This window comes from Burkholderia sp. Bp9015, assembly GCF_003853505.1.
GTDB lineage: Bacteria > Pseudomonadota > Gammaproteobacteria > Burkholderiales > Burkholderiaceae > Burkholderia.
This window is the reverse complement of sequence record NZ_QTPZ01000004.1, coordinates 113,187-170,189: the sequence shown is the minus strand read 5'-3', so window position 1 is coordinate 170,189 and position 57,003 is coordinate 113,187. Positions and strand designations below refer to the sequence as shown.

Below are 57,003 nucleotides of genomic sequence, written 5' to 3'. Positions count from 1 at the left end.
GCTGGCTGTCGGACGCCGACAAGGCCGCGCTGCGCGATGCGCACGCGCAGGCCGATGCCGACGTTGGCAACGGCGTGGCGTCGACACGGCCGTTGCTCGCGCTTCGCGACTTCTGGCTGCTGTGCGCGGCCAATTTCTCGATCGCGGCGGCCGGCTACGCGCTCGTGTTCTGGATGCCGGTGATCCTGCACCGCGGTGGCCTGCACGGCGCGATGCAGATCGGCGTGCTGTCCGCGCTGCCCTACCTGTGCGGCGTCATCGGCTTGCTCGGCATGGGCTGGCGCACCGAACGCCGGCAGGCGTGGCGCGAACACGGCGTGGCCGCGATGCTCGCGTGCGCGGCGGCGCTCGTCGTGCTGGCGCGCGTCGACGGCGCCGCGAACCTGACGATCGCGCTCTGCGTCGCGGTCGCCGCGCATGCCGCGGCGCTGCCCGCGTTCTGGGTGCTGCCCGGACTCGTGCTGCCGAAGCGCTCGATGGCCATCGCGATCGCGGCGATCACGATGTCCGGCGCGATCGGCGGATTCGCGAGCCCGTTCCTGATGGGCGTGCTGAACACCGCCACCGGCTCGATGCGCGGCGGCCTCTATTTCAACGCCGCGTTGCTCGCGGCCGGCTGCCTGGCGCTCTTCGGCACGCTGCGCGCCCGGGCGGCGTCCCCTGCGCGCGCGATCTGAGCGCGCACCCTGCCCTTCACTCCTTCATCGACACACCCATGAATTTCGAACTCGATCTCGACCACCGGATGATCAAGGATCTCGTCGCACGCTTCGTGAAAGACGAGCTGATGCCGCTCGAAGCGGCCGTGATGGCGCGCGAGGCCGACGGCCAGCGCTTCTCGCTGCTCGCCGACGAACGCGCGCAGCTCGACGAGCGCTCGCGGCAACTCGGTCTGTGGGGTCTCGACGCGCCCGCCGATGCCGGCGGCTCGGACCTGCCGGCCGTCGCGATGGTCGGTGTGAACGAAGCGATCGGCATGACCGTGACGCCGTACATCCTGCCGCCCGACTCACCGAACCTGCGGATGCTGTGCGACGCGGCCGACGACGCACAGCGCGCGCGCTACCTCGAACCGTACGCGCGCGGCATCACGCGTTCCGCGATGGCGATTTCCGAGCCGGGCGCCGGCTCGGACCCGGGCGCGCTGTCGACGACGGCCGAGCGCGACGGCGACACGTGGGTGCTGAACGGCCGGAAGATCTGGATCAGCCACGCGCGCGAAGCCGACTGGACGATCGTGATGGCGCTGACCGACCGAAGCAAGGGCAAGCGCGGCGGCATGTCGGCATTCATTGTCGAGCGCGACACGCCGGGGTTCGTCATCGAACGCCGCATTCCGATGATCGGCGGGCTGTCGACCTATGAAATCGTGCTGGAGGATTGCCGCATTCCCGCCACGCAGCTGCTCGGCCGCGAAGGCGCCGGTTTCGCGCCGATGCAGGCGCGCCTGTCGAACCGTCGGCTGGAGATGGCCGCTTGGTGCATCGGCCGCGCCGAGCGCGCGGTCGCGCTGCTGTGCGACCATGCGAAACAGCGCAAGACCTTCGGCGTGCCGCTGGCCGAGCGCCAGGCGGTCCAGTGGTGGGTCGCCGACGCGCTGACGCAGATCCACGCGTGCCGCCTGATGACCTATGAAGCGGCCGCGCGGGTGGATGCCGGACAGGATGCGCGCACGCAGATCTCGATGGTCAAGGTGTTCGCGACGGAGATGGCGTCGGGCGTCATCGATCATGCGATGCAGACGCTCGGCGCGACGGGCATGACGAAGGAGCTGCCGCTGCATCAGATGGCGAACGAAGCGCGGCTGATGCGCATCTTCGAAGGCCCGACCGAAGTGCATCGCTGGGTCGTCGCACGCAGCGTGCTGTGACACCGCCATCATCGGTTCCCCGGTCGCGCGCGCGTTGCGCCGTTTTCCTCACGGAGTCGCACCTTGGACACACGTCATCTCGTCGATCCCGACATCCGCCCCTGGCTGGACGTCTGGCCGACCGTCACGCTCACCGCCGACAACCTCGCCCGGCATCGCGACCGCGTCCTGCCGCTGCCGCCGATCGACACGGTCGGCAACACGCTCCAGCATCGGCGCGTGCCGGGCTCCGGCGGCGCGCCGGACGTGCCGGTGCGCGTATACCTGCCCGACGACGCAACGCGCCCGCTGCCGGCGATCGTGCACATGCACGGCGGCGGCTATGTGCGCGGGGCCGCGAAAGATCTCGAAGCCGTGCATCGCCCCCTGGTGAAGACGCTGGGGTGCGCGCTGGTGTCGCTCGACTACCGCCTCGCGCCCGAAACGCCGTTTCCCGGCGCGATCGACGACTGCTACGCGACACTCGCCTGGACCTTCCACCACGCGGACGCGCTCGGCATCGATCCGGCACGCATCGGCGTGATGGGTGAAAGCGCGGGCGGCGGGCTCGCGGCCGCGCTGGCGCTGCTGGCGCGCGATCGCGGCGAATACCCGCTGGCGTTCCAGCACCTGATGTATCCGATGCTCGACGACCGCACCTGCGTGCGCGCACCGCATCCGCATGCCGGCGAATTCGTCTGGCACGCGGCCAACAACCGGTTCGCGTGGACGTCACTGCTCGGCCACGCGCCGGGCCTCGACGGCGTGTCGCCATACGCGGCGGCCGCCCGCGCGGAACGGCTCGACGGGCTGCCGCCGGCGTTCATCGCCGTCGGCACGGTCGACCTGTTCGTCGACGAGAACATCGGCTACGCGCAGCGGCTCATCCGGGCCGGCGTGCCCACCGAGCTGCACGTCTTCCCGGGCGGCGTGCACGGCTTCGACATCGTGCCCGACGCGCGTGTATCGACGGCCGCGCGGCGCATCAGCCACGACGCACTGCGCCGCTTCCTGCACGGCTGACCGCCATCGAAGCAGAGACGAAAAAGGGCGGCCGAAGCCGCCCTTGCCGGTCGTCGATACGACGCCCGGAACGATCAGAACGCATCCCCCGGCACCCGCACCCAGCCTTCCATCAGCACGCGCGCGCTGCGGCTCATGATCGCCTTCGTGACGGTCCATTCGCCGTTCTCGAGCTGCGCTTCCGCGCCGACGCGCAGCGTGCCCGACGGATGCCCGAAGCGCACCGCATTACGCTCACCGCCGCCCGCCGCAAGGTTGACGAGCGTGCCGGGGATCGCCGCGGCCGTGCCGATCGCGACCGCCGCCGTGCCCATCATCGCGTGGTGCAGCTTGCCCATCGACATCGCCCGCACCAGCAGGTCGACGTCGCCCGCATTCACGCGCTTGCCGCTCGACGCGACATAGTCGGCCGGCTTCGCGACGAACGCGACCTTCGGCGTGTGCTGCCGCGTCGCGATCTCGTCGAGCGTATCGATCAGGCCCATGCGCAGCGCGCCGTGCGCGCGGATCGTCTCGAACTTCTCGAGCGCCTTCGGGTCGCCGTTGATCGCGTCCTGCAGCTCCGTGCCCGTATAGCCGATCGCCTCCGCCTCGACGAAGATGGTCGGAATCCCCGCGTTGATCATCGTCGCCTTCAGCGTGCCGATGCCCGGCACGGCGAGGTCGTCGACCAGGTTGCCGGTCGGGAACATCGAGCCGCCCGCGCCCTCTTCGTCGGCGGCCGGGTCCATGAACTCGAGCTGCACTTCGGCGGCCGGGAACGTGACGCCATCCAGCTCGAAGTCGCCCGTCTCCTGCACCGCGCCGTTCGTGACCGGCACGTGCGCGACGATCGTCTTGCCGATGTTCGCCTGCCAGATCCGCACGGTCGCGACGCCGTCGCGCGGCACGCGCGACGCATCGACGAGGCCGCCGCTGATCGCGAACGGGCCGACCGCCGCCGACAGGTTGCCGCAGTTGCCGGTCCAGTCGACGAACGCGCGGTCGATCGCGACCTGCCCGAACAGGTAGTCGACATCATGCCCCGGCCGCGTGCTCTTCGACACGATCACCGTCTTGCTGGTGGACGACGTCGCGCCGCCCATCCCGTCGATCTGCTTGCCGTACGGATCGGGGCTGCCGATCACGCGCAAGAGCAGCGCGTCGCGCGCGGCGCCCGGCGCCTGCGCGGCGTCCGGCAGGTCCTGCAGCCGGAAGAACACGCCCTTGCTGGTGCCGCCGCGCATGTAGGTCGCGGGAATCCTGATTTGAGGAATGTGAGCCATGTTTGCATTGTCCCTGTATGACCCGGTCAAGCCGCCTGCGACGATTCGAGGAAGTCCTGCGCGAAACGCTGCAGCACGCCGCCCGCGTCGTAGATCGACACTTCCTCGGCCGTATCGAGCCGGCACGTCACCGGCACTTCCACGCGCTCGCCGTTCTTGCGGTGAATCACCAGCGTGAGATCGGCACGCGGCGTACGCTCGCCGATCACGTCGAAGGTCTCGGTGCCGTCGATGCCGAGCGTCGTGCGGTTCGTGCCCGGCTTGAACTCGAGCGGCAGCACGCCCATCCCGATCAGGTTCGTGCGGTGGATCCGCTCGAAGCCTTCGGCGACGATCGCCTCGACTCCCGCGAGCCGCACGCCCTTCGCGGCCCAGTCGCGCGACGAGCCCTGGCCGTAGTCGGCGCCCGCGATCACGATCAGCGGCTGCTTGCGATTCATGTACGTCTCGATCGCTTCCCACATCCGCATGACCTTGCCTTCCGGCTCGACGCGCGCGAGCGAGCCCTTCTTCACCGCGCCGTCGACGACCGCCATCTCGTTGATCAGCGTCGGGTTCGCGAAGGTCGCGCGCTGCGCGGTCAGGTGGTCTCCCCGGTGCGTCGCGTACGAGTTGAAGTCTTCTTCGGGCAGGCCCATCTTCGCGAGGTATTCGCCGGCCGCGCTGTTCGCGAGGATCGCGTTCGACGGCGACAGGTGGTCGGTCGTGATGTTGTCGCCGAGCACCGCGAGCGGGCGCATGCCCTTGAGCGTGCGCTCGCCGGCCAGCGCGCCTTCCCAATACGGCGGGCGGCGGATGTACGTGCTCTGCGCGCGCCAGTCGTACAGCGGCGCCGCGCGCTCGCCCGCATCGGCCGCGCGCGCGAACATCGGTTCGTAGACCTTGCGGAATTGCTCGGGCTTCACGCTCGATGCGACGATCGCATCGATCTCCTCGTCGGTCGGCCAGATGTCCTTCAGCGTGACGGGCTTGCCGTCCTGGTCGTGGCCCAGCACGTCCTTCTCGATGTCGAAGCGGATCGTGCCGGCGATCGCATACGCGACGACGAGCGGCGGCGACGCGAGGAACGCCTGCTTCGCATACGGGTGGATACGGCCGTCGAAGTTGCGGTTGCCCGACAGCACGGCCGTCGCGTACAGGTCGCGCTCGACGATCTCCTGCTGGATCTTCGGATCGAGCGCGCCCGACATCCCGTTGCAGGTCGTGCACGCGAACGCGACGATCCCGAAGCCGAGCTTCTCGAGCTCCGGCAGCAGGTTCGCTTCTTCCAGATACAGCTCGACCGCCTTCGAGCCCGGCGCGAGCGAGCTCTTCACCCACGGCTTGCGCGTGAGGCCGCGCGCGTTCGCGTTGCGCGCGAGCAAGGCGGCTGCGATCACGTTGCGCGGGTTGCTGGTGTTCGTGCAGCTCGTGATCGCGGCGATGATCACCGCGCCGTCAGGCATCTCGCCCGCCTTCTCTTCCCACTGGCCGGCGATGCCGCGCGCGGCGAGGTCGGACGTCGGCAGCCGCTTGTGCGGGTTCGACGGGCCGGCCATGTTGCGCACCACGCTCGACAGGTCGAACGTCAGCGTGCGCTCGTACTGCGCATCGTTCAGCGTATCGGCCCACAGGCCCGCCGCCTTCGCGTAGGCCTCGACCAGCTTCACCTGCTCGTCGCTGCGGCCGGTGAGGCGCAGGTAGTCGGTCGTCTGGCCGTCGATGAAGAACATCGCGGCCGTCGCGCCATATTCAGGCGCCATGTTCGAGATCGTCGCGCGATCGCCGAGCGTGAGGCTCGCGGCGCCTTCGCCACGGAATTCCAGATACGCGCCGACCACCTTTTCCTTGCGCAGGAACTCGGTCAGCGCGAGCACCACGTCGGTTGCCGTGATGCCGGGCTGGCGCTTGCCGGTCAGCTCGACGCCGACGATGTCGGGCAGGCGCATCCACGATGCGCGGCCCAGCATCACGTTTTCCGCTTCCAGCCCGCCCACGCCGATCGCGATCACGCCGAGCGCGTCGACGTGCGGCGTGTGGCTGTCGGTGCCGACGCAGGTGTCCGGGAACGCGACGCCGTCCTGCGCCTGGATCACCGGCGACATCTTCTCGAGGTTGATCTGGTGCATGATGCCGTTGCCCGGCGGGATCACGTCGACGTTCTCGAACGACCGCTTGGTCCATTCGATGAAGTGGAAGCGATCCTCGTTGCGGCGATCCTCGATCGCGCGGTTCTTCGCGAACGCGTCCGGATCGAAGCCGCCGCACTCGACGGCGAGCGAGTGGTCGACGATCAGCTGCACGGGCACGACCGGGTTCACCTTGGCCGGGTCGCCGCCGCGCTCGGCGATCGCGTCGCGCAGGCCCGCGAGGTCGACGAGCGCCGTCTGGCCGAGGATGTCGTGGCACACCACGCGCGCCGGGAACCACGGGAAGTCGCGTTCGCGCTTGCGCTCGATGATCTGCTTCAGCGAATCGGCGAGGATCGCCGGATCGCAGCGGCGCACGAGGTTTTCGGCGAGCACGCGCGACGTGTACGGCAGCGTGTCGTATGCGCCGGGAGCGATCGCTTCGACCGCGGCACGCGCGTCGAAGTAGTCCAGCGACGTGCCGGGCAGGGGTTTGCGGTTGGCGGTATTCATGATGTGGGGCGGAATTCGGGGTAAGACGTTGCGCGCGCGCCGGCGGCCCGCATCACGGGCGCCGGCGCGCGCGGCCGAAGATCAGCGCTTCTCGATCGGCACGAACTGCAGGTCTTCCGGACCCGTGTAGTTCGCGCTCGGGCGGATGATCTTGTTGTCGACGCGCTGCTCGATGATGTGCGCGCTCCAGCCGGACGTGCGCGAGATCACGAACAGCGGCGTGAACATCGCGGTCGGCACGCCCATCATGTGATACGACACCGCGCTGAACCAGTCGAGGTTCGGGAACATCTTCTTCGCTTCCCACATCACCGATTCCAGGCGCTCGGCGATGCTGTACAGCTTCAGGTCGCCCGCTTCCTTCGACAGCTTGTGCGCGACGCCCTTGATCACCTTGTTGCGCGGATCGGAGATCGTGTAGACCGGGTGGCCGAAGCCGATCACGACTTCCTTGTTCTCGACGCGGCGGCGGATGTCGGCTTCGGCGTCGTCCGGCGAGCTGTAGCGGCTCTGGATTTCATACGCGACTTCGTTCGCGCCGCCGTGCTTCGGCCCGCGCAGCGCGCCGATCGCGCCGGTGATCGCCGAATAGATGTCCGAGCCCGTGCCCGCGATCACGCGGCCGGTGAACGTCGACGCGTTGAACTCGTGCTCCGCGTACAGGATCAGCGACGTGTGCATCGCGTCGACCCACGACTTCGACGGCGTCTTGCCGTGCAGCAGGTGCAGGAAGTGGCCGCCGATCGAGTCGTCGTCGGTTTCCGTCTCGATGCGCTTGCCGTTGTGCGAGAAGTGATACCAGTAAAGCAGCATCGAGCCGAGCGACGCCATCAGGCGGTCGGCGATGTCGCGCGCGCCCGGCAGGTTGTGATCGTCCTTCTCCGGCAGCACGGTGCCGAGCACCGACACGCCGGTGCGCATCACGTCCATCGGATGAGCCGACGCCGGGATCTGCTCGAGCGCGGCCTTCAGCGCGCTCGGCAGGCCGCGCAGCGCGCGCAGCTTGGTCTTGTATGCGGCGAGTTCGGTCAGGTTCGGCAGCGTGCCGTGCACGAGCAGGTGCGCGATTTCCTCGAATTCGCACGATTCGGCGACGTCGAGAATGTCGTAGCCGCGATAGTGCAGGTCGTTGCCGGTCTTGCCGACCGTGCACAGCGCCGTGTTGCCGGCCGTCACGCCCGACAGCGCCACCGACTTCTTCGGCTTGAATGCGCCTGCGGCGGCCGGTGCTGCTGCGTCTTTCGTCTCGCTCATGTTTCCGTTCTCCAATGGGTATCTGGGGTGTCACGTCGGCCGGGCGCGGCGCTCGTGCGCGCGGCCCGACTTCATGCAAAAGCGTTCCGGGAACCATGTCCCGGCGCGCGGGTCGCGTTACTTCTTGCCCTGCGCGAACAGTTCGTCGAGCTTCTGCTCGTACGCGTGATAGCCGAGGAAGTCGTACAGCTCGGCGCGGGTCTGCATGGTCGGCACCGCCGCCTTCTGCGTGCCGTCGCGGCGCAGCGTCTCGTAGAAATTCAGCGCGGCCTTGTTCATCGCGCGATACGCGCCGCAGCAGTACAGCGCGATGTCGACGTTCGCCTCGCGCAGCTCGTCGAGCGTGAACAGCGGCGTCGAGCCGAACTCGGTCAGGTTCGCGAGGATCGGCACCTTCACCGCGGCCTTGAAGCGGCGATAGTCGTCGAGCGTCTTCATCGCTTCCGGGAAGATCATGTCCGCGCCGGCTTCCACGTAGGCGATCGCGCGCTCGATCGCGGCGTCGATCCCTTCTGCAGCGGCCGCGTCGGTGCGGGCCATGATCACGAACTGGTCGTCGGTGCGCGCGTCGACCGCGGCCTTCACGCGATCGACCATTTCGTCGGTCGGCACGACTTCCTTGCCCGGACGGTGGCCGCAGCGCTTCTGGCCGACCTGGTCCTCGAGGTGCACGGCCGCGACACCGGCCTTGATGAACGAACGGACCGTGCGCGCGATGTTGAACGCGCCGCCCCAGCCCGTATCGATGTCGACGAGCAGCGGCAGGTCGGTCGCGTTGGTGATCCGGTTCGCGTCGATGAGCACGTCTTCCATCGTGCTGATGCCGAGATCGGGAATGCCGAGCGAATTCGCGGCGACGCCGCCGCCCGACAGGTACACGGCCTTGAAGCCGACGGCCTGCGCCATCTTGGCTGCGTACGCGGTGATCGCGCCGACCACCTGCAGCGGCTGTTCGGCCGCGACTGCCGCGCGGAATTTCGCGCCGGCGCTCTGAAGATGCGTGTTGCTCATGAACGGCCTCCTGAAGGAATGACCATGAACAGCAAGGACCGGGCCAGCTCGTGAATCGGGGCTAACCCACTGATTCTTAAGCAACCGGCACGGGCGAGGCAGCGCCCGATGATTTCATTTCAGCAATTTCATGTTTCAAAAATGAAATCGCGCGCGCATAATCGGTCGCCATGGACCTCTCCTCGACCAAGCCCGTCGGCCCGGCCGACCGCACGGTGCGTCCGCGCATCTGGGCGATGGGCATCAGCCGCCTGCGCGACCTGTTTCGCGAGATCGCCGGCGAATTCGACGAACGCGCCGACGTGCGCATCGTCACGCGCGCGTACGAAGACGCATTGAGCGCGATCGCGGAGGCCGGCACCGCGCGCCCCGACGTGATCGTCGCGGCCGGCTCGAACGGCGGCTTCCTGAAAACGCGTGCGCAGGTGCCGGTCGTGGTCGTGTCGCCGACCGGCTTCGACGTGATGCAGGCGCTCGCGCGCGCGCGGCGCGACGCGTCGCGGATCGCGCTCGTCAGCGCCGGCGAGACGCCGCCCGAAGTGCGCCGCTTCGTCGCCGCCTACGGCCTCGACGTGCAGTTTGCGTCATATCAGTCCGCGCAGGAAGCGGAAGCCTGCGTGCACGACCTGCACGACCGCGGCATCGAGACGATCGTCGGCCCCGGCCTCGTCACCGATCTCGCGGCGAGCGCCGGCATGGGCGCGGTGTTCCTGTATTCGCACGCGTCGGTGCGCAAGGCGGTCGAGACGGCGCTCGAGGTCGCGTACGCGACGCACGCCGAGGCGTTTCGCCGCCAGCGGCTCGACAACCTGCTGCAGCACCTGCGCGACGGCGTGGTCGCGCTCGACGCGCGCGGCCACGTCGAAGCCATCAACGAGCGGCTCGCGTCGGCGCTCGGGGTCGAACCCGCGGCGGCCGTCGGCCGCGCGCTCGTCGACCTGCGCCCGGAACTGCGCACGCTGCGCGGCGAGGACGGCGACGCGCTCGCGACCGTGCGCGGTGTGCGCTACGTCGTGCATCGCGGGCCGCTCGTCGATCGCGGCGTCACGTCGGGCAGCGTGCTGACGTTCCAGGAATCGCGCGCGGTCGAACGGCTCGACCGCGCGCTGCGTTCGCAGCCGAACACGCAGCAGTTCGCGGCGCGCTACACGCTCGACGACGTGGTCGGCGCGTCCGCGCCGATGGCGCGCGTGCGCGATCTCGTGCGCCGCTACGCGAAATCCGATGCGACCGTGCTCGTGCTCGGCGAAAGCGGCACCGGCAAGGAAATGATCGCGCAGAGCCTGCACGCGCTGTCGGTGCGGCGCAGCTATCCGTTCGTCGCGATCAACTGCGGCGCGTTTCCGGAGGCGCTGCTCGAGAGCGAGCTGTTCGGTTACGAGGAAGGCGCGTTCACCGGCGCGCGGCGCGGTGGCAAGACCGGGCTGTTCGAGGCCGCGCACCGCGGCACGCTGTTTCTCGACGAGATCGGCGAGATGCCGCCGTCGCTGCAAAGCCGGCTGCTGCGCGTGCTGCAGGAGCGCGAGGTGATCCGTCTCGGCTCGACAGAGCCGATCCGCATCGACGTGCGCGTGATCGCCGCGACGCACCGGCCGCTGCTCGCGGCCGTCGAGGCCGGCACGTTCCGCGCGGACCTGTATTACCGGCTCAACATCCTGAACGTCGGCCTGCCGCCGCTGCGCGAGCGCGCCGCCGACATTCCGGCGCTCGCGGCCACGCTGCTCGTGCAGGCCGCGCGGCGCGAGCCGCGGCTGGCCGAACGCGTGCGCGAGGCCGACGATGCGATGCGCGTGCTCGGCGCGACGCAGGCGACGCTCGCGCGCTACCGCTGGCCCGGCAACGTGCGGGAACTGCAGAACGTGATCGAGCGGATCGCGGTGGAACTGGCCGAGGAGGTCGACGAGCACGATCCGGGTGCTGCGTGCGCGGCACTCGCGCCCGATGCGCTGCAGGCGATCGCACCCGAGCTGTTCGCGGCGCCGCCCGATGCGGCCGATGCCGACGCCACCGACGCGCAGACGCTCCACGCGCGCCGCCGTCGCGCGGAAGCCGACGAGATCCGCGCGGTGCTCGATGCGTGCGGCGGCGATCGCGATCGCGCGTGCGCGATGCTCGGCATCAGCAAGACGACGCTGTGGCGGAAGCTGTCGGCGAAATAGGTTCGGGCGGGATGGGCGCGATCGACGCGTGACGCACCGGGACGCGCGCTGCCGTCAATCGGCCTTGTGATAGTGGCGGTACGCCTTCGCGCGATTGCCGCAGGACGACATCGAGCACCAGCGGCGGCTGCCGTTCTTGCTGTCGTCGATGAACAGCCACTGGCATGCGTCGTTCGCGCAGCGCTTGACCTTCGCGAGGCGCGCGCCGCCCAGCAGATCGGTCGCCGACCACAGCACCGGGCTCAGCAGCCCCGCGAGCGTCGCGCCCGCTGCCCCGATCCGCCACGCGTAACCGCCGTCGATCCGCGCGAGCGCGACGCGCGGCGCCGCTTCCGCCAGAAAACCGCCCAGCAGCGCGAGATCGTCGGCTTGCGGCTCGCGCCGCTCGGCCTGCGCGTGAAAGAGCCGGTACAACGCCTCGCGCAGCGCGAGCGCGCGCGTCAGCATCGCCGGCGCGTCCTCCTTCTCGTTCTCTTGTGCTCGTGCGCGACACGCGTCGGCCAGGCCGGCCGGCACGCCAGCCTGCTCGCGGCACCACGTGAACAGGTCGTCCAGCGTGCCGAAGGTTTCGGTCGGCACGTCGGCGCCACGCCAGTACAGCGTGTTCGCGAAATCGATGCTCAGCGTTTCGGACGGCGCCGGAACCAGGCAGTCCGTCGTGACGGAAGGTTGCGTTTTGCTCATGACGCGATCGTATCTAACCACCATGCCGGTTGACAAGCATCCGGACGCTTCCTAACATAACCAGCATGGTGGTTAAAAGCCGGTTTGCTGCTGTGATGTCCCCTCTTTAGTTCAAGGAGCCACAGATGATCGATCGTTTTTCGCACGACGTTGTCCACACCGGCCGCAGCCGCGCATTCCACGACAGCATGCTCGGCGCGCTTCGTCACAAGCGGATGGCCTGGTGGTTATAAACAGGTTTGCTGCACTGATGCCCCCCTTCAGTTCAAGGAGCCACAGATGATCGATCACCTTTCGTTCGGCGTTGCCCACATCGACCGCAGCCGCGCGTTCTACGACAGCACGCTCGGCGCGCTCGGCTACAAGCGGCTGTACAGCGACGACGGATCCCTCGGCTACGGCACCAGCGAACCGGTGCTGTGGTTGCAGCACGCGGCACGTCCGGTCGTCGCCGATCCCGATTCAGGGTTGCACCTGTCGTTTCGCACGGCGTCGCCGGTGGAAGTCGATGCGTTCTACCGCGCCGCGCTGCAGCACGGCGGACAGGACAACGGCGGGCCGGGCAAACGCGAGCACTACGGCCCCGGCTATTACGCGGCGTTCGTCATCGATCCCGACGGGTATCGCCTCGAAGCCCATTGCGAGCTGGGCAACGTTGTCTGATCCGCCGAGTCCCAACGCGGATGAACGACAAGGGCCCGGTTCCGCGTCATGCGGAACCGGGCCCTTGTCTTTGTTGCACCGGGGTCGGCGTTCGACTCGCGTCGGTCGCCGCCGGCGATCCGGCGACGGGTCCGGCGGCGCTGGCGGATAGCCAGCCGGTTACGTCCGCCAGCCTCGCCCGCGCCGCGCGAGCGCTCACTGCGCGTTGCGCGTGCTCTGTAACTGCTCGCCGAGCCCCGCGATCCCGAGGCGCACCGTCTGACCCGCCTTCAGGAACACCGGCGACGGCTTGATGCCCATCCCGACGCCCGGCGGCGTACCGGTCGTGATCACGTCGCCCGGTTGCAGCGTCATGCAGGTCGACAGGTAGGCGATCAGTTGCGCGACGGTGAACACCATCGTGCGCGTGTTGCCGTTCTGATAGCGGTGGCCGTCGATCTCGAGCCACAGGTCGAGGCGCTGCGGATCGGGCACCTCGTCGCGCGTGACGAGCCACGGGCCGATCGGGCCGAACGTGTCGAAGCCCTTGCCCTTGTCCCACTGGCCGCCGCGCTCGATCTGCCACTCGCGCTCGGACACGTCGTTGACGACGCAGTAGCCGGCGACGTAATCCAGCGCGCGCGCTTCGTCGACGTCCTTGCACGTCGCGCCGATCACGACGCCCAGTTCGACTTCCCAGTCCGTCTTCACGGAGCCCTTCGGGATGTCGATGCCGTCGTTCGGGCCGCAGATCGAACTGGTCCACTTGCCGAACACCACGGGTTCCTTCGGCACCGGCATGCCGGCTTCGGCTGCGTGATCGGCATAGTTGAGACCAATGCCGATGAACTTGCCGACGCGCCCGACGCAGGCGCCGATGCGCGGCTCGCCGGAGACGAGCGGCAGCGTGGCCGGGTCGATCGCGCGCAGGCGCGCGAGACCGGCGTCGGACAGCGCGTCGCCGGCAAGATCCGGCACGTGCGCGGACAGGTCGCGAATCCGGCCGTCCGCGTCGAGAATACCGGGCTTTTCCTGGCCCGACGGGCCATAGCGAAGCAGTTTCATCGTGCTCAACCTCTGTTGTCGAATGTGACAGGATACCGGCCGACGCGGCCGCTGACGGCCACGCGCCGGACTGAATGCCGATCGTCGATGACGCGCGTCGGCCCCCGAATCCGGCAGGCCAATCGACACGCGAGGCTCGCGCAGGCGCAGCGATCGCGGCGCCGCACCGGGTGCGACGCGCATCGAGCGGGCGGCCGCCGGTCTGCGCATCGGCGACGACGGCCCGGCCTCCGCGCCATGTGCCGGCCGGTGCCGGTCGGCTTCACGCGCGGCCGCACCGTCGCTGGCCCGCCGCTCTTTGTACCATCGGCGGCCCGCCGTGAAATGGCGCGCGACGGATACCGACTATTGGTGCGCCTGCGGAGATTGCACAGCAGCATCGGGGCCGCCGAACCATCCGGCTTTACGCCCAATGCCGCGGTCCTTCGATACCGAAAGATGAATGTCGAATATTTCTTACGACCCTGTCATCGGGAACGGCACGTGATCCGTTCTTGCTGGACAACGATCGGCAAAAAGACGCCGCATTGCACACTGAACGTTTATTGTCAGGCTCGTCCGGACGGCAGTCACATCCGCATGCGGCTTCGCGAATCTGCGTGCAAACCGGCCAGCGTGCGTCGCCAACCGATTGGTCATTCCCGGACTTCCTACCATGACGCAAACGACCAATAACCCGCTCCCCGGCAGCGACGCACGGGCGTCGATGGGCGCAGCCGACCGCTATCGCGCACCCGCCCTCGACAAGGGGCTCGACATTCTCGAACTCCTGTCGGAACAAAAGGAAGGACTCACCCGCACCGAAATCACGAAGGAGCTCGGCCGCAACGCGAGCGAGATCTACCGGATGCTCGAACGTCTCGTCGCGCGCCGCTACGTGATGCGCTCGAGCGGCGGCGACCGTTACACGCTCAGCCTGAAACTGTTCGCGCTCGCGCACCGCCATCCGCCGATGAACCGGCTGATCGCCGAGGCCTTGCCGCTGATGCAGCGCTTCGCCGATGCGGCCGAACAGTCGTGCCATCTGACCGTCTACGATCGCGGCAACCTGCTCGTGATCGCACAGGTGGACGGCCCCGGCCCGTGGGGCGTGTCGGTGCGGCTCGGCTCGCGCGTCGGGCTTGCCGATACGGCGTCGGGACGCGTGATGCTGTCGTTCCAGGGTACCGAGCAGCGCGCGCACATGCTGGTCGAGCATCGCAAGGTCAAGGGTGAAACGCCGATGAACGAGCAGGAACTCGCGCACGCGTGCCAGTCCATTCGCCAGTCCGGCTACGTGCGCCAGGACAGCCGCCAGGCATACGGCGTCACCGACCTGAGCGCGCCGATCCTCGGCCCGGCCGGCCATGCGATCGCGGTGCTGACCTGCCCATACATGCGCCGGATCGACGCGCACATGGCGCCGTCCGTGGAGGTGGTCGTCGCAAGACTGCGCGATACGGCAGGCCAGTTGTCGATGTGCCGCGCGGAGACTTGCTGATTGTTGTCGAGCGGGCGACCGGGTTGAAATTGGTCGGGCGAGCGGGCGGGCGCGGCGGGCGGTCGTTCGGTCAGCGGGTCGGGCAGGCCGGTGCGACGCCGCCCACGCGGTATGCGATGTGCGCCGGTCGCGCAGGCGTTCGTACCGGCATTCCGCAGACCGTTTCCGGATGCGCGGACGCCGCGCTACGCTAGAATAGCGGCCCTCTCAAAAACTACGGCGGCCGGCTGTCGCGGCCGTCGTATCCGATGGATGTCATGGCCAAACTTCTGAACGATCAAGAATTCCAGCGTTTCTCCGAACTTCAGCAGAAGCAGGCGAGCTTCACGATCACGTCCGAGGAAGCGGACGAGCTGCGCGACATCGTCGCGCGCGCGCAGAAGAAGCGCGACGATCGCGCCGCAGCGATGCGGGCGATCGAAAACTACATCGAGCAGTTCGACATCACGCCCGACGAACTCTTTTCGCCCGAGCAGATCGGCGACGCCGCACGTACCTACGGCCTCATCACGGCCACCAAGAAGGAACGCACGCTGCCGCCGTCGATCACGTTCAACGGCAAGCCGTACCAATGGACCAAGACGCTTCCGGACGACGTGCGCAGCGCGCTGTTCGATGCATTCACGTCCGGCGAATCGGTCAAGCGCTTCATCGCGATGCCGAAGGACATCGCGCGTTGCGCGCTGACGATCGCCCGCCTCGAGCGCGAAACCGGCGGCATCTATGCCGACGCGCACCTCGAAGAACTCGCGATTTCGCGTGAGCAGGTGAACGACGCGGCATCGAAACTCGCTGCATAAACGCTGCCGCGGGCACGGTTCATGCGTGCCCGCACCGGTGCGGACGCCGGCAACAGCCGGCGCCGCGCCAGCCGGAGCACTGCGTTCGCAAGCTCCCGAAAAGTCTCACCGAAGCGTCCCGTAAACGCTCACCCAGACATCCCGGAAAAGCTCACCTGAAGCCCCCGGAGATGCTCACCAACCCCTTCCCGAACGTTCTCACCGACGCCTCCCGGAGATGCTCACCGGGCCCTCCCGGAAAGGCTCACCAGGGCTTCCCGCAAGGGCTCACCGGCAGATCCCCGGAAAGGCTCACCGAGCGCTCCCGTATCGGCTCACTCGACAGCTCCCGGAAAAGCTCACTCGTGGCTCCCGAAAAGTCTCACCTTTGCTCTGTTTCCGATCCTGCGCATGCGAAATGCCGGCGTTCATGCGCTCGACCATGACACCCCGGAACCGGTGATACGCGGAGGTCATCGGCACAAGCAACGCGCCCGCCGCGGATGCCGTGACTCGACGCGTTCGCCGTTTCCCGCCGGTCACCGAGCGACTGTCGTACCGATCCGCGCAATCGAGCGAACCAGTCGAACGATCGGCATGCCGAACGTCGACGAATTCGCTCGGCAGTGCCTGTACACCATCGACATCATGCATGCCGTACCGACTCTGCACGATGCCGCCGGACGTGCGAGCATGCTCACCCACGCGATTACGGTTGCAGCTTCATCCTGAACCCCACCACGCCGGGTTCCTCCGTCGTCGACACGGCGAAGCCGCACGCCTTCGCCAGCGAGATCATCGCGGTGTTCTCGCGCAGCGCCTCGCCGATCATCCATCCGGTGCCGCGCGATCGCGCATAGTCGATGATGCGGGTCATCATCAGCCGCCCGAGCCCCTTGCCCTTCTGATCGGGCCGCACGGCGATCGCGAACTCCGCCGTCTCGTTGTCGGGATCGGTAACCGCACGCGCCACCGCGAGCGTGTGCGACCGGCCCGACACGTCGGTGAACGACACGATGAAGGCCATCTCGCGGTCGTAGTCGATCTGCGTCATGCGCGCGACTTGCGAATGATCGAAGCTGCGCACCGCGCCGAAGAACCGCATCCGCAGATCGTCCGGCGTCATCGCGCCGAGCAGTTCGTTGTGTGCTTCCTCGTCTTCCGGACGGATCGGACGGATCGTCACGGTCTCGCCGCGCCATTCGAGCGTCTGCTCGAGATGGCGCGGATACGGCATGATCGCGAGCCGGCTGCGCCCGGCCGCCACCGTGATGCGCGGCGCGACCACGTATGCCCGATCGGACAGCACGCGCAGCGTGACCGACATCGCGACGACTTCGAGCACGTCGCAAACGACTTGCGACAGTGCCGTCAGCGCATCGAGCGTGGGTTCGACGGGCGTGCGGCGCGCATATGGCGAACGCTCCATCACCGCGCGGGCGAGCACCGTATTCAACGGCGGCAGCCCGTACACGACGAACGGCGCCGATACGCCATCCGCCGGCGGCACGGCATAACGGAACACCGGGCCGAAGTTCGAATCGTCGTACATGTCGACCGTGACGTCGACGATTCTGGCGCCGGCCGATTCGTCGGCCGATTCGTCGGCCGGTGAATCGGCCGGCTCGCCGTGCAGGCCGAAGTGGGAGAGCCAATGCAACGCCGCTTCGCCGGCCAGTTCATGCTCGCCGGCCTCGACCATCCGTCGCGCCTCGGCCTGCGCGGACGCAACGCACTCGGCCGGCTGCGGCGGCGTGCCCTCGGGCGTCTGCATCAGCAACTGCCGCCCGAGGTTGTAGTCGACGAGCCGTGCGTACGCGCGCGCAAGCCGCTGCGGCGTGGTGTGCACGGGAATGCCGTTCGCGTGCAGCGCGTCGCGCGTCGCCGCGTCGACCGCACCGAAGAAACACGCGAGGATGCCGCGGTACGCGTACTGCCGCGATTCGATCAGCGTGCGCGCGACCGCGTCGGCCGGCGCGCTGTGAGACGTCGAATGCACGACGAACAGCGTGCCCGTTTGCGGAAACGGCGCGAGCGCCTTGATGGCGGCGCCGAAATGTTCGGGACGCGCATCGTCGCCGAGCGTCAGCGGATTGCCGGGCGCGGCCAGATGCGGCAGCGCGGCCGCGACCGCCGACGTGGCCGCCGCGGGCCAGTCGGCCAGCACGTCGCGCACCTCCGCGACCGCATCGACCGCGAGTTTCGCGACGCCTGCGTCGCTCGTCACGAGCGTCGCCGCGCCACGCGCGGTGACGCGCCCGACGCCGAGCGTCTCGATCTCGTCGAGCAGATCGTCGAGCGCATCGACACGCACCAACCCCGCGCGCTGGAACGCCGCCGTGTAAAGCGCGTCGCCGGGATCGGCGCGCCCGGTGCGCAGCGCGAGCACCGGCTTGTTGCGCGCCGCTGCCCGCGCAGCCGACATGAACTTGCGCGCGGCGCACACGGTGTCGAGTTCCAGCAGGATCGCGCGCGTGCCGGGATCGCTGGCGAGGTAGTCGAGCACGTCGCCCGCGTCGACGTCGGCTTCACGGCCCAGCGCGACGACATGCGAAAAACCGAGGCCTCGCGCATCGGCCCAGCCGAGTACCGCGTTCGTCAGCGCGTTCGATTGCGACACCCACGCGACGCCGCCCGATCGTGCCGTATAGGCCGGCGCGCCGAAATGCGCATGCCGCGCGGGCGACAGCACGCCGAGACTGCCGGGCCCGACGATTCGGAGCACGAACGGCTTCGCGGCCTTGAGCGTGCGATCGAGCGCGGCGCGATCGGCGTCGGTGCGCGCCTCGCCGACGATCACCGCGACGCGCGTGCCGATCTCGCCGAGCTTGCGCACGATGCCGGCCCACGTGACAGGCGGCGTGCAGATCACGGCGACCGACGGCGGCGCGGGCAGCCGGTCGACGTCGGCCACGACCGAGTGCCCGTTCAGCTCGCGATGCTTCGGATTGACGGGCCACACGGGCCCCTCGAACGCGCCGTCGAGCACGCGCGCCCACACCATCGCGCCGATACTGCCCGCGCGCGACGATGCACCGACGACCGCGACGGACCTGGGCTGGAACAAGGCATCGAGATGGCGGACGGTCACATCGGCTCCATACGGTAACGAAAGACGACCCGACCGGCACACGGGCACGGATGGCCGTGCACCGGTCGACGCGAACTCCAAGCATAGGCGAACCCGATGCGGCTGCCTATATGCCGAACGGCCGACTGTGCGACGCGCATCAATGCCCGCAACATGGGCCGGTCGCCGACGCCTTCGCACGACGGAATGGGCGAAGGCGACACGATGCGGTCATTCGGCCGTCACTTCAAAGGTGAGGATTTACAGGAACCATGGTGAGCAAGTTCGGGAATTGCACGGCGCAATGCGCCAATGCGCGAGAGGTGAAGGCAATCGGCGACACATCAGCACCGCGGCGATCGACAACACCAATGCGCGCATGCCGCGTAATTGCGGGGTTGTTTACCGGAATTCGCGGCGATATCCGGTCGAATCGCGGTGAATTCGCAAAACGGAATCCGTCAATCGCGCGGCATTGGCGTTCAATTCGCGGTTTCAAGTCGTGCTGTCGCCACCCAAAAACAAAACGGTGCGACGGCCGCATGGCCGTTCGCACCGTCAGTCAGCGCACGAAAGGTGAGGATTTTCGGGAGTCAGTCCTTGATCAGGAAACGCGCGCGGTTCTTGCCGAGCCATGCCGGCGCACGCCCGCGGCCACTCCACGTTTCGCCCGTCTTCGGATTCAGGTACTTCGGCGGCAACGGACGCTTCGGTTTCGCGGTGGCAGCAGTGCCGATCGGCCGGAAACCGAGCTCTTCCGCGGTAATGTCGAACTCCTCGATTTTCGCCCGAATGGCGGCAATCGCATCGGCAATCGCCTTTTCGCGTTCCTTGTCGATCTTTTGCTGAAGTCTTTCGAGCTGCGCTGTCAGTTGCCTGTAGGTCGCCATATTGGATGGGACTCCGTGAGTGTTATTCATGAAAAATAGCCGACTCCAAGCGAATGGAAAAGCGCTTCACCCGATTATGGTCTCCTTATCCAGGCATATCGGGATCAATAGCCGCTTTTCCTCTTGCATGCGAAGAGAAGATTTCGCACGGCGTCATCGGTCGATTGCTGGAGGACGTCGTATTCCCCATTGCAGATGGCGCGGGCATTGTCCGTGCAATTGCTCCAGTCGCTGCCGGTGCACTGCACCTGCGTAGTCGGGCGCCCGTCAGAAGTGAACAGCGGCGCCCCACCGCCGCAGCCGCCGAGCCCCGCAACCAGGGCCAACAATCCGGCCCGACGCCAATGCGTTCGAGGCCACCGACAGACCGACGCAAGCATGTGATTCATTGTTCTTTCCGTCAACCGATTTTTGAATGCCGCGAGTATGCCACGCACCGTCGTCACACGTTCAGTCCCGCGCTCGGTCCGGCGTCCGGTCCGGGCGTCCCCGCGTCTTGTACGGCACGGCCCGGTGCGGATCGTCGGTGATGCGAACGAACACCTGCTCGACGTCGGGGAGCGCGCCGAGTTCGCGCGCCAGCGCCTCCCGATCGAATGCCGGATCGGCGCACCCTTCGACATAGATGAAGCGCCGCTGCACGGTGATCCACAGGCTCGTGCCCTGCAGACGATCGGTGCCCGCGAAATGCGCTTTCGCCGCCTCGGCGATCGGCGCGTCATACATATAGGAATTCGGTTTCGTGCAGCGGTGAGCGAGCCAGCAGGTGGTCCCGCGCTCGGCGCGGTAATGCGCGTCGTCCGTCATCTCGGCACGCGTCATCCACGGGCCGAGCGGCAGCGGGCATTCCGCGAAGCCCCGCGACAACGCGACGAACGGATCGTTGTACCAGTTGCGCCGCACCGCAGGCGAATCCTCGTCGCCCGACTGAGCGAACGAGGACGTCGCCGCCAGTATGGCCAGCCATCCGGCCATGCCGATTCGCTTCATCGTTGTCTCCTGTCAGGCACATCACCGGTGCCGTTCGTCATGTCCGGGCGCATCGGCCACCGCTTGCTACCGCTCGATCCCGAGCGCCGCGAGTTTCTTGTAGAGCGTCGCCCGGCCAATGCCGATGCGGGCGGCCGCTTCCACGACCTTCCCGTCGCAGGCCGCGAGCGCGTCGATCAGGAACTGGCGCTCCCACGCGGCCAATGCATCGGCATACGAAACGACCGGCACGCCAACGGCACCCGATGCGTCGCCCGCGTCTCGGCCGAGCGGCAACGGAACAGCCCGCGTGCCCGCCGGCACGCTGTCCGGCGCCACGCGCACTGGCCCGAGAAACGGCGCGAGCGCACCCGCATCGATCACCGAGCGATCCGACAGCATCAGCGCGCGCTCGAGCGTGTTGCGCAACTCGCGCACATTGCCGGGCCACGGGTACGCGCACAGCATCCGCAGCGCATCGTCGGTCAGTTCGCAGTGCGCGGCACGGCCGTGCTGCGCGGCGAGTTCCTCGAGCGTCGCATAGACGAGCGCCGCGATGTCGGACGCGCGCTCGCGCAAGGGCGGCGCGTGAATCGTCAGCACGTTGAGCCGGTAATAGAGATCCGCGCGAAAGCGGCCGGCCTCGACCAGCGCGGGCAGGTCGGCCGACGTCGCGGCGATGATCCGCACGTCGGCGCGCACGATCCGGTTCGAGCCGACCGGTTCGAACTCCTTGTCCTGCAGCACACGCAGCAGCTTGCCCTGCAGCGGCAACGGCATGTCGCCGATCTCGTCGAGAAACAGCGTGCCGCGATCGGCCAGTTCGAACTTGCCGACGCGTCCCTTGCGGTCGGCGCCGGTATACGCGCCCGGCGCCGCGCCGAAGAATTCGGTTTCGAGCAGCGTGTCGGGAATCGCCGCGACGTTGACGGTCACGAGCGGCTGGAGCGCGCGCGCCGACGCCGCGTGGATCGCATGCGCGAGCAGTTCCTTGCCGGTCCCCGTCTCGCCGAGCAGCAGCACCGGCGAATCGACCTGTGCCGCGCGCCGCGCCTGCCGCTTGGTTTCGAGGCTTGCGGCGCTCGTGCCGACGAAGCTCGCGAACGTGTATTTCGCGCGGCGCGCCTGCGCGAGCGAACGCTGCGTCGCGATCAGTTGCTGCTGAAGCTGCGCGTAACGGGAAAAGATCGGCGTGAGCGTCTTCAACTGGTCGAACAGCGCGAAGCCGATCGCGCCGACCGTCTCGCCCGCCTCGTTCTTCAACGGCAGGCGCGTGACGACGAGCGGCTCGCGGCCCGTCTCCATGATGTCGAGCAGGATCGGCTGTCCGGTCGACACGACCTCGCGCATCAGGCTGTTCGGAATCACCGCCTCGCAGTCGAGGCCGACCGCCTGCTGCGGATCGGCGAACCCGAAGCGCGCCGCATAACGCTCGTTCATCCACACGACGCGCGCGTCGCGATCGACGACCACCGTGCCCGCACTCGAATCCTCGAAGGTCCGAAACAGCGACTCGGCGGCGCGCAGCAGCACGTCGCCGTAATTGACGGGCAGGCGCGCCCAGTCGTTCATCATCGTGTCGTCGTCTCCGCATATGCTTGGCCGGATGTCTCCGGAACGGGACGCAGTATCTCATTTTGGAGACACGCCGGAATGCCTTGTCCGGGAAAGCCCTGCCCGATTCGATGGGCTATCCCGACGGCCAAAGCGTCTCCGGATGGAGACGATTTATGTAGAATCTTCAGACATTGGCCGGCGCGGGCCCGCCGGCCTGCCCCGGACCCATGTCCGGCGGCGCAATGCGGCCGATGGCACGAAATCTGCAAGAACCTGGGCCGGTCCGCGGCGCGCTCCGCGATCGAACAACAACCAAAGCCATTCCAAGCTATTAGGAGACTCCCTTGTCTTTCGTGATCGTCCTCGCCGCGCTGGCGTTCCTGATGTTCGCCGCGTATCGCGGCTACAGCGTGATCCTGTTCGCGCCGATCGCCGCGCTCGGCGCAGTCCTGCTGATCGAACCCGCCGCCGTCGCACCGGTCTTCTCCGGCATCTTCATGGAGAAGATGGTCGGCTTCGTCAAACTGTATTTCCCAGTATTCATGCTCGGCGCCGTGTTCGGCAAGGTGATCGAACTGTCCGGGTTCTCCGAGTCGATCGTGCACGCCGCGATCCGCTACATCGGCCGCTCGCGCGCGAATGCGGTGATCGTCGCGGTGTGCGCGCTGCTCACCTATGGCGGCGTGTCGCTGTTCGTCGTGGTGTTCGCGGTGTACCCGTTCGCGGCCGAGCTCTATCGCCAGAGCAACATTCCGAAGCGGCTGATGCCCGGCGCGATCGCGCTCGGCGCGTTCTCGTTCACGATGGATTCGCTGCCCGGCACGCCGCAGATCCAGAACATCATCCCGACCACGTTCTTCAAGACGACCGCCTGGGCCGCACCCGCACTCGGCACGATCGGCTCGCTGTTCATCATCGTCGTCGGCCTCGCGTACCTGGAATGGCGCCGCCGTTCGGCGATGGCGAAGGGCGAAGGCTACGGCACGTCGCTCGTCAACGAGCCGGAGCGCGTCGAAGCGACGGCACTGCCGAATCCGGCGCTGGCGATCCTGCCGCTGCTCCTCGTCGGCGCGTCGAACTTCACGTTCACGAAGCTGATTCCGCAGTGGTACGGCGCAGCGTCGTACACGGTCGCGCCGGACGTGCTGCCCGGCGTGCACACGCCGGTCACGACGTCGATCAAGACCGTCGTCGCGATCTGGTCGGTCGAGGCTGCGCTGCTGCTCGGCATCGTGCTGGTCGTCCTGACCGCGTTCAAGCGCGTCAGCGACCGCTTCGCGGCCGGTTCGAAGGCCGCCGTCGGCGGGGCGCTGCTCGCCGCGATGAATACCGCGTCGGAATACGGTTTCGGTGGCGTGATCGCCGCGCTGCCGGGCTTCCTCGTCGTCAGCGACGCGCTGAAGAGCATTCCGAACCCGCTCGTGAACGCGGCCGTGTCGGTCAGCTCGCTCGCAGGCATCACCGGGTCGGCGTCGGGCGGCATGAGCATCGCGCTCGCCGCGATGTCGGACCTGTTCATCAAGGGCGCGCAGGCCGCCAACATTCCGATGGAGGTGCTGCACCGGGTCGTCGCGATGGCCAGCGGCGGCATGGACACGCTGCCGCACAACGGCGCCGTCATCACGCTGCTCGCGGTCACGGGCCTCACGCACCGCGAGTCGTATCGCGACATCTTCGCGGTCACCGTGATCAAGACGCTCGCGGTGTTCTTCGTGATCGCCGTGTACTACACGACGGGCCTCGTGTAAGCGCCCGCATCGGGCGGCGTTCCGAGCGCCGCCCAACCCTGCCGGCCGCATCGACGCGGCCGGCGCGCCTTCCTCCCTCCGCGTGTTCCCGGCTGTTCGACCGGTCCGGCATTGCCGCAGCGGCACCACGGCGCGATGCTTGTCGCGACGCGCCGCATCTTCCCGATACCTCCGCTTGCAAACCAGCACGGATCGCCGGGATTCCCATCCGACACTTCGTCCCCGACCGACCGGAATCGCTCGACGCCACATTGCGGTGCAGACCGGACGGCCTGTCGCCCGTCACGTGCCGCCATCCGGGCCGTCCGCTCCACCGTTCATTGTTTCCGGCAGCAGAACACTGCGTTGGGAGCGATCGCATTTTTCCCGCGCGTGGTCGGGCCTACACTGCTTTCAACCGCCGCCGCTTCGTCAAACGAAGTCCGGCCGCCCAGCTGGAAACATGGAGGTCACGATCATGAAGCGCCTGATTCACGCAGTTGCCGTTGCCCTGGCTATATCCGCCCCGCTCGCCGCGCAAGCGCAGTCGAACCCGCCGCTCACGCGCGCGCAGGTCCGCGCCGAAGTGAAGGCGCTCAAGCAGGCCGGCTTCCAGCCGAGCGACTGGTTCTATCCGGCCAGCATCGTTTCCGCCGAAGCGAAGATCGCCCGCCAGCAAGGTGCCGGATATGGCAACGACCGCGGTGCATCACCGGAGTCGGCCCGGTAATCGCCGCAACGACGCGGCCGTCCCGCCCGACCGCTCCGTCGCGAGCCGTCACGCCTTCACCGGCTCGATCAGTTTCGCGCATGCCGCTGCCTGCGGGTCGCCCGCCGGCAGCTTCGCGCACACTCCGTCGAACTGCTTCACGACCGATCTGACCGACGCATCGTGCGCGCCGCCGCCGCGCCAGCGATTCAGCTGCGTGACGACCTTGGTCAGCGCACGCAGGTTCGCCCCATAAAACGCATCCTTGGTCTTGCCGGCCTGCGCGAGCACGCTCGCGGCGATCGCTTCTATCCGCGCCGAATCGTCCGGCGCCAGCGCGACCGCATTCGCGAAATAGGTCGCGCCCCAGCGCAGCTTGGTCGCCGGTCCGCTCGCCGAGTCGTACGCCTTGCGGTACCAGTCGAGCGCCGCGGCCTTGTCGCCGCGCGCCTTCGCATTCGCGGCCAACCCCGACATGAAGTAGTACGGCGTCGCCGAACGCGGCAACTCGGCCTTCAGCAAGACGTCGGATTCGTCGTACAGCCCAGCGTCGGTCAGCGTGTCCGCCGCTTCGCTGACGAGCGCCTGCCGCTCGTACGCGTTCGCGGCGCCCTGCACCGATGCGGCAATCTGCTTGCGCGCGGTATCGACCAGCGCCGGCGCGGCGAGCGGCGCGCCGGCGTGCGCGTCGTTGCGCGCGAGCAGCACGCGGCCGTGCAGCGCCATCAGCCGGTCGATCGACGACAGCGTCGAATCGGTCGACAGGCGCGCGAGCGCCGTGTCGTACGCGTCGCGCAGCGTCGTGCGCTGCGCGGCGTCGCCGCCGAGGTATGCGACCACGCGCGCGGGCGCCGCGACCAGCACGTCCGAATCCGCCCGCGCCAGCGCCGGTTCGCGCAGCACCGCGCGCAGCGCGTCGGCGAGCGCCGCCTTGTCGAGCGCGCCGGCCTGTGCGGGATCGTCCGATGCCGCCACCACCGCCGACTTCAGCGCGAAGCGCGCGGCGTCCGCCTTCGCGCCGGCGGCACGCGCACGTTGCGACAGCGTCTGCAGCGTCAACGCGACACGATCGGCCGGCACCGGCAGCGCGCCGTCGGTGTCCCAGGAATAGTCGGCCAGCAGATGCCATTCGGCCGGCGTCAGCGCCGCGCCGTTGTTCAGCGCGGTCGAGAGCGTCTGCCGCACCGGATGCGCGGCCGTCATCCCGAGCGACAGCGCCTGCATGTAGCGCTCGAGATCGGCCTCGCCCGGCAGCCGCGTCACTTCGGTGCCGTCCGGACGGAACAGGATCATCGTCGGATAGCCGTGCACCTTGAAGCGCTCGCCGAGCTTCTGCGCGCTTTCGGTATCGCCGTCGAGATACACGGGCACGAAGAACGACGAGCGAGCCTTGAATGCCTGCTGGCTGAAGATCGTCGACTTCACCTGGTTGCACGACGGGCACCATACGGCACCCCAGTACAGCAGCAGCGGCTTGCCGGTGCGCTTCGCGAGCGCGAACGCGGCATCGACGTCGCCCTGCTGCCAAGCGATGCCGGGCGGCAGATGCGCGCCGCCGCTCGACGGGCCCGATACGGGAGCGCCCTGCGGCGCGTTGGTGGCAAACGCCGCACCCGCGGCGGCGAACAGGCAGGCTGCAGTCAGGTTACGGAGGACGGTTTTCATCAAGGCGGGTTCCGTTGAAAGAGACGGTTGCGGATAGCGGCGTCGCGCGACGGCGGAACCGGTACGCTGCGACGGCCGGCCCATGCGCACGAAACGGCGAAGCGAAAACACGACGAAGCGATGCAACAACGAAGGGCATCGACGGATGGCACCACGCATGCCGGCATCGGCCGTGGGCATCGCGTAGGGATCACGCAGGCATCGACGCGAAAGGCCCCGACCAGCCGCTGCATGCGCACACCGCGCAGCAGTACCAACTGCGGCGACCACAGCGACCGGCAAATCATTCGACGATACGATTCGCGCGGCCGGTTGAAAACGAATGAATTCTCGAATGGATATGAAGTGTGGCGTCGCCGACGTGCGCGCCTGGGCGGTCGACGCGACCACCCACTGCGCTGCATGCGGCGCTGCATTGACTGCCGTCGGTCGCTGCACGCGATCGGGTACACGGAGGCAGGCACGACAAGGCGCACGGCATGGCCAATACATGCACATGCCGCGGCCGATGCAACGACGCGCCGGCCCGCACGCGCTTCAGCACGCGTCCATCACTGCCGCCCCTTGATCCGCGCCATCTGAAACACCGATGCATACGCACCGTCGCGCAGCGCATAGTCCGGCGCCTCGCCTTCTATCCGGAAGCCGTGCTTTTCGTACAGTGCGATCGCCGCCGGGTTGTCGATGAAACCGACAGCGACGCCAGCTTCTCCCGCCGCGTGGCCGGCCGCGTCGAAACGGGCCGCCACTCGGTCAGCGACCCGGCGATGGGCCTCGCCGACCGCTTCTGACGGCACCCGCGCCTCCCGGCCGCGCACCGGCCGGGCGCCGGGCGCGGATCGGTCCGATCCGGCCAAAACGCCCGCCCGGCGCGGCTCAAACATCAGAAGGATGGCCGGTGCAGCCCTCATTCAGGGACCACGAAAATGCTCCGTGTTGTGGCCCATTCGCGTTAAACTTCGTCAAGCTGCATTCAACAACGACATCTTCGCCAACCTGGCACACACGATACGAGGATAGGTTCGATGCGCACTACCGGCTCATCCGGGGCAATGACCCTGCTCACCGAACATGACCCGGCCGACGGCCGCGAACTGCGCTCGCTCCGGCTCGAATCGACCGACGACGGCAAGAGCGTGCTGCTGATCGACATCGACGAGCGCAAGCCCGGCATTCACCGCGAGGTTCGCTACGAGATCACGCCGGCCGAGCTGATCGCGGCGATCCGCTCGCATGGCGCCGAACTGCCTGGCGAAAACCACGGCGCCGCCTCGCTCGTCCGCACCCCTACCCCTTCGTGATGTCGACCGGTGAGCCGCGCACAACGCACCGGCTCACCGATCCGCCCGCATCACCCTGCCGCCGTCAGGCGCTTTGCGTCATTCCCCGCCGTCCGCTTGAAAATGGCCGATAATCGGCCCATCTTCGTACCTTCCACACGCGCTTCCTTTTCGGCCAGCCGTCATGCTCCGTGACCTCGTCGCCCAATACGGGCCGCTTCTCGTCTTCGCCAACGTGCTCGCGGCGGCCATCGGCCTGCCCGTACCGGCGATGCCGACGCTCGTGCTGTTCGGCGCGATGGCCGCGATGAATCCGGCGATGATCGGCTCGCAGCTCCTGACGGTGCTGGCGCTGTCGGTGCTCGGCGCGCTGATCGGCGACACCGTGTGGTACGTCGCCGGGCGGCGCTACGGCGGCACGACGCTGAAGACGATCTGCCGGCTGTCGCTGTCGCGCGACACCTGCGTGAAGAAGACCGAACGATTCTTCGGCCGCTACGGCGTGCGCGTGCTCGCGGTCGCCCGCTTCATTCCCGGGCTGTCGCTCGTGTCGGTGCCGATGGCCGGCGCACTCGGCACGCGCTATCGCACGTTCGCCGGCTACGACGCGCTCGGCGCCGCGCTGTGGACGATCGTCGGCCTCCTCGCGGGGCTCGTGTTCTATCGGCAGATCGACTGGCTGTTCGCCGGCGCGAGCCGGCTCGGCCGCGCGGTACTGCTGGTGATCGTCGCACTGCTGGCCGTCTACGCGGCCGTGCGCTGGATGCGCCGCCGCGCGCTGATCCGCCAGCTCGCGACTGCGCGGATCGGCGTCGACGAGCTCGAAGAACTGCTGCGCGATGCGGCCGCGCCGGTGGTGCTCGACGTGCGTTCGCCCGAACACCGCAAGCTCGACCCGTTCACGATTCCCGGCGCGCAGTTCGCGGACGAACGGCACATCGAGGACATCGTCGCGCGCTATCCGTTCTCACAGAAGTTCGTCGTGTATTGCTCGTGCCCGAACGAAGTGACGGCCGCGCTGATGGCCAAGCGCCTGCTCGACGCAGGCTTCACCGATGCGCTGCCGCTGCGCGGCGGCCTCGACGCCTGGCGCGACACGGGCCGCCAGCTCACGTCGCTGGTGGAGGACATGCCCGCCGCGAACGATCCGGTGGCGGGGTTGCACAAGCCGGCCTGATCGAACGGGTCGCAGGCCGGCCGCGCGAGACGAAAACGACTGAAGGGGACGTTGCGTCCCCCCTTCGATCAGAACGCGTGCAGCGGCACGTTCACGACCAGGCGGTACTCCTTGTTGGTCGCGTCCGCGGTGTGCGTGGAACCGGTGTGCCACATCGCGATGAACGTGACCTTCGTGTCCTTCAGCTTGCCGCTCTGGAACGTGTACGACGGGATGAAGCCGAACTCGTGGTGACGGCCCTGCACCGGCGCGCCGTTGCTCCAGTAGATGCTCGACTTGCTCGGATCGTTCGCAGCCCCTGCGCTGCCGTCCGCGCCCCAGCCCGTCACGCCCCAGACCATCGCCTTGAAGCCCGGCAGGCCCGCTTCCTTGCCGTAGAACGTGTAACGCAGCTGCAGCGACTTTTCGTGCGGCGCGTTGTAGTCGACGTCCATCGAGTTGGTCAGGAAGATGCCGTTCGTTTCGTTCAGGTAGTCGAAGAACTGGTCGCCGAGCACCTGCTGATAACCGAGCAGCAGTTCGTGCGGGCCGTGCTGCGCAGCCACCGACAGGCTGTACGCGTTGTTGTTGATCTTGCCCTGCAGCGCGTCGCCCGTGTCGTGCGTCGAGTAAACGTTACCAAAGCCGGTCCACTTGATCGACTTCGTATCGCCGATGCTGTGCTTCACCGACGCGTAGTACTGGTGCCACACGTCGTCGGCCTGGTTGGCGTACAGCGCGACTTCGCCGTCCGGCGAATAGTCCCACGTGCCGCCGACGTAGGTCAGGCGATTGATGCGCGTGCCGCCGTATTGCGTCGTGAGGTTGGTGAGCGTCGTGTGGCCGCGCGCATCGGTCTTCGTGAAGCTGCCGGCCTCGAGCATCACGTTCTTGAATTCGTTGCTGACGATCGTCGCGCCGAGGAACGTCGGCGGCAGCGCGCGGTTGTCGTGCTGTTCCATGAACGGGTTGTCGACGGCCTGCAGCCCGTACTTGACCACCGTGTTCGAGATGCGCGCCTTCACGTCGTAGATGCCCGGATAGGCCCATGCGAGCTGGTTCGAACCGCCGCCGCCCTTCGCGATGTGCACCATGCTGCCCGCGCCGGCACCGCCGTCGAGCTTCAGCGCCGCATACAGCGACGCGTCGAAGCCGATGCCGATCAGGCCGGTCGTGTAGCCCGACTCGAAGTTCGCCATCGCGCCCTGGACCCACGCGTGACGGTGCGGCCCGCCCTTGTTGTCGAGCGTGTCCGCATAGTTGCGGAACAGGAAATTCAGGTGGCTGTCGGCAATGAAGCCGTTCGACTTCGACTGTGCCGAAGGCTCGTCGGGCGGCGTGACGGCCTGGGTCGCCTCGGCGTTGATAATGGCGTTCGGGGTCGTTGCCTGCGCAACCGACGTGCCTGTGCCGGCGGACGGCGCCGCCTGCGCGACCGTCAGCGGTGCGGGGGCCGCGTCGTCGGCGTATGCCACGCCGCTCAGCGATACGCCGGCAAGCGCCGGCAAGCCCCATGCAAGCAGCATCTTCGATGCCGTCCCGATCGTCTTTTGCTTGTTCATCGTCATTCTCGTCTTGTGTTGATGTCGTCCACGCCGGTTGCGATCCGCTTCCAGCCCCCCGGCGAGCCCGGTTAAGGACGCGCCTTTACCCGCGGCGCGAAGATCATTCGCGCCGCACCCTACCCCTGTTGACCTGCCTGGTTATGTTTGCTGCGTCACTTCACGCCGCCACGCCCGCCCGGATGCACGCGACACGCGCCGGCGAGCCCTGCCGCACTTCCGGCAGCGGCACGTCCTGCGCGCACGCGTCGATCGCGACCGGGCAGCGCGTGCGGAACGCGCAGCCGGACGGCGGGTTGAGCGGCGACGGCATCTCGCCCGCCAGCAGCATCGGACGGCGAGCACGCTCGCGCGCCGGCTCCGGCGTCGGCGCCGCATCGAGCAGCGCCTTCGTGTACGGGTGCTGCGGCACGCCGTACACGTCATGCCGCGTGCCGAACTCCATCACGCGGCCGAGATACATCACGAGCACGCGCTGGCTGATGGCCTTCACCACCGCCAGGTCGTGCGCGACGAAAAGATAGGACAACGACAGTTCGCGTTGCAGGTCGCGCAGCAGGTTCACGATCTGCGCCTGGATCGACACGTCGAGTGCCGATACGGGCTCGTCGCAGATCACGAGCTTCGGCTCGCCGATCAGCGCGCGCGCGATGCCGACGCGCTGGCACTGTCCGCCGGAGAACTCGTGCGGATAGCGCAGCAGGTGATGTGCGTTCAGGCCGACACGTTCGAGCATCGTGACCACGCGGCGCCGCACTTCGGCGCGGCCGAGGCCCGCGTGGTGCGTGACGAGCGGCTCCGCGACGATCTGTTCGATCGTCATGCGCGGATCGAGCGACGCGAGCGGATCCTGGAAGATCATCTGCACTTCGCGGCGCATCGCGGTGCCGCGCAGGTGATCGGGCGCGACGGCTTCGCCGCGCCAGCGCACCGTGCCGGCCGTCATCGGCACGAGGCCGATCAGCGCGCGCGCGAGCGTCGACTTCCCGCAGCCCGACTCGCCGACGAGTCCGACCGTCTCGCCGCGCTTCACGTCGAACGACACGCCGTCGACCGCGCGCAGCGTGCCCTTCGGCGACCACGGATAGCCGCCGAGCGGCACGCGGAAATGCACCTTCAGATCGTCGACGGACAGCAGCGTATCGCTCGTCGTGCCCGTCGCGCCGGCATTGCGGCGTTCATCGACGCTCATCGCAGACCTCCCGTCAGATCGGCCAGCGGCCGGTGGCACGCGCGCACCGCGCCCGCCGCGCCATAGGTTTCGAGCGCGGGGCGTGCGGTACCGCAGCGCGCCTCCGCATACGTGCAGCGTTTCGCGAACGCGCAGCCGGCCGGCGCGGTGCCGGGCATCGGCGGATTGCCGGGAATCGCGACGAGCGGCGCGTCGTCGGCGTCGGTCAGGCGCGGCAGCGCGTTGAGCAGGCCGATCGTGTACGGATGCGACGGCGCCGCGAAGATCGAGTCGGCCGGCGCGTATTCGACGGTGCGGCCCGCATACATGACCATCACGTCGTCCGCGAGGCCCGCGACCACGCCCATGTCGTGCGTGATCAGCACGATCGCGGTGCCGCGCTCGCGGTTCAGCTCGCGCAGCAGGTCGATGATCTGCGCCTGCACGGTCACGTCGAGCGCGGTGGTCGGCTCGTCGGCGATCAGGATTTCCGGCTCGGACAGGAGCGCCATCGCGATCATCACGCGCTGGCGCATGCCGCCGGAAAACTCGTGCGGATACATGCGGATGCGGCGCGCGGCGTCGGGAATGCGCACCGACTCGAGCGCCTCGATCGCGCGCTTCGTCGCTTCCTTGCGCGACAGCTTGCGATGCAGCTGCAGCGTCTCGGTCATCTGCCGCTCGATCGTCAGGAACGGATTGAGCGACGTCATCGGATCCTGGAAGATCATCGCGATCCGGTCGCCGCGCACCGCGTTCAGCGCGCGCGTATCCATCTCGAGCAGGTTGTCGCCGCGATAGCGCGCGGCGCCCGTCGTCGCGCCGTTGCCGGCCAGCAGGCCGAGCAGCGCCATCACGGTCTGGCTCTTGCCCGAGCCCGATTCGCCGACGATGCCGAGGGTCTTGCCGGCTTCGAGCGAGAACGACACGCCGCTCACGGCGTCGATCGGCGGCGCGTCCTTGCGCGAGAAGCGCACGCCGAGGTTTTCTACTTCCAACAGAGCAGCCATCTTCAGCGATCCTTCGGGTCGAGCGCGTCACGCAGGCCGTCGCCAACGAAGTTCACGCAGTAGAGCGTCACGCACAGCATGACGGCCGGTGCCAGCAGCAGCCACGGCATCGATTCCAGTTTCTGCGCGCCGTCCTGGATCAGCACGCCCCAGCTCGTCATCGGTTCCTGCACGCCGAGGCCGAGGAACGACAGCACCGATTCGGTCAGCACGATGTTCGGCACCGACACGGTCGCGTACACGACGACCACGCCAAGCAGGTTCGGCACGACGTGGCGCAGCACGATCGACGCCGGCGACACGCCGATCGCGCGCGCCGCGTCGACGAACTCGCGATTGCGCAGCGACAGCGTCTGGCCGCGCACGACGCGCGCCATGTCGATCCACGAGAACGCGCTGATGGTCAGCACGACCAGCATGAACGAGCGGCCGAACAGGGTCATCATCAGGATCGCGATCAGCAGGTACGGGATCGCGTACATCATGTCGACGACGCGCATCATCGCGGAGTCGACCCGCCCGCCCGCGAAGCCGGCGGTCGCGCCCCACGCCACGCCGAACAGGCCGGACACCAGCGTGCCGAGCAGGCCGACCTCGATCGACACGCGGCCGCCGATCAGCGTGCGCACGAGCAGGTCGCGGCCGAGCTCGTCGGTGCCGAACCAGTGCTGGTTCGCGAGCGTCGGTGCGAGGCTGATCGAGCCCCAGTCGCTCGCGGCGGGATCGGCCGCGAGCAGCCACGGACCGACGAAACATGCGAGCGTGATCAGCGCGAGCAGCACGAGGCTGAACACGGCCGCGCGGTTGTGAAGGAAGCGCGCGAACGCGAGCGCGAGCGGCGAGCGCGAACGCGGCGGCGAGTCGGTCTGCACAGGCAGACTGACGACGGGAGTAGTCGGAGTCATCGCAGTGCCTCGCTCAATAACGGATGCGCGGATCGAGCCATGCGTACGCGAGGTCGACCAGCAGGTTGAACAGCACCGCACAGACGGTCGTCAGCACGACGAGGCCGAGCACCAGCGTGTAGTCGCGGTTGATCGCGCCGTTCACGACGAGCTGCCCGAGCCCCGGCAGCGCGAACACCGATTCGGTGACGACGGCCGCCGTGATCGACGTGATGCAGACCGTGCCGAACAGCGACACGACCGGCATCAGCGCGGGCTTGAGCGCGTGGCGCAGCACGATCGTCGAGCCCGGCAGGCCCTTCGCGCGCGCGGTGCGGATGAAGTTGCTCGACAGCGTCTCGATCATCGAGCCGCGCATCACGCGCGCGAGCAGCGATACGTTGATGAAGGTCAGCAGCACGATCGGCAGCAGCCGGTACTGCCAGCCGCCGTCGCCCCAGCCGCCGGCCGGCAGCCAGCCGTTGCCGGCCGAGGTCTTCAGCAGGATCGCGAAGATCCACACCAGCACCGGGCCGAGCACGAACGGCGGCACGACGTTGCCGAAGTTGCCGATCAGCATCACGAAGCGGTCGATCACGCTGTCGCGGCGCACGGCCGCGACGGTGCCGAGCAGCACGCCGAACCCGATCGAGAGCGGGATCGAGATGCCGCCCACGCCGAGACTCACGGGCAGCGCCTTCTTCACGAGATCGTTCACCGACCAGTCGACGTAGCGGAACGACGGGCCGAGATCGCCGTGCAGCAGCGAACCGAGATACAGCAGGTACTGCTTCCACAGCGGCTCGTCGAGGTGGTACTTCGCGTTCAGGTTCGCGAGCGTCGCCGCGGACAGCTGCTTCTCCGTATCGAACGGACCGCCGGGCGTGAAGTGCAGCAGCAGGTAGCAGACGGTGATGACGGCGAGAATCGTCGGCACCGCCCACAACGTGCGTCTCAATGCGTAGGCCAGCATGATCGCTCCGCTCAGTGCTTGATCAGGTACATGTCCTGCGAAGCACGCATGTCGATCACGTTCTTCAGCGAGTAGCCGCCCACGTAGGGCTTCACGAGACGGTCGGCCGAGTACTGGAACAGCGGCACCATCGGCGTGTCGTTCATCGCCGCGTCGTGCGCCTGCGTGAGCAGCGTGGCGCGCGCCTTGTCGTCGAGCTTCTGGTTGCCTTCGTCGACGAGCGTGTCGGCCTGCTTGTTGCAGTAGCCGACGGTATTCTGCGAGCTGCCGCAGCGGATCAGGTCGAAGAAGGTCATCGCGTCGTTGTAGTCGGCGAACCAGCCGTCGCGCGCGATCTGCACCTTGCCGTCATGCCGCTCCTTCATCAGCACCTTGAACTCGACGTTCTCGAGCTTCGTGTCGATGCCGAGCTTCGTGCGCCATTCCGATGCGGTGAACAGCGCGACCTTCTTGTGCAGGTCGTTGGTGTTGTACGTGAGCGTGAACGACAGCGGCTTCGCATCGGAGAAGCCGGCCTGCTTCAGCAGGTCCTTCGCGGTCGCGACGCGCTTGGCCATCGGCCACGACGCCCATTCCGGCGTGAACGGGTGCACGCCCTTCGTGCCGTTCGGCATCAGGCCGTACATCGGCTTCTCGCCGGCCTGCGTGAGCTTCGACGTCAGCACGTCGCGATCGATCACCATCGACAGCGCCTGGCGCACGCGCTTGTCCTTCAGCGCCGCGTCGCTGTTGTTCAGGTAGTAGTAGTAGGTCGCGAGCTGCAGGCCCGGGCGCAGTTCGCCGCCGAACTGCTTGCTGACCTGCTGGAAGATGCCCGACGGGATCGAGTAGCTGTAGTCGATCTGGCCGGCCTGGTACATGCGCATCGCCGTTTCGTCGCTTTCGATCGGCAGGTACGTGACCTTGTTGATCACGACCTTCGGCGCGTTCCAGTACTTCGCGTCCTTCGAGATCACGATGCGGTTGTTCGGCTGCCAGTCGACGAGCTGGTACGCGCCGTTGCTGACGATGTTGCCGGGACGCGTCCATGCGTCGCCGAACTTCGCGACGGTGTCCTTGTTCACCGGCGCGAGCGGCACCATCGCGGTCAGTTCGGGGAAGAACGCGACCGGCACGTCGGTCGTCACTTCCAGCGTGTACGGGTCGACCGCGCGCACGCCGAGCGTCGTCGGCGCGGCCTTGCCGGCGATGATGTCCTTCGAGTTCTTCACGAACTCGACGAGGATCGTGTACTTCGAGCCCGTCTTCGGGTCGACGAGGCGCTGCCACGAGTACACGAAATCGGCGGCCGTCACGGGCTGGCCGTTGCTCCACTTCGCATCGTGGCGCAGCTTGAAGATCCAGGTCTGCGGCGTCTTGCGCTCCCACGACTGCGCGACACCCGGCACGACCTGGCCGGCCGCGTCGATGCGGGCAAGCCCTTCGAACAGGTCGAGGCCGATCGTGTTGCCGGTCCACGATTCGATGTGCGCCGGGTCGAGCGACTCGACTTCGGCGGGCACCTGGCGCGTCAGGTCCTGTTGAGGAGCGAGCGTGACGTTCGACGGAACGGTAACGGCGTGGGCGACGGGCGTCGTCAGGGCGAGCGCGGCCAGCACGGCCGACATGGCATGCAAGGATTTCATCGTGGCAGTCTTGAGAAAGTTGTTCGGCGAGCGATGCGCGGCGGATGCCGCGGTTACGCGTGAGACGCTGACGGGTACAGCGATTGAGGAGGCCCGTGATTCTCGTATTGCATCTTAGTATTCCTTACGTTTCTTTCGACAGGCATTCCGTCTTGGAAACGAAGGAATACCTGTGCGTTAGAACAGCCGCGGCGTACCGACCCAGACCACCACCGACTCGACCTTCGCGGTGTTGACCCAGCTGTGCGGGACCGTCGACTGATAGTGCGAACTGTCGCCGGCCTGCAGGACGAACGTCTTGCCTTCCAGCGTCAGCGACACTTCCCCTTCAATCACATACAGGAATTCCTCTCCTGCATGGGTCGTCACCTCCGACCGCTTCTGCCCCGGCGGCATCCGCACGAGGATCGCCTCGAGCTGACGCCCTTCGGTCACGTTGGTCAGCCTCGCGAACAGGTTCGCCGAATCGGCGAATCCGAAGAAGCGCAACTGATCGCCTCTGCAGACCGAGCGTTCCTCGCTCGGCGTATCCACGAAGTACTGCACCGTCACGCCGAGCGCCTGTGCGATACCGGCCAGCGACGTCAGTGACGGCGACGCGAGCCCGCGTTCGACTTGAGACAGAAACGGCTTCGAAATCCCCGCGGCGGTAGCGGTGTCGTCGAGCGTGCGCTTGAGTCGTTGGCGCAACGCGCGAATCTTGCTGCCGAGTGCGGCAGCGTCTGCCGCTCGCGAGTTTTCAGTGGGGGGAACCATAGCAGGCCGAAAAGTGGTCGTCAAAAAATGTTTGATGGAAAGTAACTAAGTTAATACGAGATAGCTTAATCTTCGGGTTCGCACACGTCTTCGGTGTTGAGCCCGGTGCACTAAACAGGGCACGAAGCGGGCGAAACGACGCGCTATCTTGCCAGACTCGCCGGCTTCACAGGCAAGCTGCATGCGGCTCTCCGGGAATTTTCGGAGAACGGGCGCGAAGCTTACAAATAGATGATGAGACAAATTTTCCTGAAAGCTGCTGCCATATCGGGAGTTTCCCTGAGTGGCGCGGACCTGACGCACCGGACCGGCAAACGTTACCACTCGCGCGCCGGTCGGGGCCTCGCACCGCCTTATCGGGCGGAGTCCGACCCCGGCCCGGGCTAACCCGCCCGACTGCTCCATCGCCGACGCAAAGCCTACCCGGCCACCGTGCTCCGGCGCCAGTTCGACCCCCAAGGCGACGCGCGATCCGCGCCGTCCGTTTCAAACGAGATTGATGATGCACGCACCTGTTTCACAGACCCGTTCGTTTACGACGGTCTTCCTCATCGAAATGTGGGAGCGCTTCGGCTACTACGGTATGGCCGCGCTCCTGGTCCTCTTCATGGTCGACCGGCTCGGTTTCACCGACAGCCATGCGAACCTGACCTGGGGCGCGTTCACCGCGCTCGTCTACGCGTCGCCGTCGATCGGCGGCTGGATCGGCGACAAGGTGCTCGGCGCCCGTCGCACGATGATCATCGGCGCGGCCGTGCTGTGCGCCGGCTACCTGATGCTGGCGATCCCGAACGACGCGCTGGCGTACATGTACGCATCGCTCGGCGTGATCGTCGTCGGCAACGGCCTGTTTAAGGCCAACGCGGCGAACCTCGTGCGCCGCATCTACGAAGGCGACGATGCGCGCATCGACAGCGCGTTCACGATCTACTACATGGCGGTCAACATCGGCTCGACCGTGTCGATGCTCGCGACGCCGTGGATCAAGGATCACTGGGGCTGGCACACCGCGTTCGCGGTCTGCTGCGCCGGCATGCTGCTCGCGATCCTGAACTTCATGCTGATGCACCGCACGCTCGCGCACATCGGCTCGCAGCCCGACGACGAACCGATCCGCTGGAAGCGCCTCGGCGGCGTGGCGGCGGGCGGCGTGGCGCTCGCGCTGGTCACGCTGTACGTGCTGCAGCACAAGCAGCTCGCGGTCGCGAGCGTATGGACGGCGGCGTTCGCGATCCTCGCGATCTTCGCGTACATGATCGCGAAGTCGGAGCGTTCGGAACGCGCGGGCCTGATCGCGGCGCTCGTGCTGATCGGCCAGGTGATCCTGTTCTTCATCTTCTACGTGCAGATGTCGACGTCGCTCACGCTGTTCGCGCTGCGCAACGTCGATCCGCGCTTCATCCTGTTCGGCACGACGCTGTTCACGTGGAGCGCCGCGCAGTTCCAGGCGCTGAACCCGATCTGGATCATGATGCTGAGCCCGGTGCTCGTGTGGGTCTACAACGCGTTCTCGAAGAGCGGCCGTGACCTGCCGGTCGCCGCGAAGTATGCGTTCGGCTTCGGCGCGGTAGCCGCCGGCTACCTGGTGTTCACGATCAGCGGCCGCTACGCGGTGGACGGCCGCGTGTCGTCGTGGTTCATGGTGTGGGGCTACGGCCTCTACTCGCTCGGCGAACTGCTGGTGAGCGGCCTCGGCCTCGCGATGATCGCCCGCTACGTGCCGGCGCGCATGAGCGGCTTCATGATGGGCGCGTATTTCGTCGCGACGGGTGTGTCGCAGTATCTGGGCAGCGTCGTCGCGAACTTCGCGCAGATGCCGTCGCACGACCTGCCGGCCACCGAATCGCTGCCGCTGTACCTGTCGCTGTTCGAGAAGCTCGGCTGGCTCGCCGCGATCGGCATGCTGCTCGCCCTGCTGCTGCTGCCGATGATGAACCGCCTGTCGCGCCAGCATCAGCGCTGCGCGGAAGAGCGCCGCGAGGAAGAAGCGGTGCAGGCGCAGGCGATGGCCTCGGCGCAGTAAGTACTATCCCTCGGCGTGCGGTGTGCACGCCACATTCTCCAGCCAGCGCGGCCAGCACGTCCTACACTGGTTGCAACGGCGCATCCGCTCCGTCGTGATGCGCGCTGGCGGGAGAAGATCATGAAAAACAAGACGACTCGGCTCTTGAGGATACTGTCGGACATCCGGCACGCGCAGCGCTGCACCACATTGCGCGCCGCCCGGGCCGCGGCCGAAGCCGATGCGGTGCTCGCGCAGCAGGACGATCCGAAGTCCGACGAACGCGACGACGCCGAATCCGACGACGCGACCGTCGTCCCCCGCTCCCGTATCGGCTCACCTCACTGAGCGCACAGCGCGGCACGTTGCGTGCCGCCTGCGCGTTTTCCCGCACCGTTCACGCGGCCGCGCCGCGCCGGCGTGCGAACCACGTCCCCGAACCGGCCACCGCCATCATCAGCCCGACCGCGCATGCGTCGGCCGCGAGGCCCACGCCGATATGCCGCAGCTCGGCGCCGTTCGCGACCGGATGCAGCAGCGAATCGATGACGAGCGAGATCGCCGCGCCCGCGACGAAGCAGATCAGGCCGCGCCGGCCGACCGCGACGACGGGCTGCACGGCCCGCGCAATGCGCGCGATCCAGCCGTAGCGCACGCAGTCGGCCATCAGCCAGGCAATCGCCGCGAAGCTCACGATGCGCGGCAGCGCGAGATCGCGCTTGAGAATACCTTCCGGCAACGGCAGCCCCGAGAACAGCTTGTAGCTCGCACAACCGAGCACGATCGCGCACGCGACGCCGGTCGCCGCGGCGCTCCAGCGCCCGAGCGCGACGTACCGGTAGAAAGGCTGGCAGCGGGCGAGCACGCCGGCGACGAACATCAGCTGCCACGCGAACGGGTTGAAGTTCCAGCGGAACGCATCGGTGTCCAGCAGCTCGGGGCCGAGCCAGCCCGCCGCGAGCCACGACGTCGCGCCGAACGCGACGAGGAGCCACGGATGGCGGCGCGCGAACGGCACGATCACCGGCGACGCGAGCGCGAACAGCACGTACATCGGCAGCACCGACGCGAGATACGGCTGGCGCTGGAACGTGAGCAGTTCGGCGAGCCCCGTGAGCGGCGACGCGAGCATCACGCTGACGTCGTCGAGCGCGAGGTTCGGCGTGTCGATCCCGTAATGGTCGAGCACGGCGGACACGACGAGCATCAGCGTCGACGTCGCGAGAAACGCGCGGTAGATCTGCATCGCGCGGCGCACGAACCGCCGCTGCGCCGCGCGCGCGCCGTGCCGGTCGGCGATCGCGCCGTACGCGCTCGCGGTCGCGAAGCCGCCGAGGAACACGAACACCTCGGCCGCATCGCACAGCGCGAATGCATGGAGCGTCACGCGCGACAGCACGCTCGCGCCGATGTGATCGACGACGATCATCAGCAGCACGATGCCGCGGAAGAAATCGACTTCGATCAGGCGCGCGCTACGGGTCGGCGGCATCGGGACGGCAGGCGGCGTGTTCAACGACATGGCCGCACCTGCACGACGACGGTGCGGCATGCACCGAAGGAGGATTCGGAAGGGAGAAGGCGAACGCGATCGGCGGCGCTACGCGTATGCTCGTATCGCGCCAACCCGGCCCGCCCGGCACGAAAATGACCGTTCATGGAAAAGCCGCATACGAAGAGGAGGCGGTCAGATCAGTCTAGCGGCCGGTCGGGAGATACCCTAAGTAACAAAGTGCAACGGAATCTTCTGTTCGATTACAGGCGTGACATCGGCGATGCAACGCTGGCGAGGCCGCCAGCCAGACGTCAGCTGCACATCAGCGCGATGCCGGTTCGACGCCGGAATCGTGGGACGCGACGCAAGCAATGCGCGCTGCGCGGCACGTTCGTTGCCGCCGTCGCACGGCCGGGCGGCGATGCTCAGCCGCGCGCGGGCAAGCGCCGCATCAGCATCGCGCTGTGCCACGCGGTCAATGCAACGGCCGCCCAGATCGGCCCGTACGTCGCGAGCTGCGCGACGCTCAGCGTCTCGCCGAGCAGCAGCAGCGACACCGCGACGAGCAGCACCGGTTCGACGTAGCCGAGGATCCCGAACAGCGCCATCGGCAGCATCCGGCTCGCCTTCAGGTAGCTCGCGAGCGCGAGCGTGCTGAGCACGCCGAGCCCCGGCAGCAGCACGGCCCACAGCAGCGGATGGCTGGCGACCGGCGTCGCGCTCGCCGACACCATCGCGAACGCGACCGGACACAGCAGCACGATCTCGAGCGCAAACGCGGCCAGCGAATCGGCGTTGATCCGGCGGCGCAGCACGAAATACGGCGGATAGCCGAGCGCGACGACGAGCGTCGGCCACGCGAACGCGCGCGTCGCCCATACCTCGTGCGCGACGCCGAGCGCCGCGCATGCGACCGCCGCCCATTGCAGCGGATCGAGCCGTTCGTGATAGTAGAAGCGGCCGACGAGCACCATCGTCAGCGGCAGCAGGAAATAGCCGAGCGACACTTCGAGCATGCGTCCGTGCAGCGGCGCCCACAGGAACAGCCACAGCTGCAGGCCGAGCAGCGCCGCGCTCGCGGGCAGCGCGACCAGCAGGCGCCAGTCGCGCACGCCGCGCCGCACGAGTTCGACGAGCGCCGGCCAGCGGCCGCGCAGCGCGATCAGTGCGAGCGCGCCCGGCGCGGTCCACAGGATGCGCCACGCGAAGATGTCGAGCCCCGTGAGCGGCGCGAGCAGTTTCGCGTAGGCGGACATCAGCGCGAACAGCGTCGACGCCATCACCGACAGCGCGATGCCGCGCCCGGCCTCCGGATACCCCGTCATGTTGTTTTAGCCTTGCGTGTTACTGCTGCTGGAAGCGCTCGAAGCGCTTTTCGACGTGGCGCTCCTCGAACGTCACCTCGGTCACGCGCGCGGACGGCGGCCCGTGGCGCAGCCACGCGAGCATCCGGTCGATCTGTGCGCCCGGGCCCTGGATCATCGCCTCGACGCTGCCGTCCTCGAGATTCGCGACCCAGCCGCGCAGCTTCAGCGCATGCGCCTCGCGCACCGTCGCGTGACGGAAACCGACGCCCTGCACGACGCCGCGCACCCGCACGTAGTAGGTCTCGATCCGTTCGTCCAGTTCATTGCGGCTCATCGCGTCGCCCTCCCGTCGTGCAATCCATTCAAGCCCGGCATTGTAGTCGCGTCGGCCGCTTCGCACACGGGCCCGGCGGGCCGGCTCGGCGCCGTCGCCAGTGCAGCCGCCCGCGCGAGCACGCAACTGCGGGTTTGCTGCCCGGCGATGCGTGCGTGCCAGAGGACGGCGCTCGCGTCGCCGGGCGCGCCGACCACGTACAATCTCGCCGACGCACAACCGCCGCGCCGCCCGCGCGCGGCCCTGAAGGAAACGCATGACTGATACTTCCCGCGATCTCGTTCTCGTCACCGGCGCGTCCGGTTTCGTCGGCTCGGCCGTCGCACGCATCGCGCAGCAGAAAGGCTATGCGGTGCGCGTGCTGGTGCGCCCGACCAGCCCGCGCACGAACGTCGCGGATCTCGACGCCGAGATCGTCACCGGCGACATGCGCGACGAGACGTCGATGCGCGCCGCGCTGCGCGGCGTGCGCTACCTGCTGCACGTGGCGGCCGACTACCGGCTGTGGGCGCCGGACCCGCACGAGATCGAGCGCGCGAACCTCGAAGGCGCGGTCGCGACGATGCGCGCGGCGCGCGCCGAAGGCGTCGAACGGATCGTCTACACGAGCAGCGTCGCGACGCTGAAGGTCACGAGCGCCGGCGATCCGTCCGACGAGAACCGGCCGCTGACCGCCGAGCAGGCGATCGGCGTGTACAAGCGCAGCAAGGTGCTGGCCGAGCGCGCGGTCGAGCGGATGATCGCCGACGAAGGGCTGCCGGCCGTGATCGTCAACCCGTCGACGCCGATCGGCCCGCGCGACGTAAAGCCGACGCCGACCGGCCGCATCATCGTCGAGGCCGCGCTCGGCAAGATTCCCGCGTTCGTCGATACCGGCCTGAACCTGGTGCACGTCGACGACGTCGCGCACGGCCACTTCCTCGCGCTCGAGCGCGGCCGGATCGGCGAGCGCTACATCCTCGGTGGCGAGAACCTGCCGCTGCAGCAGATGCTGGCCGACATCGCGCAGATGACGGGCCGCAAGGCGCCGACGATCGCGCTGCCGCGCTGGCCGCTCTACCCGCTCGCCGTCGGTGCGGAGGCCGTCGCGAAGTTCACGAAGAAGGAGCCGTTCGTGACCGTCGACGGGCTGCGGATGTCGAAGAACAAGATGTATTTCACGTCCGCGAAGGCCGAGCGCGAGCTCGGCTACCGTGCGCGTCCGTACCGCGAAGGACTGCGTGACGCGCTCGACTGGTTCGGCTCGGCGGGCTACCTGAAGTAACACAAAGCGGCGTATTTCACGCCGCTTTGCGCACTTTGTTACACGTCGCTGACGGACCGGCACCGGCGCAGCGGTTAAAATCGCGGGTCTTACGCAGAGAAGACACGCATGAACCTGAACGAACAGATCGATTCGCTCAACGCGGGCGTCGATCAGCTCCTCCACGATCACCACGCCGCGCAGCAGGCGGCACGCAGCGCGGAAGCGTTCGCGCGCGCCGCCGCGGCGGAAGCCCAGGCCGCCGCCGCACGTCACGCCGCCGCGGAAGCCGAAGCACAGGCCGCCGCGCAGCGCCACACGGCCGCAGCCGCCGACGCCGATGCCGCGCAGCAGCGCCACGCCGACGCCACCGCCGCGGCCGAAGCCGCCGCCCAACGCCACACCGAAGCCGCCGCGCAGGCCGAGGCCGCCGTCCAGCGGCACGCCGAAGCGACCGCGCTGACCGAGGCGCTCGCGCAGCGCCACGCGGATGCCGAAGCCGCGTCGCAGCGTCATGCGGCCGCGATCGCCGAAGCCGAGGCCGCCGCGCAGCGTCATCACGCCGCCGCGACCGAAGCGGACGCGGCCGCGCAGCGTCATGCAGCGGCCGCCGCGGAAGCCGAAGCCGCCGCGAAGCGCCATGCGGAAGCGACCGCCGCAGCCGAGGCCGCGACGCAGCGCCACGCGGCCGCGATCGCCGAGGCCGAGGCACTCGCGCAGCGTCACACGCAGGCGATCGCCGAAGCGGAAGCCGCCGCGCAGCGCCACGTCGAGGCAACCGCCGAAGCCGAAGCGATCACGCAGCGTCACGCCGAAGCGATCGCGCAAGCCGACGCGGCCGCGCAACGCCATGCGGAGGCGACCGCCGAGGCCGAGGCCGTCGCGCAGCGCCATACCGAAGCGATCGCGCAGGCCGAAGCGGCCGCCGAGCGTCACGCGAAGGCGATCGCCGACGCGGAAGCGCTGGTCGAAGCCGTCGTGAAGGACGCCGCGACGAACGCGGCAGCTTTGGCCACCGAGCCGGCCGTCGCGGCTGACGTGGTCGAACCGGCCATCGGGTCCGCCGTTGAGCCAATGACGAACGCCACCGCGCCGGCTGCCGCCGATGAAGTCGCCGCTGCGGCGGCCGACGCGATCACCGACGTCGTCGCGACCACCGCCGCCGACACCGCGATCGAAGTCGCGCCCGCGGCCGAAGCAGCCGCCGACGCCCCCGCGGACAAGGCGACGCTGCACGTCGCGCGCCCGTCGCAGAACGAACTGACGCTGACCGTCAACGGCCAGTCGATCACGTTGCACCCGGAACAGCTGGGCCAGCTGATCGAGGAACTCGCGCATGCGCGCGCGTCGATGCAGCCGGAACCGCCGCCGGGCATCCCGGCCGGCTGGCGCTTCGTGACGACGAAGAACCCGATGATGGCCGTGCAGAAGCAGTCGAACGGCGATCGTCTGCTGGTCGCGCGCCACACCGGCTACGGCTGGGTGCCGTTCACGTTCTCGCCGGACGTCGTGATCCAGATGTACATGATGCTGACGCAGCGGTAAGCACGCGCGCAGCGGCGACCGGACGTCGGCCGGAAAGCAAACAGCCCGAATCGGCTCACGTCGATTCGGGCTGTCTGTTTTCAGCAATCCGGTGGTCCTGACGGCCGGCATCCGCCAGCCCGCTTCAGCGCTCCACCGGCGCCTGCACCCGCGCCTTCCACTGACCACCCTTGCCGCGCCAGTAGCGCCACGCGGACGCGAACGTCGCGCCGACGTAGAACAGCGCGACGAGCGGCAGCGCGGGCGCCCACAGCGGCGAGCGCCGGTAATAGCGCAGCATCGGCGCATACGCGGTGCACATCGACGCCCATGCCAGCCACGCCGGCCAGGCCCGCGCGCCGTATGCGAGCGCGGCCACAGGCGGCACGAGATAGATGATCGTCATCCCGAGCAGCGTGCCGGCGAGCAGCAGCGGCGAATAATGGAGCTGCGTGAACGCGGTGCGCGCGATCATGTTCCAGATGTCGCGCCAGCTGTCGTACGGACGCAGCGACACGCTGCGCTCGGCCAGGTCGAGCCGGATCGGATGCCGGCCGCTGCCGCGATGCTTGATCTGCGCGGCGAGGCTGCAGTCGTCGATCAGCGCGCCGCGGATCGATTCGATGCCGCCGGCCTCTTCCAGCGCGCTGCGCTTGACCAGCATGCAGCCGCCCGCGGCGCCGGCCGTCCGGTTGCGCGGATTGTTGATCCACGAGAACGGATAGAGCTTCGCGAAGAAGAACACGAACGCCGGGATCAGCGCCTTTTCCCAGAACGAATCGCAGCGCAGCCGCACCATCAGCGACACGAGATCGCGCTGTTCGGCCTGCGCGCGCGTGACGAGCTGGGCCACTGCGTCGGGCGGATGGCCGATGTCGGCATCCGTCAGCAGCAGATAGTCGGCCGGCAGCCCGAGCGTGCGCACCGCGGCGATGCCCTGCGACTGCGCCCACACCTTGCCCGACCAGCCGGCCGGCAGCGGCTTCGCGGCCAGCACCGTCAGGCGGTCGGCGCGGTTGATCGCGAGCGCCGCCGCGCGGGCCGCGGCGGCGGTGCCGTCGTCGCTGTGGTCGTCGACAATGATCAGATGAAAGTCGCCCGGATAATCCTGCTCGAGCAGCGACGTCGCCGCTTGCGCGATCACGTCGACCTCGTTGCGCGCCGGCACGACCGCGACGACCGCCGGCCAGCCGGCCTCGGCCGCGGCGCCGCGCGCTTCCGGCGGCAGGGCCCGCGCGGGTCGCGCGCGCCAGAAGCCGCCGCGCGCGACCAGCAGCACGATCCAGATCAGCAGCGACAGGCCGGACACCAGGAAGGTAATCGCCAGCATCATCGGCACGCCTCCTGCCGGACGCCGGCGCCAGCAGCCCCGGATCGTTCGATCTCAATCGGGGTCGGAGTGGAAACACCCTTGACCGCACCAGCGGCAGGGCAATACGCGTAAGAATCGACGGTCATCGAATGGCCTTGAAATGAGCGCGACGCCGGGCAGCCGGACGGGCTGCCCGCGAAACCGCGCAGTTTACCGGGTTCCGCACGCACGAGCGCCGACGCGGCGCTGCGGCGGATGCAACACGGCCGATACAGCACCAGAGCAAGGACGGCCCGATAGGGTTAAAATGCGCGATTAATTCGGGGTTCCGGGGCCTGGCCTGGCCGGTTCGTTCCTGCCTTCATAACATCAAGCCGGGGCGAGCGAGCGGTGCCAGCTCTTCGAACCCGGCGTCTGTCGTCGGAGTTCGCTCACTTATGCGAGTCATCCTTGCCCAGCCCCGCGGCTTTTGTGCGGGGGTTGTCCGCGCGATCGAGATCGTCGATCGCGCGCTGCAACAGCACGGTGCGCCGGTCTATGTGCGTCATGAGATCGTGCATAACCGGCACGTCGTCGAAAACCTGCGTAATAAAGGGGCTCGATTCGTCGAGGAGCTCGACGAGGTGCCGCACGGCGCCGTGGCGATCTTCAGCGCGCACGGGGTCGCCCAGACGGTCGAACGCGACGCGGAAACGCGCGGGCTCGACGTGCTGGACGCCACCTGCCCGCTCGTCACGAAAGTGCACGTGCAGGGCCGCCAGTACGTCGCGGCGGGCCGCCGGCTGATCCTGATCGGCCATGCGGGCCATCCGGAAGTCGAGGGCACGATCGGCCAGATCCCGGCCGAGGTGATCCTCGTGCAGAGCGAGGCCGAAGTCGATACGCTGACGCTGCCGGTCGACACGCCGGTCGCGTACGTCACGCAGACGACGCTGTCGGTCGACGACACGCGCGGCATCATCGAAGCGCTGCAGCGCCGGTTTACCGACATCGTCGGCCCGGACACGCGCGACATCTGCTACGCGACGCAAAACCGCCAGGCCGCCGTGCGCGAGCTGAGCGGCCAGGTCGACGTGCTGCTGGTCGTCGGTGCGACGAACAGCTCGAACTCGAACCGCCTGCGCGAGATCGGCACCGAAAGCGGTGTACCGAGCTATCTCGTCGCCGACGGCTCGGAAGTGAAGGCCGAATGGTTCGCGGGCGTGCAGACGGTCGGCCTGACCGCCGGCGCGTCGGCACCCGAGGAAATGGTCGAGGATGTAATCGGCGCGCTGCGCGCGCTGGGGCCCGTCGATGTCACGACGATGGCGGGCCGTGAGGAAAAAGTCGAATTCAAGTTGCCGGCGAAGCTTACGCAAGCTGTCGCCCGCGAAGTTTAAGGAGGACATCTCTTGTCTATTCCGCTGCTCCAGCAAGTCCGCGTCGGCGCATACATCATGCGCCAACACCTGTCCGGCAACAAACGCTATCCGCTCGCGCTGATGCTCGAGCCGCTGTTCCGCTGCAACCTCGCCTGCAACGGCTGCGGCAAGATCGATTATCCGGACCCGATCCTGAACCAGCGCCTGTCCGTCGAGGAATGCCTGGAAGCCGTCGACGAGTGCGGCGCGCCCATCGTGTCGATCGCCGGCGGCGAGCCGCTGCTCCACAAGGAGATGCCGGAGATCGTCAAGGGCATCATGAAGCGCAAGAAGTTCGTGTACCTGTGCACGAACGCGCTCCTGATGGAAAAGAAGATGGACGACTACCAGCCGAATCCGTACTTCGTCTGGTCGGTCCACCTCGACGGCGACAAGGAAATGCACGACCATTCCGTGTCGCAGGACGGCGTGTACGACAAGGCGGTCGCGGCCATCAAGGAAGCGAAGCGCCGCGGCTTCCGCGTGAACATCAACTGCACGCTGTTCAACGATGCGATCCCCGAGCGCGTCGCGAAGTTCTTCGATACGCTGGGGCCGATCGGCGTCGACGGCATCACCGTGTCGCCGGGCTATGCGTACGAGCGCGCGCCGGATCAGCAGCACTTCCTGAACCGCGACAAGACGAAGAACCTGTTCCGCGAAATCCTGAAGCGCGGCGAAGGCGGCAAGCGCTGGTCGTTCAGCCAGTCGTCGCTGTTCCTCGACTTCCTGGCCGGCAACCAGACGTACAAGTGCACGCCGTGGGGCAACCCGGCGCGTACCGTGTTCGGCTGGCAGAAGCCGTGCTATCTGGTCGGCGAAGGTTACGTGAAGACCTTCAAGGAACTGATGGAAGACACGAACTGGGACAACTACGGCGTCGGCAACTACGAGAAGTGCGCGGACTGCATGGTCCACTGCGGCTTCGAAGCCACCGCCGTGATGGACACGATCGCGCATCCGCTGAAGGCGTTCGCCGTGAGCCGGAAGGGCATCAAGACCGAAGGCGCGTTCGCGCCGGACATCTCGATCGCGAAGCAGCGTCCGGCCGAGTACGTGTTCTCGCGCCACGTCGAGATCAAGCTCGAGGAAATCCAGCGCGCCGGCAAGGGCAAGCTGCAGAAGCCGGCCAAGCCGGCAACGGCGGCTTAAGCGCGTGTCGCCATGCGGAGGTTCGCGCCTCCGCATCGGCCGGCATCGAAGAAGCGCCACGGAGTTCGCTCCGTGGCGCTTTTGTTTTGTCGGGCTTGGGTTGTGTCGGCGTTCGTGCGGGGAGCGGCGCGCATCCGCGCACGCATGAGCAGGCGAACGCCGCTCGCCTAGTGTCTCGACTCCGCGGCCGCGATCAATTGCCATGCCGTCGGGCCGGGGTCGAGCAGCGGGTCGGACGGCGGATCGAGATCGTGCCGATGCTCGTCGTCGGACGGCAGCGTCTGCCGCTTCGCAATGCCGATCTCGTCGCCGCATACGGTGCATCGATAGATGCCCGCGATCGTCACTTCGCTGCCCGGCGGCAGGTTCTCGCTGAATGCGCGGCCGCTTCCGCACGTGAAGTAGCCGCCGATCCTGTATAGCGCCATCGCTCCTCCTGATCGAACCGGATGCGTTCAAGCCGACACGCACGATCATCGCCCACGCGACGATGGATCGTCATCGACCGAACCCGTCCGGTTCCCGTCATGACATTAGACGGCGAGCGTCGGCGTCGGGGAATGGGACAGGTATGAAACATCGCGCGGCGCCGGTCGCGTCGACGATGCTCAATGCAGAACGGCCCGTTCCCGCATCTTCGCCGCGGCTTGCGCGACGAGGGCCGGCTGGTCGGCCGACGCGAACGCACTGACGTGACGCCACAGCTCGGCGAGCCGGTGCCGCGTGAGCGTCGCGACGCACGCGTCGTTCGCGGCGAGGATGCGCTCGAGCACCGCGCATTCGTCGTCGTGCAGTGTCCATGCGCCGCTTTCCGCCGCGCGCGCGACGCTCGCATCGAGCATGCGCTCCGCATCGACGCACAGGTCGACGCTCGCGTCCGCCGATACCGCGTCGTCGAGCGCGAGGAACACCAGGTAGACGCTCGTGCGCAACCGCATCAGCAACGTTTCGCTGCCGTGCTCGCCACGCAGCGCGACGAGCGCCATGTGGCATTTCAGCGAGATGTCGCGCACATGCGCGGGCGGCAACGGCAGCAGCCATTCGCGCGTCAGCGGCGGATGGCGACGGCTTTTCCGGACGGCCTTCATGATCCGCTCTCGCTGGCGGCAACGTCGTCCGCGTCGAAGCGCGGCAACCCGGTGCGGCACGCGACTGCGCCGGGGCGCGCGGCGCGATGGCCGTTCGCGCGGCGCCGCGCGGCGTACGGATCGTCACGCCGCCGCGTCGCGCACGCGCGCGGCAGCCGGCGGATCGTCGACGCGCGCCACGCGTCGGCGAGTCGGTTCGCGCATGCCATGCTCGTCTCCCGCATCAGAACGTGTTCTCGCCTTTCAGGTAGTACGCGGTCTTCACGAAGAACGCCTTTACCGGATGGCCGCTCTGCGCGGCGCTGGCCGCACGCGCTTCCATCGCGGCCTTCTCGTCGCGCGAGCGGTCGGGCACCGGGTTCCGTACGCGTTCGAGCGCACGCTGCATCGCGAGCGGATAGTTCTGGTTGCCGGCCGTCGTCGCGCGATAGCCGGCGCGCGTCATCTGCATCAGTTGCGCGTCGGTTTCGGCACGCGCCGCGGACCAGGTCAACGGCGCGACGTTCGACTGCCGCTCGGTGTCGACGGACTGCGCGAAGCTCGCGGCGGGCAGCGCGGCAAGCGCGCCGGACAGCACTGCAAGGGAAACAACGGATCGCATCATGGCCTCCAGATGGTTGCGTCCGCATCGATCTTCGACGTCGATGCGGTGAAACCATCGTATGTCGCGCGGCCGCGCGCTTGAATAGCCGATTCCGCAATTGATATTTTCGGCACTGACGGCCGGCGCGTGACGCGCGCGACTCGCCAATGCCGCCCGAGTGGAATTTCTTTATTTCATTCAACGACCTGATCGCGTTTTTGCAGACGATTCGATGCAGTGCGCGAATCGCTTTTGCCATTTTCGAAATGACGTATTGCCGAAGCGATTTCGCTCGGAGCCCGCGCCGGCCGGGCTTGCGGCACGATGCCGCGCATGCCGGCCCGCGCGGGAAATACCTCAACGAACCCGCCGGTTTCTTTGACGCGCAACCATTCTTCACGCCGATTTATCGCTTCGCGACAAGACGTGTCCGACAAGGACGCGCGATAATTGCCCATCGCGCCGCAAGTGACGGCGCTCATGCCCTCCCTATTCCTCTCACGAGTCCCGTCATGGCTGATATCGATTCCACCGCGATCAACAGTTGGCACGCACACGTCTACTTCGACGCCGCCAGCCGCGACGCGGCCTGGGCGTTTCGCCTCGTCGTCGAAGAACGGTTCGGCGCGATCATCGAGCTCGGCCGCTTTCACGAACGCCTCGTGGGCCCTCATCCGGCCTGGTCGTACCAGATCGCATTCGACGCCACGCGGTTCGACACCATCGTGCCGTGGCTCGTGCTGAATCACGGCGCGCTCGACATCTTCCTGCATCCGAATACCAACGACGAACTGCGCGACCATCGCGACAGCGCGGTGTGGATCGGCAAGTCGCATGAACTGAATCTCGGCGCGCTGGGGGGCTGACGCGAACGGCGGAACGCGGTTGCGGTTGCGCTCGGCGCACGCAACATCCGCGTTTCGGCCTGCGGTGAAACGTCCGGCAGCGTTGCATCAATACAGTGGTGCCGTTATCCACGCTTGCCGGAACCCGCCATGACCCACGCCGACACCGATGCGCACCGCATCCATCGAGACTGGCACGCCGCCGTCGTCGCACGCGACCTCGATGCGCTGATGTCGCTGTACGCGGACGACGCGATCCTCGAAACGCCGCTGATCGTCGCCACGCTGCCCGATCACGGCTCGGGCGTGCTGCACGGCAAGCCCGCGATCGGCGCGTTCTTCGCGGCAGGGCTGCGCAATCCGGGCAACCGGCTCGGACGCTGGTACCGCACGGGCCTGTTCTTTTCGAACGGCAAGCAACTCACCTGGGAATATCCGCGCGAAACGCCGGACGGCGATCAGGTCGATCTCGTCGAGGTGATGGATCTGCGCGACGGGCTGATCGCGCATCATCGCGTCTACTGGGGGTGGGTCGGGTTCAACACGCTGCGCAACGTCGCGCCAGCGGCCGGTCGCACCTGACGCCGACGACCACGAAGAACGCACGGCGCGCCTGCTCCGGCTGACACGGCCGCAGCCGCATGCGGCTGCGCCTTCGTCTGCGTCCCGCGTCGCTCACGCCACATACATCGCGACACTGACGAACTGGCACAGGCTGCCGGCCAGCACGAAAAGGTGCCAGATACCGTGCCCGTGGCGGATGCGTTCGTCGTTGATGAAGAAGTAGATCCCGGCGCTGTAGATGACGCCGCCGGCCACGAGCCATGCGGTACCCACCGGCGGCAACGCATGGATCAGCGGGCGGATCGCGACGAGCGCGAGCCAGCCCATCAGCACGTACAGGATCATCGACACGATGCGCGTGCGCCGTCCGAGCGTGAGCTCCTGCACGATCCCGAACGCGGCGAGCCCCCAGCTGACGCCGAACAGCGACCAGCCCCACGGGCCGCGCAGCGTGACGAGCGTGAACGGCGTGTAGCTGCCCGCGATCAGCAGATAGATCGCCGAATGGTCACACTTCTGCAGGATCGCCTTGAGCCGCGGGTTGCGCACGCTGTGATACGCGGTCGAGATCCCGTACAACAGGATCAGCATCGCGCCGTACACGCTGAAGCTCACGATCTTGTAAGGATCGCGGTCGAGCGCACCCATCGTCACCAGCGCGACCAGCCCTGCCACCGACAATACCGCGCCGACGAGATGGGAAATGCTGTTGAAACGCTCACCGACATGCACGACGGGTTCTCCTGCGCGGATTCATCGGAAAAAAGTAGAGCCCTATGATACCGGCGGCCGGATCAAGCCGCGCTGAAGCCGGCCAACCGCCGCAACCACGACAGGCAGCAAACATGCCCGCCCCGGCCCGCCAAATAAAAAGCGCCGCGAATGCCTTCGCGGCGCTTCCTGGTCCGTCACCGGACTGCCCTTGGTGGTGCCCTTACCGGCCGGCTTCGCCGGCCCGGTTCAGCAACACTTCCCTGTCCCCGACCCGTACCGCGCATTCTGACGCTCGCGGAAGAATTCCTCATACGTCATCGGCTCGCGGTCCGGATGGGTGTCGCGCATGTGCGCGACGTAGGTGTCGTAGTCGGGCAGGCCGACCATCAGCCGCAACGCCTGCCCGAGGTAACGCCCCGCGCTGCGCAGGTCGCTGCCCAGATCGCTGAACATCGCGGCCTCCCTTTAACGTCCGCTGCCGAGCGCCTGCGCGGCCGGCATCGCTTCGTACGGCGTCTCGCGCACGGTCGGCTTCGACTCGCGCCGCGCGCGCAGCACGGCGAGCAGCCCGTACCCTGCGATCGCCACGACGACGAAGATGAACAGGCCGGCCAGCGCCGCATCGATGTAGTCGTTGAAGATGATCCGCTGCATCTGCGCGATCGACTTCGCCGGCGCGAGCACCTTGCCTTCGTCCACCGCGGCCTGCAGCTTCGCCGCGTGCGCGAGGAAGCTGACCTTCGGGTTCGCATCGAAGATCTTCTGCCAGCCTGCCGTCAGCGTGCAGATCAGCAGCCATGCGGTCGGCACGATCGTCACCCACGCGTAGCGCTCGCGCTTCATCTTGAACAGCACGACGGTGCCGAGCACCAGCGCGATCGCGGCGAGCATCTGGTTCGAGATGCCGAACAGCGGCCACAGCGTGTTGATGCCGCCGAGCGGATCGACCACGCCCTGGTACAGGAAGTAGCCCCACGCGGCCACGCACAGCGCGGTGGCGACCAGGTTCGCGGGCAGCGACTCGGTGCGCTTGAGCGCCGGGTGGAACGTGCCGAGCAGGTCCTGCAGCATGAAGCGGCCCGCGCGCGTGCCGGCGTCGACCGCCGTCAGGATGAACAGCGCCTCGAACAGGATCGCGAAGTGATACCAGAACGCCATCATCGCTTCGCCGCCGATCACCTGGTGCAGGATGTGCGCCATGCCGACGGCCAGCGTCGGCGCGCCGCCCGCACGCGCGATGATCGTCGTTTCGCCGACGGCCTTCGCGGTCTGCGTCAGCATGTCGGGCGTCAGCACGAAGCCCCATTGCGTGACCGTGTTCGCGACGGCTTCCGGCGTCGAGCCGAGCACGGCGGCCGGCGCGTTCATCGCGAAGTAGATGCCCGGCTCGATCACGCACGCGGCGACCAGCGCCATGATCGCGACGAACGATTCCATCAGCATCGCGCCGTAACCGATGAAGCGCGCGTTGGTTTCGTTGTCGATCAGCTTCGGCGTCGTGCCCGACGAGATCAGCGCGTGGAAGCCCGACACCGCGCCGCACGCGATCGTGATGAACAGGAACGGGAACAGGTTGCCCGACCACACCGGGCCCGTGCCGTCGACGAACTTCGTCAGCGCGGGCATCTTCAGTTCCGGCGCGACGACCAGGATGCCGATCGCGAGGCCGAGGATCGTGCCGATCTTCAGGAACGTCGACAGGTAGTCGCGCGGCGCGAGCAGCAGCCACACCGGCAGCACCGATGCGACGAAACCGTAGCCGATCAGGATCCACGTGAGCTGCGTGCCGCTGAACGTGAACCACGCGGCGAGCGCCGGCGAATCGTGCACGGTCTGGCCGAACGCGATCGACGCCATCAGCAGCACGAAGCCGATGATCGACACTTCGCCGATGCGGCCCGGACGGATGTAGCGCGTGTAGACGCCCATGAACAGCGCGATCGGAATCGTCGCGGCGACGGTGAACGTGCCCCACGGCGAATTCGTCAGCGCCTTCACGACGATCAGCGCGAGCACCGCGAGGATGATCACCATGATCAGGAACGCGCCGAACAGCGCGATCACGCCGGGCACCGTGCCGAGCTCCATCTTGACGAGGTCGCCGAGCGAGCGGCCGTCGCGGCGCGTCGAGATGAACAGCACGATGAAGTCCTGCACTGCGCCGGCGAACACGACGCCGGCCAGGATCCACAGCATGCCGGGCGTGTAGCCCATCTGCGCGGCGAGCACGGGGCCGACGAGCGGCCCGGCGCCGGCGATCGCGGCGAAGTGATGGCCGAACAGCACGTACTTGTTGGTCGGCACGTAGTCGAGGCCGTCGTTGTGCCGGACGGCCGGCGTCATCCGCAGCCCGTCGAGCTGCATGACCTTGCTGGCGATGAAACGGCTGTAGAAGCGATATGCGATCAGATATACGCAGACCGCGGCGATCACGATCCACAGCGCGCTGACGCGTTCGCCGTGCGCGAGTGCGATCGTCCCGAACGCGAATGCGCCGAGCAGCGCGACGGCGATCCATAGCAGGGTACTGGAAGCCCGATTCATGGCGTCTCCTGGTCTCCAATGTGGTTTTGAGTGGATCCGGCCAGGCGCCGAACCCGCGTGACGTCGATGCGTCGTGCCGCGTCTCGTGGATGCCGCGGCGATGGGCCGTAGTATTCCGCGCGACAGGGGCAGCTTACAAGCGCACAACTACGTATGCGGGGCTACGTAGAATTACGTAGACCGAGCGTGGGCGCGCGGCGCGCCCGAGATGGATCGACGCGCGACGCGACGTGGCGCGGCCCGGCGCGCGGCCGGCCGGGCATGGCAGGTCGCGCGCCGGGCCGCGTGGATCAGTGCTTGTCGTCGGCCTTCTTCGGCTTCGGCGGCGACGGCACCTTCGCGTACTGGAATGCCGGCGTGGCCTTCAGCGCGTCCTTCGTCGCGCCCGGCAGGTAGATGTTGCCGTTGCGCACGTCGAGCGACGCAATCGGCACCGCGACGTCATGCGCGGCCACGCCGAGGAAGCCGCCGGCCGACACGATCGCCGCCGACACCGAGCCGTCCGGCGCGACGATCAGGTCGCGCACCGTGCCGACTTTCTGGTTCTGGTCGTTGTACACGGCCTTGCCGAGCACGCTCTTCTTCACGCTCCAGCCTTCGAGCAGCGCCTGCGATTGCTCGACGGTCACGCTGAGCGGCTGCGCGCCGGCGATCTGCGCGTGCGCGCTGACGCTCGATGCGAGGACGGTTGCCGCGATGAGGGTCTTGTAGAACTTCATGTATTGCACTCCGGTTCGGTTGTTGTTGATTCCGGGAGCGAAGCGACGCGGGCGCAACGGCTGATCGGTGAGCGCCCCGCGCTTCGTCGGTCGCGTGGCGGCCAGCCGCGCCGCCACTGCGTGTGTGCATGACGGACCGGCGTGGCCGGACCGCAGCGTGCAACACGGCTTCATGGTAGCGGCATTCGCCGGATCGTGCGTTCGGAGTGCGACGTGACAGGCGGGGCGACACGGATGAAGATCAATGTCCGTGCGGACAGGATGTGCGCGCCGCGGCATGTCGATCGGGAGAACGTCGGAGACGGGCATCCGGTCGTCACCGGCGCACGGACTGTGCGGCGGACGTCCCCGGCCCCGCCACGCAGTCACACCGCCTCACGCGTTGCGCGAATACACCCTGCGATGCCGCACCGCCTCCGCCAGCACGTCGAGCACCGGCTCCGTCTGCGTCCAGCTCAGGCACGCGTCGGTGATCGACACGCCGTACTGCAGCGGGACGCCCGGCTTCAGATCCTGGCGCCCGGCCTCGAGATGGCTCTCGACCATCACGCCGACGATCCGGTGCTCGCCCTGCGACAGCTGCCGCGCGAGATCCTGCGCGACCTCGATCTGCCGCTCGTGCGACTTGTTGGAATTCGCATGCGAGCAATCGACCATCACCTGCTCGCGCAACCCGCTCTTGCGCAGCACCGCGCAGCTCGCCTCGACGTGCTCGGCGTCGTAGTTCGGCCCGTTCTTGCCGCCGCGCAGGATCACGTGCGCGTCGTCGTTGCCGCGCGTCTCGAAGATCGCTGCCATGCCCATCTTCGTCATCCCCATGAACGCATGGCTCGCGCGCGCGGCGACGATCGCGTCGGATGCGACCTGCACTCCGCCGTCGGTGCCATTCTTGAAACCGATCGGACAGCTCAGCCCCGATGCCAGCTGACGATGGCTCTGGCTCTCGGTCGTGCGCGCCCCGATCGCGCCCCACGCGATCAGGTCCGCGATGTACTGCGGGCTCAGCAGGTCGAGGAATTCGGTCGACGCAGGCAGGCCGAGCGCGTTGATGTCGAGCAGCAGTTGCCGCGCCGCGCGCAGCCCTTCGTTGATGCGGAAGCTGCCGTCGAGGCGCGGATCGTTGATGTAGCCCTTCCAGCCGACCGTCGTGCGCGGCTTCTCGAAGTACACGCGCATCGTGATCAGCAGGTCGTCCTTCAGCGCATCGGCGGCGGCCTTCAGGCGGCGGGCGTACTCGAGCGCCTGGTCGTGATCGTGGATCGAGCACGGGCCGACGACGAGCAGCAGCCGGTCGTCGCGGCCGTGCAGGATGTCGCCGATCGCGCGGCGCGTGTCCTCGAC

General features: G+C 67.7%; 52 protein-coding genes and 1 pseudogene (2 of these 53 running past the window's edge). 19 read left to right on the top strand and 34 right to left on the bottom strand.

The features are described 5' to 3' along the window. The 3 genes from DIE12_RS06805 to DIE12_RS06795 form a co-directional block, all read left to right on the top strand. Positions 1-677, top strand: partial view of an MFS transporter gene (locus tag DIE12_RS06805; protein WP_124520240.1) — the 3' portion only. The gene continues 646 nt to the left of window position 1, outside the view; only the last 677 of its 1,323 coding nucleotides appear in the window; its start codon lies beyond the left edge, outside the window; it ends in the stop codon at positions 675-677. Positions 678-715: 38 nt separating this feature from the next. Next, positions 716-1,870, top strand: a complete 1,155-nt coding sequence (locus DIE12_RS06800) for an acyl-CoA dehydrogenase family protein (RefSeq protein ID WP_124520241.1) — start codon at positions 716-718, stop codon at positions 1,868-1,870. A gap of 63 nt (positions 1,871-1,933) precedes the next feature. After that, on the top strand, positions 1,934-2,872 hold the full coding sequence (locus tag DIE12_RS06795) for an alpha/beta hydrolase (protein ID WP_124520242.1): 939 nt from the start codon (positions 1,934-1,936) through the stop codon (positions 2,870-2,872). Between the two features lie 74 nt (positions 2,873-2,946). On the opposite strand, the gene prpF is transcribed toward DIE12_RS06795, so the two are convergent. From prpF to prpB, 4 genes are all read right to left on the bottom strand, one after another. Further along, positions 2,947-4,137 (bottom strand): 2-methylaconitate cis-trans isomerase PrpF, encoded by a 1,191-nt coding sequence (gene prpF, locus DIE12_RS06790; protein ID WP_124520243.1) that lies wholly within the window; start codon positions 4,135-4,137, stop codon positions 2,947-2,949. 26 nt (positions 4,138-4,163) lie between these two features. Next, complete coding sequence (acnD, locus tag DIE12_RS06785; RefSeq protein ID WP_124520244.1) at positions 4,164-6,758, bottom strand: Fe/S-dependent 2-methylisocitrate dehydratase AcnD; 2,595 nt, start codon at positions 6,756-6,758, stop codon at positions 4,164-4,166. An 81-nt stretch (positions 6,759-6,839) separates the two neighbouring features. Continuing rightward, the gene (prpC, locus tag DIE12_RS06780) at positions 6,840-8,012 is read right to left on the bottom strand and encodes a 2-methylcitrate synthase (protein WP_124520245.1); all 1,173 of its coding nucleotides are present in this window, start codon (positions 8,010-8,012) and stop codon (positions 6,840-6,842) included. 117 nt (positions 8,013-8,129) lie between these two features. After that, the gene (gene prpB / locus DIE12_RS06775) at positions 8,130-9,023 is read right to left on the bottom strand and encodes a methylisocitrate lyase (protein WP_044845010.1); all 894 of its coding nucleotides are present in this window, start codon (positions 9,021-9,023) and stop codon (positions 8,130-8,132) included. A 170-nt stretch (positions 9,024-9,193) separates the two neighbouring features. Between prpB and prpR the strand changes: the two genes are divergently transcribed. Next, complete coding sequence (prpR, locus tag DIE12_RS06770) at positions 9,194-11,182, top strand: propionate catabolism operon regulatory protein PrpR (RefSeq protein ID WP_124520246.1); 1,989 nt, start codon at positions 9,194-9,196, stop codon at positions 11,180-11,182. Between the two features lie 54 nt (positions 11,183-11,236). Here the strand turns inward: prpR and DIE12_RS06765 are convergent, their stop codons facing one another. Next, complete coding sequence (locus DIE12_RS06765; RefSeq protein ID WP_124486058.1) at positions 11,237-11,890, bottom strand: ABATE domain-containing protein; 654 nt, start codon at positions 11,888-11,890, stop codon at positions 11,237-11,239. 255 nt (positions 11,891-12,145) lie between these two features. On the opposite strand from DIE12_RS06765, the gene DIE12_RS06760 reads away from it, so the two are divergent. Further along, positions 12,146-12,529, top strand: coding sequence for a VOC family protein (locus DIE12_RS06760; protein ID WP_124520247.1), 384 nt, complete (start codon positions 12,146-12,148; stop codon positions 12,527-12,529). A gap of 195 nt (positions 12,530-12,724) precedes the next feature. On the opposite strand, the gene DIE12_RS06755 is transcribed toward DIE12_RS06760, so the two are convergent. Continuing rightward, complete coding sequence (locus DIE12_RS06755; RefSeq protein WP_044845006.1) at positions 12,725-13,573, bottom strand: ureidoglycolate lyase; 849 nt, start codon at positions 13,571-13,573, stop codon at positions 12,725-12,727. A gap of 655 nt (positions 13,574-14,228) precedes the next feature. Between DIE12_RS06755 and DIE12_RS06745 the strand changes: the two genes are divergently transcribed. Together DIE12_RS06745 and DIE12_RS06740 are read left to right on the top strand one after the other, a co-directional pair. Further along, positions 14,229-15,053, top strand: coding sequence for an IclR family transcriptional regulator (locus DIE12_RS06745; protein WP_185500306.1), 825 nt, complete (start codon positions 14,229-14,231; stop codon positions 15,051-15,053). Between the two features lie 248 nt (positions 15,054-15,301). Beyond that, positions 15,302-15,853, top strand: a complete 552-nt coding sequence (locus tag DIE12_RS06740; protein ID WP_124520248.1) for a hypothetical protein — start codon at positions 15,302-15,304, stop codon at positions 15,851-15,853. Between the two features lie 688 nt (positions 15,854-16,541). Here DIE12_RS06740 and DIE12_RS06735 read toward each other — a convergent pair. The 5 genes from DIE12_RS06735 to DIE12_RS06715 form a co-directional block, all read right to left on the bottom strand. Continuing rightward, the gene (locus DIE12_RS06735) at positions 16,542-18,923 is read right to left on the bottom strand and encodes a GNAT family N-acetyltransferase (protein ID WP_124520249.1); all 2,382 of its coding nucleotides are present in this window, start codon (positions 18,921-18,923) and stop codon (positions 16,542-16,544) included. Positions 18,924-19,495: 572 nt separating this feature from the next. Continuing rightward, positions 19,496-19,792 (bottom strand): H-NS family nucleoid-associated regulatory protein, encoded by a 297-nt coding sequence (locus DIE12_RS06730; RefSeq protein ID WP_124520250.1) that lies wholly within the window; start codon positions 19,790-19,792, stop codon positions 19,496-19,498. A gap of 104 nt (positions 19,793-19,896) precedes the next feature. Further along, positions 19,897-20,181, bottom strand: coding sequence for a hypothetical protein (locus tag DIE12_RS38545; protein ID WP_235879175.1), 285 nt, complete (start codon positions 20,179-20,181; stop codon positions 19,897-19,899). Positions 20,182-20,242: 61 nt separating this feature from the next. Next, a complete protein-coding gene (locus DIE12_RS06720; protein WP_124486053.1) occupies positions 20,243-20,782 on the bottom strand; it encodes a BON domain-containing protein in 540 nt (179 codons plus the stop codon). A 66-nt stretch (positions 20,783-20,848) separates the two neighbouring features. Further along, on the bottom strand, positions 20,849-22,336 hold the full coding sequence (locus tag DIE12_RS06715) for a sigma-54-dependent Fis family transcriptional regulator (RefSeq protein WP_124520251.1): 1,488 nt from the start codon (positions 22,334-22,336) through the stop codon (positions 20,849-20,851). A 326-nt stretch (positions 22,337-22,662) separates the two neighbouring features. Here DIE12_RS06715 and DIE12_RS06705 point away from each other — a divergent pair, with 326 nt between their 5' ends. Beyond that, a complete protein-coding gene (locus tag DIE12_RS06705) occupies positions 22,663-24,066 on the top strand; it encodes a GntP family permease (RefSeq protein WP_044845000.1) in 1,404 nt (467 codons plus the stop codon). A gap of 457 nt (positions 24,067-24,523) precedes the next feature. Then, positions 24,524-24,775 (top strand): DUF4148 domain-containing protein, encoded by a 252-nt coding sequence (locus DIE12_RS06700; RefSeq protein ID WP_124486051.1) that lies wholly within the window; start codon positions 24,524-24,526, stop codon positions 24,773-24,775. A gap of 48 nt (positions 24,776-24,823) precedes the next feature. Here DIE12_RS06700 and DIE12_RS06695 read toward each other — a convergent pair whose 3' ends face one another. Both DIE12_RS06695 and DIE12_RS06690 read right to left on the bottom strand, forming a co-directional pair. Continuing rightward, positions 24,824-26,419 carry a thioredoxin family protein gene (locus DIE12_RS06695; RefSeq protein WP_124486050.1) on the bottom strand — a complete coding sequence of 532 codons (1,596 nt, stop codon included), beginning with the start codon at positions 26,417-26,419 and terminating at the stop codon, positions 24,824-24,826. Between the two features lie 551 nt (positions 26,420-26,970). Further along, positions 26,971-27,108, bottom strand: a pseudogene (locus DIE12_RS06690) (GNAT family N-acetyltransferase); the annotation flags it as partial. A gap of 336 nt (positions 27,109-27,444) precedes the next feature. Here DIE12_RS06690 and DIE12_RS06685 point away from each other — a divergent pair. Then, entirely contained in the window at positions 27,445-27,720 is a 276-nt protein-coding gene (locus DIE12_RS06685; protein ID WP_044844996.1) for a hypothetical protein, read from the top strand. 163 nt (positions 27,721-27,883) lie between these two features. Then, positions 27,884-28,876 (top strand): DedA family protein/thiosulfate sulfurtransferase GlpE, encoded by a 993-nt coding sequence (locus DIE12_RS06675; RefSeq protein ID WP_044844995.1) that lies wholly within the window; start codon positions 27,884-27,886, stop codon positions 28,874-28,876. 68 nt (positions 28,877-28,944) lie between these two features. On the opposite strand, the gene DIE12_RS06670 is transcribed toward DIE12_RS06675, so the two are convergent. From DIE12_RS06670 to DIE12_RS06640, 7 genes are all read right to left on the bottom strand, one after another. Continuing rightward, positions 28,945-30,417, bottom strand: a complete 1,473-nt coding sequence (locus tag DIE12_RS06670) for an OprD family porin (protein WP_124486049.1) — start codon at positions 30,415-30,417, stop codon at positions 28,945-28,947. A 160-nt stretch (positions 30,418-30,577) separates the two neighbouring features. After that, a complete protein-coding gene (locus tag DIE12_RS06665) occupies positions 30,578-31,609 on the bottom strand; it encodes an ABC transporter ATP-binding protein (protein WP_044844994.1) in 1,032 nt (343 codons plus the stop codon). Further along, a complete protein-coding gene (locus tag DIE12_RS06660; RefSeq protein WP_044844993.1) occupies positions 31,606-32,598 on the bottom strand; it encodes an ABC transporter ATP-binding protein in 993 nt (330 codons plus the stop codon). Before DIE12_RS06660 ends, DIE12_RS06665 begins: the two co-directional genes overlap by 4 nt. Before the next feature lie 2 nt (positions 32,599-32,600). Continuing rightward, positions 32,601-33,503 (bottom strand): ABC transporter permease, encoded by a 903-nt coding sequence (locus tag DIE12_RS06655; RefSeq protein ID WP_044844992.1) that lies wholly within the window; start codon positions 33,501-33,503, stop codon positions 32,601-32,603. 13 nt (positions 33,504-33,516) lie between these two features. Further along, positions 33,517-34,455, bottom strand: coding sequence for an ABC transporter permease subunit (locus DIE12_RS06650; RefSeq protein WP_124486048.1), 939 nt, complete (start codon positions 34,453-34,455; stop codon positions 33,517-33,519). 11 nt (positions 34,456-34,466) lie between these two features. After that, a complete protein-coding gene (locus DIE12_RS06645) occupies positions 34,467-36,080 on the bottom strand; it encodes a peptide ABC transporter substrate-binding protein (protein ID WP_124486047.1) in 1,614 nt (537 codons plus the stop codon). Between the two features lie 177 nt (positions 36,081-36,257). Continuing rightward, positions 36,258-36,836, bottom strand: coding sequence for a cupin domain-containing protein (locus tag DIE12_RS06640; protein ID WP_044844989.1), 579 nt, complete (start codon positions 36,834-36,836; stop codon positions 36,258-36,260). Between the two features lie 499 nt (positions 36,837-37,335). On the opposite strand from DIE12_RS06640, the gene DIE12_RS06630 reads away from it, so the two are divergent. Both DIE12_RS06630 and DIE12_RS06625 read left to right on the top strand, forming a co-directional pair. After that, positions 37,336-38,859, top strand: coding sequence for a peptide MFS transporter (locus tag DIE12_RS06630; RefSeq protein ID WP_044844988.1), 1,524 nt, complete (start codon positions 37,336-37,338; stop codon positions 38,857-38,859). Between the two features lie 120 nt (positions 38,860-38,979). Beyond that, positions 38,980-39,186 (top strand): hypothetical protein, encoded by a 207-nt coding sequence (locus DIE12_RS06625; protein ID WP_044844987.1) that lies wholly within the window; start codon positions 38,980-38,982, stop codon positions 39,184-39,186. A 49-nt stretch (positions 39,187-39,235) separates the two neighbouring features. Here DIE12_RS06625 and DIE12_RS06620 read toward each other — a convergent pair whose 3' ends face one another. The 3 genes from DIE12_RS06620 to DIE12_RS06610 form a co-directional block, all read right to left on the bottom strand. Beyond that, positions 39,236-40,360, bottom strand: a complete 1,125-nt coding sequence (locus DIE12_RS06620; RefSeq protein WP_124486046.1) for an OpgC domain-containing protein — start codon at positions 40,358-40,360, stop codon at positions 39,236-39,238. Positions 40,361-40,758: 398 nt separating this feature from the next. Next, positions 40,759-41,658, bottom strand: a complete 900-nt coding sequence (gene rarD / locus DIE12_RS06615) for an EamA family transporter RarD (RefSeq protein WP_124486045.1) — start codon at positions 41,656-41,658, stop codon at positions 40,759-40,761. Between the two features lie 19 nt (positions 41,659-41,677). Then, complete coding sequence (locus DIE12_RS06610) at positions 41,678-41,974, bottom strand: acylphosphatase (RefSeq protein WP_124486044.1); 297 nt, start codon at positions 41,972-41,974, stop codon at positions 41,678-41,680. 256 nt (positions 41,975-42,230) lie between these two features. On the opposite strand from DIE12_RS06610, the gene hpnA reads away from it, so the two are divergent. Further along, entirely contained in the window at positions 42,231-43,238 is a 1,008-nt protein-coding gene (gene hpnA / locus DIE12_RS06605; RefSeq protein WP_044844982.1) for a hopanoid-associated sugar epimerase, read from the top strand. A 108-nt stretch (positions 43,239-43,346) separates the two neighbouring features. Then, on the top strand, positions 43,347-44,762 hold the full coding sequence (locus tag DIE12_RS06600; RefSeq protein WP_124486043.1) for a phage tail protein: 1,416 nt from the start codon (positions 43,347-43,349) through the stop codon (positions 44,760-44,762). Between the two features lie 124 nt (positions 44,763-44,886). Here DIE12_RS06600 and DIE12_RS06595 read toward each other — a convergent pair whose 3' ends face one another. Beyond that, positions 44,887-46,074 (bottom strand): glycosyltransferase, encoded by a 1,188-nt coding sequence (locus DIE12_RS06595; RefSeq protein ID WP_044845035.1) that lies wholly within the window; start codon positions 46,072-46,074, stop codon positions 44,887-44,889. A gap of 416 nt (positions 46,075-46,490) precedes the next feature. Here DIE12_RS06595 and ispH point away from each other — a divergent pair, with 416 nt between their 5' ends. Further along, positions 46,491-47,432, top strand: coding sequence for a 4-hydroxy-3-methylbut-2-enyl diphosphate reductase (gene ispH / locus DIE12_RS06585; RefSeq protein ID WP_044844980.1), 942 nt, complete (start codon positions 46,491-46,493; stop codon positions 47,430-47,432). 12 nt (positions 47,433-47,444) lie between these two features. Further along, positions 47,445-48,605 (top strand): adenosyl-hopene transferase HpnH, encoded by a 1,161-nt coding sequence (gene hpnH / locus DIE12_RS06580; RefSeq protein ID WP_044844979.1) that lies wholly within the window; start codon positions 47,445-47,447, stop codon positions 48,603-48,605. A 167-nt stretch (positions 48,606-48,772) separates the two neighbouring features. Here hpnH and DIE12_RS06575 read toward each other — a convergent pair whose 3' ends face one another. The 5 genes from DIE12_RS06575 to DIE12_RS06555 all read right to left on the bottom strand — a co-directional run bounded on the left by DIE12_RS06575 (position 48,773) and on the right by DIE12_RS06555 (position 50,758). Next, on the bottom strand, positions 48,773-49,033 hold the full coding sequence (locus DIE12_RS06575) for a hypothetical protein (protein ID WP_124486042.1): 261 nt from the start codon (positions 49,031-49,033) through the stop codon (positions 48,773-48,775). Between the two features lie 180 nt (positions 49,034-49,213). After that, on the bottom strand, positions 49,214-49,693 hold the full coding sequence (locus DIE12_RS06570; protein WP_124486041.1) for a hypothetical protein: 480 nt from the start codon (positions 49,691-49,693) through the stop codon (positions 49,214-49,216). Further along, entirely contained in the window at positions 49,690-49,902 is a 213-nt protein-coding gene (locus DIE12_RS06565) for a hypothetical protein (RefSeq protein WP_124486040.1), read from the bottom strand. The genes DIE12_RS06570 and DIE12_RS06565 overlap by 4 nt, the downstream gene beginning before the upstream one ends. A gap of 14 nt (positions 49,903-49,916) precedes the next feature. Further along, entirely contained in the window at positions 49,917-50,294 is a 378-nt protein-coding gene (locus DIE12_RS06560) for a hypothetical protein (RefSeq protein WP_124486039.1), read from the bottom strand. 176 nt (positions 50,295-50,470) lie between these two features. Next, a complete protein-coding gene (locus tag DIE12_RS06555) occupies positions 50,471-50,758 on the bottom strand; it encodes a hypothetical protein (protein ID WP_124486038.1) in 288 nt (95 codons plus the stop codon). Positions 50,759-50,788: 30 nt separating this feature from the next. Here DIE12_RS06555 and DIE12_RS06550 point away from each other — a divergent pair, with 30 nt between their 5' ends. Both DIE12_RS06550 and DIE12_RS06545 read left to right on the top strand, forming a co-directional pair. After that, on the top strand, positions 50,789-51,142 hold the full coding sequence (locus tag DIE12_RS06550; RefSeq protein WP_044844975.1) for a DOPA 4,5-dioxygenase family protein: 354 nt from the start codon (positions 50,789-50,791) through the stop codon (positions 51,140-51,142). Positions 51,143-51,271: 129 nt separating this feature from the next. After that, positions 51,272-51,703, top strand: a complete 432-nt coding sequence (locus DIE12_RS06545) for a nuclear transport factor 2 family protein (RefSeq protein ID WP_124486037.1) — start codon at positions 51,272-51,274, stop codon at positions 51,701-51,703. Positions 51,704-51,796: 93 nt separating this feature from the next. Here DIE12_RS06545 and trhA read toward each other — a convergent pair whose 3' ends face one another. The 5 genes from trhA to DIE12_RS06515 form a co-directional block, all read right to left on the bottom strand. Then, positions 51,797-52,417 (bottom strand): PAQR family membrane homeostasis protein TrhA, encoded by a 621-nt coding sequence (trhA, locus tag DIE12_RS06540; RefSeq protein ID WP_044844973.1) that lies wholly within the window; start codon positions 52,415-52,417, stop codon positions 51,797-51,799. Between the two features lie 228 nt (positions 52,418-52,645). Then, complete coding sequence (locus tag DIE12_RS06535; protein WP_124486036.1) at positions 52,646-52,852, bottom strand: YbdD/YjiX family protein; 207 nt, start codon at positions 52,850-52,852, stop codon at positions 52,646-52,648. A gap of 12 nt (positions 52,853-52,864) precedes the next feature. After that, a complete protein-coding gene (locus tag DIE12_RS06530) occupies positions 52,865-54,943 on the bottom strand; it encodes a carbon starvation CstA family protein (protein WP_124520108.1) in 2,079 nt (692 codons plus the stop codon). Between the two features lie 290 nt (positions 54,944-55,233). Next, positions 55,234-55,662, bottom strand: coding sequence for a PRC-barrel domain-containing protein (locus tag DIE12_RS06525; RefSeq protein ID WP_044844971.1), 429 nt, complete (start codon positions 55,660-55,662; stop codon positions 55,234-55,236). Positions 55,663-56,037: 375 nt separating this feature from the next. Beyond that, positions 56,038-57,003 carry the 3' portion of a 3-deoxy-7-phosphoheptulonate synthase gene (locus DIE12_RS06515; RefSeq protein ID WP_014900794.1) on the bottom strand. The gene runs 165 nt beyond the window's last position, so only the last 966 of its 1,131 coding nucleotides appear in the window; its start codon lies beyond the right edge, outside the window; the stop codon is at positions 56,038-56,040.

Excerpts from the sequence above, each read along its gene's own strand:
- DIE12_RS06800 (WP_124520241.1), top strand. The coding sequence starts at position 716 with ATGAATTTCGAACTCGATCTCGACCACCGGATGATCAAGGATCTCGTC.
- prpF (WP_124520243.1), bottom strand. The coding sequence starts at position 4,137 with ATGGCTCACATTCCTCAAATCAGGATTCCCGCGACCTACATGCGCGGC.
- acnD (WP_124520244.1), bottom strand. The coding sequence starts at position 6,758 with ATGAATACCGCCAACCGCAAACCCCTGCCCGGCACGTCGCTGGACTAC.
- prpC (WP_124520245.1), bottom strand. The coding sequence starts at position 8,012 with ATGAGCGAGACGAAAGACGCAGCAGCACCGGCCGCCGCAGGCGCATTC.
- prpB (WP_044845010.1), bottom strand. The coding sequence starts at position 9,023 with ATGAGCAACACGCATCTTCAGAGCGCCGGCGCGAAATTCCGCGCGGCA.
- prpR (WP_124520246.1), top strand. The coding sequence starts at position 9,194 with ATGGACCTCTCCTCGACCAAGCCCGTCGGCCCGGCCGACCGCACGGTG.
- DIE12_RS06765 (WP_124486058.1), bottom strand. The coding sequence starts at position 11,890 with ATGGTGGTTAGATACGATCGCGTCATGAGCAAAACGCAACCTTCCGTC.
- DIE12_RS06760 (WP_124520247.1), top strand. The coding sequence starts at position 12,146 with ATGATCGATCACCTTTCGTTCGGCGTTGCCCACATCGACCGCAGCCGC.
- DIE12_RS06755 (WP_044845006.1), bottom strand. The coding sequence starts at position 13,573 with ATGAAACTGCTTCGCTATGGCCCGTCGGGCCAGGAAAAGCCCGGTATT.
- DIE12_RS06745 (WP_185500306.1), top strand. The coding sequence starts at position 14,229 with ATGACGCAAACGACCAATAACCCGCTCCCCGGCAGCGACGCACGGGCG.
- DIE12_RS06740 (WP_124520248.1), top strand. The coding sequence starts at position 15,302 with ATGGATGTCATGGCCAAACTTCTGAACGATCAAGAATTCCAGCGTTTC.
- DIE12_RS06730 (WP_124520250.1), bottom strand. The coding sequence starts at position 19,792 with ATGGCGACCTACAGGCAACTGACAGCGCAGCTCGAAAGACTTCAGCAA.
- DIE12_RS38545 (WP_235879175.1), bottom strand. The coding sequence starts at position 20,181 with ATGAATCACATGCTTGCGTCGGTCTGTCGGTGGCCTCGAACGCATTGG.
- DIE12_RS06720 (WP_124486053.1), bottom strand. The coding sequence starts at position 20,782 with ATGAAGCGAATCGGCATGGCCGGATGGCTGGCCATACTGGCGGCGACG.
- DIE12_RS06715 (WP_124520251.1), bottom strand. The coding sequence starts at position 22,336 with ATGATGAACGACTGGGCGCGCCTGCCCGTCAATTACGGCGACGTGCTG.
- DIE12_RS06700 (WP_124486051.1), top strand. The coding sequence starts at position 24,524 with ATGAAGCGCCTGATTCACGCAGTTGCCGTTGCCCTGGCTATATCCGCC.
- DIE12_RS06695 (WP_124486050.1), bottom strand. The coding sequence starts at position 26,419 with ATGAAAACCGTCCTCCGTAACCTGACTGCAGCCTGCCTGTTCGCCGCC.
- DIE12_RS06685 (WP_044844996.1), top strand. The coding sequence starts at position 27,445 with ATGCGCACTACCGGCTCATCCGGGGCAATGACCCTGCTCACCGAACAT.
- DIE12_RS06675 (WP_044844995.1), top strand. The coding sequence starts at position 27,884 with ATGCTCCGTGACCTCGTCGCCCAATACGGGCCGCTTCTCGTCTTCGCC.
- DIE12_RS06670 (WP_124486049.1), bottom strand. The coding sequence starts at position 30,417 with ATGAACAAGCAAAAGACGATCGGGACGGCATCGAAGATGCTGCTTGCA.
- DIE12_RS06665 (WP_044844994.1), bottom strand. The coding sequence starts at position 31,609 with ATGAGCGTCGATGAACGCCGCAATGCCGGCGCGACGGGCACGACGAGC.
- DIE12_RS06660 (WP_044844993.1), bottom strand. The coding sequence starts at position 32,598 with ATGGCTGCTCTGTTGGAAGTAGAAAACCTCGGCGTGCGCTTCTCGCGC.
- DIE12_RS06655 (WP_044844992.1), bottom strand. The coding sequence starts at position 33,503 with ATGACTCCGACTACTCCCGTCGTCAGTCTGCCTGTGCAGACCGACTCG.
- DIE12_RS06650 (WP_124486048.1), bottom strand. The coding sequence starts at position 34,455 with ATGCTGGCCTACGCATTGAGACGCACGTTGTGGGCGGTGCCGACGATT.
- DIE12_RS06645 (WP_124486047.1), bottom strand. The coding sequence starts at position 36,080 with ATGAAATCCTTGCATGCCATGTCGGCCGTGCTGGCCGCGCTCGCCCTG.
- DIE12_RS06640 (WP_044844989.1), bottom strand. The coding sequence starts at position 36,836 with ATGGTTCCCCCCACTGAAAACTCGCGAGCGGCAGACGCTGCCGCACTC.
- DIE12_RS06630 (WP_044844988.1), top strand. The coding sequence starts at position 37,336 with ATGATGCACGCACCTGTTTCACAGACCCGTTCGTTTACGACGGTCTTC.
- DIE12_RS06625 (WP_044844987.1), top strand. The coding sequence starts at position 38,980 with ATGAAAAACAAGACGACTCGGCTCTTGAGGATACTGTCGGACATCCGG.
- DIE12_RS06620 (WP_124486046.1), bottom strand. The coding sequence starts at position 40,360 with ATGTCGTTGAACACGCCGCCTGCCGTCCCGATGCCGCCGACCCGTAGC.
- rarD (WP_124486045.1), bottom strand. The coding sequence starts at position 41,658 with ATGACGGGGTATCCGGAGGCCGGGCGCGGCATCGCGCTGTCGGTGATG.
- DIE12_RS06610 (WP_124486044.1), bottom strand. The coding sequence starts at position 41,974 with ATGAGCCGCAATGAACTGGACGAACGGATCGAGACCTACTACGTGCGG.
- hpnA (WP_044844982.1), top strand. The coding sequence starts at position 42,231 with ATGACTGATACTTCCCGCGATCTCGTTCTCGTCACCGGCGCGTCCGGT.
- DIE12_RS06600 (WP_124486043.1), top strand. The coding sequence starts at position 43,347 with ATGAACCTGAACGAACAGATCGATTCGCTCAACGCGGGCGTCGATCAG.
- DIE12_RS06595 (WP_044845035.1), bottom strand. The coding sequence starts at position 46,074 with ATGATGCTGGCGATTACCTTCCTGGTGTCCGGCCTGTCGCTGCTGATC.
- ispH (WP_044844980.1), top strand. The coding sequence starts at position 46,491 with ATGCGAGTCATCCTTGCCCAGCCCCGCGGCTTTTGTGCGGGGGTTGTC.
- DIE12_RS06575 (WP_124486042.1), bottom strand. The coding sequence starts at position 49,033 with ATGGCGCTATACAGGATCGGCGGCTACTTCACGTGCGGAAGCGGCCGC.
- DIE12_RS06570 (WP_124486041.1), bottom strand. The coding sequence starts at position 49,693 with ATGAAGGCCGTCCGGAAAAGCCGTCGCCATCCGCCGCTGACGCGCGAA.
- DIE12_RS06565 (WP_124486040.1), bottom strand. The coding sequence starts at position 49,902 with ATGGCATGCGCGAACCGACTCGCCGACGCGTGGCGCGCGTCGACGATC.
- DIE12_RS06560 (WP_124486039.1), bottom strand. The coding sequence starts at position 50,294 with ATGCGATCCGTTGTTTCCCTTGCAGTGCTGTCCGGCGCGCTTGCCGCG.
- DIE12_RS06555 (WP_124486038.1), bottom strand. The coding sequence starts at position 50,758 with ATGAGCGCCGTCACTTGCGGCGCGATGGGCAATTATCGCGCGTCCTTG.
- DIE12_RS06550 (WP_044844975.1), top strand. The coding sequence starts at position 50,789 with ATGGCTGATATCGATTCCACCGCGATCAACAGTTGGCACGCACACGTC.
- DIE12_RS06545 (WP_124486037.1), top strand. The coding sequence starts at position 51,272 with ATGACCCACGCCGACACCGATGCGCACCGCATCCATCGAGACTGGCAC.
- DIE12_RS06535 (WP_124486036.1), bottom strand. The coding sequence starts at position 52,852 with ATGTTCAGCGATCTGGGCAGCGACCTGCGCAGCGCGGGGCGTTACCTC.
- DIE12_RS06530 (WP_124520108.1), bottom strand. The coding sequence starts at position 54,943 with ATGAATCGGGCTTCCAGTACCCTGCTATGGATCGCCGTCGCGCTGCTC.
- DIE12_RS06525 (WP_044844971.1), bottom strand. The coding sequence starts at position 55,662 with ATGAAGTTCTACAAGACCCTCATCGCGGCAACCGTCCTCGCATCGAGC.